The organism is Nakamurella lactea DSM 19367, from assembly GCF_000426645.1.
Lineage (GTDB): Bacteria > Actinomycetota > Actinomycetes > Mycobacteriales > Nakamurellaceae > Nakamurella > Nakamurella lactea.
This window is the reverse complement of sequence record NZ_AUFT01000011.1, coordinates 213,344-271,014: the sequence shown is the minus strand read 5'-3', so window position 1 is coordinate 271,014 and position 57,671 is coordinate 213,344. Positions and strand designations below refer to the sequence as shown.

Below are 57,671 nucleotides of genomic sequence, written 5' to 3'. Positions count from 1 at the left end.
ATCCGGCTGATCGAAGCACGGCAACATCCGGCGGGCATCGAACGGCTGGAACTGGGTCCAGGCATACACGGTTCCGTCGGATCGATCGACCGACCGGGACAGCCCGGCCGCCTGCGCGCCGGCCTGGTGCTCGGCGGTGACGGTTACCGTGTTCGACGCCTGGGGCGTCGGAATGACGAGCCGCTCGGCACCGGCCAGCTCTCGTGGGTCGAGGTCGATGTCGTTGTGTCGCAGGCTGATCACCCGCTCGGCGATCAGGTCCAACCAGATCGGGCCGGTGCCGGCACAGTCGAAGTCGACGGTGGTGGTGCTGGTGAAGGTCCCGTCGGCGGCGAATCGACCGAGATCTATGCAGACCCGAGCAGTGGTGCGGCCGATTCGCGCTCCCCGGTCGGCTGCCTCGGCCTGGGTGAGTCCGGAGGCCGAGAACAGCGCTGCCGCCCGTTGCCCGGCCGTCCCGGCCGCCGGCGTCGGCGCAGCCGTACCGCCCGGCGAAATCCCCGGGTCGGCGGTTCGGTCTGCCATTGTCGGCTCAGCTCTCTTCGTCGGGGTGGTAGCAGGCCGCCAGATGCGGGACCGGGGATTCCGGACCAGCAGCGGTGCCGGGGAGCAGCTCCAGGGTCGGCTCGGTACCGGCGCAGACCTCGGTCGCCCGCCAGCACCGTCCCCGGAACCGGCAGCCGCTGGGCAGCTGGAACGGACTGGTGGTATCCCCGGAGAGCAGCCGAGTCGCATACTCGGCGCGGCGCTTCGGATCCGGCTCCGGCATCGCGGACAGCAACGCCGTGGTGAACGGATGACGGGCCCGACCGAAGACGTCGGAGTGGGACCCCTGTTCCATGATGCGGCCCAGATACATCACCGCGATCTCGTCGGCCAGGTGCGCGACCACGCCGAGGTCGTGCGCGATGAAGACGTAGGAGAGCCCCAACTCGGACTGCAGGCGCATCAACAGGTTCACGATCTGGGCCTGCACCGAAGAGTCGAGCGCCGAGACCGGTTCGTCCAACACCAGGATCTTCGGCTCCAGCGCCAACGCCCTGGCGATGCCGACCCGCTGCCGCTGGCCGCCGGAGAGCTGGTGCGGCAATCGGATGGCGTGCGCGCTGGTCAGACCGACCATTTCCAGCAGTTCACGGACCCGCTGCCGGCGCCGGGATCGTGGCACCACCTCCGGGTGGATCCGCAGCGGCTCGGCGACCAGGTCGGCGACCGACAGCCGTGGGTCCAGCGAGGTGTACGGATCCTGGAACACCAGCTGGATGTCCCGCCTGGCCCGGTGCAGGTCCCGACGGTCCAGCGAGCCGAGATCCCTGCCCAGCACCCTGATCTGACCGGAGGTGGGCCTTTCGATGGCGACCAGCAACTTGGCCAGCGTCGACTTTCCACAGCCAGACTCGCCGACCAGCCCGAGGGTGCTGCCCCTGCGCAGGGTCAGGGACACACCGTCGACGGCCGTCAGCGGTGGCCGGGCGGCGGTCATCAGCCCCGACCGGCCGGCGTAGGTCTTGACCACGTTGTCGACCGAGAGCACCACGTCCGAAGCGGTTTTCTGGCCGGCCACGTCCGCCCCGGCTGGCGCGGCATTCCGCTCGCTCATCGGGCACCCCCTCCGATGGCGCCGCCACCCGCGGTGCCGGCCCCGTTCGGTTCGGCCCGGACGCAGAGGTGGCAGGCCGAAAGGCGCTGCCCGGCAGCCGGAACCGGCTCAGCCGCCGGCGGTGGCTGACCGACGCGGGGATCTTCCAGCCAGCGGACCACCGGCGGTTCATCGACACACGCAGCGAAGGCGCGCGGACATCTGGTCCGGAACGAACAACCGGACGGTCGATGCGCCGGATCCGGCGGCGACCCCGGAATTGCCGGCAGCAGGGTGCCACGAAGTTCGGGACGTGGGATGGAATCGAGCAGGGCCTGGGTGTACGGGTGTGCCGGACTTTCGAAGATCGCCCCGCACGAGCCCTGCTCCACGATCCGGCCGCAGTACATCACCGCGATCTCGTCGGCGGTGTTCGCCACCACCCCCATGTCGTGGGTGATCAGCACCAGTCCCATCTGGCGTTGTGCCTGGAGATCGGTCAGCAGTCGCAGGATCTGCGCCTGAATGGTGACGTCCAACGCGGTGGTCGGTTCGTCGGCGATCAGTATCTCCGGGTCCTGCGCCAGGGCCATCGCGATCAGCACCCGTTGTCGCATCCCGCCGGAGAACTCGTGCGGGAACGCGCCGACCCGGGCCTTGGCGGCCGGAATGCCGACCTGATCCATCAGGTCGACGGCCAGCTGACGGGCAGCCCGCCGATCCAGGTGACGGCGCTTGCGGGCGCCTTCGCTGATTTGGAACCCCACCGGTAGCACGGGATTCAAGGCAGAGAGCGCGTCCTGGAACACCATCGCGATCCGCTCACCCCTGACCGCTTGCCGTGCACTCTTCGACATCGACAGCAGGTCGCGGCCGCCCAGCATGATCCGGCCGCCGGTCACCGTCGACGTCCGCCGTGGCAACAAACCCATGATGGCCCTGGCGGTGACCGACTTCCCGGATCCGGATTCGCCGACCACCGCAAGGGTGCGCCCGGCGTACACGTCGTAGTCGACGCCGTCCAGCGCGGTCACCGGTCCGCGCCGGGTCCGGAACTGCACCCGCAGGTCCCGCACGGACAGCAGCGCGTCGGTCACCGCGTCTCACTTCGCTTTCGGGTCGAGGACGTCCCGCAGGCCGTCGCCGAGCAGGACGAAGGCCAGCACGGTGACGGACAGGAACAACGACGGGAACAACAACAGGTGGAAGTCGGTGGTGAAGTAGCGCTGGGCGGTATTGAGTTGCACGCCCCAGGAGATGGCCGGCGACCGCAGCCCCACCCCGAGGAAGGTGAGCCCGGCCTCCGCGGTGATGATGCCACCGATGCTCAGGCTGAGGATCGAAGCCAGCGGTCCGATCGAGTTCGGCACCACGTGGCTGGCGATGATCCGCAGGTGCCCGGCGCCCATTTCCCTTGCGGCCACGACATAGTCCAGATTCGCGGTCTCCAACACCGATGCCCGGAAGACCCTGGTCATCGCCGGCCAGGCGAACAGTGCCAACACGCCGGCCACCGTCCAGACGCTGCGGGTGGGGATGGTGTTCAGCAGGATGATCATCCCGACCAGCGCCGGAAAGCCGAAGAACACGTCCATCACGCGACTGATGACCGAATCCGTTGGGCCGCGGAAGTACCCGGCCAACGCCCCGAGGACCACCGCGACGACGGTGGAACTGGCCACCACCAGCACCGCGATCAACACCGATGCCCTGGTGCCGTAAACCACGTTCGCGTACAGATCGCAGCCCTGCACGTCGAAGCCGAACGGATGGCCGGGCCGGCCGGTGGCATTGGAGTCGATCAACGAGCACTCTCGCGGATCGCCGTGACCGAACCAGCCGGCGAACCACTGCGGGAAGGCCGCCACCAGGAACACCAGCAGCACCAACGCCAGCGGCAGGTAGACGTGCGGTCGGCGCAGCGCCGCCCAGCGTGGTCCTCGGTCGTCCCGGTCGGACACTGCCGCGCCGGTCGGCTGCCCGCCCGGCAGCGGCTCGGCCGGCACCTGATCGGTCAGTCCGTGATCCGTCAGTCCGTGATCAGACAGTTCATTCTCAGACAGTTCATGCTCAGACAAGGCGGATCCTCGGGTCCAGGATCCCGTAGAGCAGATCGACCAGCAGGTTGAGCAGCAGGAAGACAAGGATGAGCAGGGTGCCGATACCGACGACCGTCGCACCGTTGTGCTGCGCGATCCCGCGGAAGACGGCAAATCCCAGGCCCGGCATGTTGAAGATGCCCTCGATCAGCACACTGCCGCTGATCAGGTACCCCAGGCTCAGGCCCAGCACCGAAACGACCGGCAGCAGGGAGTTCCGCAGTACGTGCCGCACCACGATGGTGCGCCGGCCGAGGCCCTTGGCGATAGCCGTGTCGACGTAGTCAGACTGCAGGTTGCCCAGCACACTCGCCCTGGTGAGCCTGGCGATCTCCGGAACCAGGAAGATCGCCAGGCAGACCGCGGGCAACACGTACGACAACGGCCAGCCGTCGGAGACCCCGGACGGCGGAAGCCATCCGAGTTTCACCGCGAACACGTACTTCGCCACGTAGGCCGTCACGAAGTACGGCACGCCGAGGACCAGCGTGGTGCCCGCCAACACGGACGTGTCGAGAAAGCCGCCCGAACGGATCCCGGCAAGGGTGCCGAGCAGCACGCCGAGCAGGCCGCCGAGCACCCAGGCCGTCAGGCCCAGTTTCACCGTCACCGGCCAACTCGCGGCGATCAGCGCGCCGACCGACTTGCCGTTGAGGTCGGTACCGAAGTCGCCGGTCAGCAGCCGTCCCATGTACGCCAGATACTGCTGCAGGAGCGGATCGTCGAGGTGGTACTTGGCCACGATCGCCGCCCGGACCGCCGGTGCCACGGCCTGTCCGGGACCGGCGATGGCCTGCACCGGGTCGCCGGGCAGCGCGTAGACGGCCAGGAAGATCAGGAAGGTGGTGCCCAGCAGGACCGGCACCATGTAGACCAGCCTGCGCACGACATACCTGACCACCGTCGCTACTCCCTTCCTGCCCGCGATTCCCCTTCTCGGCTCCGTCCGGCGGCCGCCCCGCGGCGGTGCCGCCCGCTCAGCCGGTAACGGAGATTGCCGCCAGGTTGGCGCCGCCGAGCAGTTCCGGCTCGACCCCACTGAGCTTCGTGGCGTGCAGCAGCGCGCCGGTCGGGTGGTAGAGCGGGACGGACCGCATGTCGGCCATCGCCACGCCGGACGCTTCGGTCACCTTCTGGTTGAACACCTCGGTCGAGCTCGCCGCCAGCGCATCGCTGAGCAAGGTGGTCAGCTTCTCGTTGGAGTAGCCGGTCGTGTTCAGCGCGGATCCCTTGGTGAACAACGAGTTCAGCAACCCGTACAGGTGTGGGATGTTGGTTCCGGCATAGACGACGAAGGCTCCCTTGAGCGACTGCGCACTGAAGTTCTTGTACAGCTGTCCGATCTCCTGGGTCTCCGTGGTGGCATCGATGCCGAGGTTCGTCCGCCACATGTTGGCGATCGCGTCCGTCACCGCCTGGTTCGTCGGGTCGGTGTAGGTGTACAGGGTGATCGATCCGCTGAAGCCGCCGGCCTCGGCGAGCAGCGATTTCGCCTTCTCGACGTCGAAGGTGCATGCGGCACAGTCCTTCAGGCCGCCGCCGGGCAACGACTCGGGTGCCAGCCCGGTGGCTGCGGTGCCGTTGCCCTTGAGCAGCGCGTCGACGATCGACTGCCGGTCGACCGCCATCGACAGGGCCTGCCGAAGCTTGGGGTTGTCGAACCGCGGGTCCCAGGTCGGGAACCCGAGGGTGACGACTGCCGGATATGCGACGTCGACCAGCTGGTCGGGGAACTCGGTCTTCGCGGAAGCCAGGTCGTTGCCGTCGACCAGAGCCAGATCGATGGCTCCGGCCTGGAAATCGGTGTAGACGGCAGTGGTGTCCTGATACGCCTTCACCGTGATCGACTCCACCTTCGCCTTCTGTTCGCCGGCGTAGCCCGGGTACGCCTCGAGCACCAGCTGGGTGTCACCGGCCTTCATCCCGCCCTCGGCCACCTTGAACGGACCGTTGCCGATCGGGTTGAGGTCGAAGGCCGCGAAGTCCTTGGCGGCACTGGGCGGGATCGGCGCCATGCCCGACGAGGCGAGCAGGCTGGGGAAGAAAGCGTTGGGCGAGGCCAACGTCACCTTCAGGGTGTGTTCGTCCACCACCTTGACGCCGGACAGGGTGGTCGCCGTCGCCTTGTCGCCCTTCGCCGGGTTCATCGCGGTGTAGCCGGCGAAGATGTTCATCAACGAGTTGGCGGTCATCGCATTCTTCGGATCCGCACTGGCGTTCCAGGAGTCCGCGAACGACTGTGCCGTCACCGGCTCGCCGTCGTGGAACGTCCAGCCGTCGTTGAGCACGATCGTCCAGTTCTTCTGGTCCGTGGTCTCGATCGACTTGGCGACGGCGTCGACCAGCTCGCCCTTCGCCGCGTCGTAGCGGGTCAACGGGGTGAACAGCGCGTTGCTGATGTTCGTGCCGTCGGAGAAGCCGGGCATCAGGTGGGTCAGGAAGAACGAGTTGACACCGATGCTGAAGGACCCGCTCGGTGCGCCCTGGCCGCCGTTGGCCGCGGACGTGTCGCCACCGGTCGCACCGGTGGTGGCCGATCCGGAGCCGGAGGTGTCGCTCGCGCTCGGCTCACTCGTGCTGCCGGTGGCCGGCTCGGTGGACGAGGCAGCGGCGCCGGCCGGATCGGTCGAGGTGCTGGCGGAGTCGGTGCCGGATCCGGAACAGGAGGCCAGCAGCAGCGCGGCGGCCGCGAGGACGCCGACTGCTGCTGTCCGGCGACCGAGGCGCCTGCTGATCCTCGGGACGGTGGTAATCATGGGGCGTCTCCTCGATGACTGGATGCCCCATGATGCTGCCGGGGCAAGAGCGGGGTGGTGCGGACGTCGGCGCTCGCAGAATGCCAGGTGGCCATCAGTCGATGGAAGTAGATCGGTGTGTTCCAAGGGTGGGCGTTGCCGGTCACCCGGGCATCGTCGGCCCTCGCAGAGTTTGGGCCGCGGCATTGTGACTCCCTACAACCCGGGGCCGGCAGCTGCCCGAACCTGGACGCCGCCGGCGCAGCTCGGGCCACCGGATGCGGGTCGTAGTCCGTCGTCCCGGGGACAGCCCGCCAGGGCCGGCCGGCGGTCGGCGGCCGCACGCTGTCGGATACGACAATGCTGACCGCCCGATCTGCACCGGTCCACGATGCCCGGCCAGCACCCTGCCGGAGATGATGGCGCCGTACCCGAGGGAAGGAACGCACCACCATGATCCCGTCATACCCGGTAGCTCCCGACGGCCCGGTGATCATCACCGGAGCCCGGCTGGTCCCGATCAGTTCGGATCCGATCGACGACGGGGTGCTGGTGATCGAGCACGGTCTGATCAGTGCGGTCGGCGATCGGGGCACTCGCCGGCCCGACGGCGCGACAATGATCGACGCGGCCGGCTGCTGGGTGTTGCCGGGGTTCATCGACGCGCACACCCACATCGGCACCTTGGAGGAGGGCGTCGGCTGGGCGGGCGACGATCACGACGAGGCGACCGCACCGGTCACTGCGCAGTTGCGGGCGATCGACGCCGTCAACCCGGCCGACATCGCATTCGCCGACGCGGTGGCCGGCGGTGTCCTCGCGGTCGGGGTGAATCCCGGCTCCTGCAACCCGATCGGCGGTCAGTCGGCGGCCCTGCGGACCGTCGGCCGGACGGTGGAACAGATGGTGCTGCGATCCCCCGCCGGTCTGAAATCGGCGCTGGGTGAGAATCCCAAGAAGGCCTACGGCGACCGGCAGCAGCTCCCGTCCACCCGGATGGGCGTGGCTGCGGTGATCCGGCAGGCGCTCACCGACGCGGCGGCCGATCTGGACCGGGTGGCCGCCGGCGACCCGGCGCCCACCGACCTCGGCCGGCGGGCGCTGATGGCGGTGCTCGCCGGGGAGCTGCCGTGGCGTCAACACGTGCATCGCGCCGACGACATCGCCACTGCCGTTCGGCTCGCCGACGAGTTCGGCTACCGGTTGATCGTCGACCACGGCACCGAGGCCCACCTGCTCGCCGACCTGCTGGCCGAACGGAACATTCCCGTACTGCTCGGCCCGTTGATCGTCGGCCGGGGCAAGGTCGAGCTGCGCAACCGTTCATTCGCCAATGCCGCGATTCTGGCCGCCGCCGGCGTCGAGATCTCCTTGGTCACCGACCATCCGGTGGTCCCGATCGAACTGGCCAGGGTGCAGGCCGGGCTGGCCGTCGCGGCGGGGCTACCGGCCGAGGTCGCCCTCAGGGCGCTGACCATGCACCCGGCAAGGGCACTGGGAATCGACGACCGGGTGGGCTCGCTGGCGGTCGGGCTGCAGGCCGACCTGTGCGTCTGGACGGGCGACCCGTTCGAACTGGCGAGCCGGGTGCGGGCGGCATTCGTCGCCGGCCGCCGGGTGTTCGGCTGAGCGTCGCCTGACAGCCGAATCGGGCCGACAGCAACCAGTCTGGCGAACAACGGGCTGACGGACTGGGCTGACGGACAACGGCTGACGGACAACGGCTGACGGACGACCGGCTGACGGACGACCGGCGCAGCGGCTACCGGGCCGGCGTCGGCGGTGCCCACCAGCGCAACGCGGCCGGCAGTTCACAGATCCAGCAGCCGAGATCGTGGCCGCCGTTGAATTCGTGGGTTCGCAGCTCGTATCCACGCCGGCGGAGCGTCTGTGCCATCAGGGCGTGGCTGTCCGCCATGGCCTCGCCTTCGTGACGACCGATGTCCAGACTCACCCGCAACGGCCGGCGCTCCGAGTCGGCGAACCGCTGCGGAACCAGCTCGGGTGATCCGGGCGGCGCATCCCAACCCGTCCACCAGAACGATCCGGACTGGCTCAGCACGGTGCCGAACACATCGGGTCGGGACCAGCCGGCCGACATCGCGGCCAGTCCACCGAAACTCATGCCGTGCAGGGCGATCCGGGCGGGATCGGACGGTACCGGCACCCGGCCGCCGGCCCACGGCAGCAGTTCATCGGTCAGGAAGCCGGTGAACTCGTCCCGGCAGGTCAGCTCCGCATATCTGGTCGCGGTGTCCAGCGATTCCGGTGCCACCACCGCGATCGGCGGCAACCCGCCGTCGGCGATCAGCCGATCCAGAGTCTCCGTCAGCGGTACCCATTCCATCCAGTCCCGGCCGTCGAGCATCACCAGCAGCAACTGCGAGTCCCGCCCGCCCGGCGGCTGGTAGGTCCACACCCGTCTGGTGTTGCCGAGAATCGAGCTGCTGACCCGATCGCACCGAACGGCGCCGGCCGGCGCCGCCGCCCCGGTACCGACCCAGGGCGCCGCGGTGGCCGACGGCAGGGCGAAGGTCGAGTAGGTGATCGACGGCCGCAGCGGGTCGTCGGCCGGCAGCTCCCAGGGTGCCGTGTTCCGCGAGTCCGGTTGGAACCGGGCGGATCTGACGACCGCGGCAGGTGTTCCGGCCGCCGGCAGGTCGGTCAGCGGGTCGCCAGGAGCCAGCACGTACCGACCTCGCAGATCCGAGCCCGCCCGGTAGCTACGGAACAGCAGATCGGAACCCGGGAGGGGCTGCAGGACGTTCTGTGGCAACTGCCACCACAGCGCGGGGCCGCCCATCACCATCACCGGGACCACCGGTTCCGGCAGGCCGACGTCGTCGACACCACGGCGCCAGAGGAACGTCACCCAGTGCTGGTCCGGTTCGGCCGGTTCCACCAACGGTGTCCCGGCAGCCGCGACCTCGTCCCAGAATGCCTGTAACACAGCGGCTCTGCCGGCCCGGCCGGCGGTGGCAAGTTCGGCGGCCAGCCGTGCTATCCGCGGCGCCATCGGCTGCTGGCCCTGCTCGGCGGCCACGGGCCCCGGAACGCTCACCGGTCGGTCCGGGGGCCGGCCAGCCCGTCGGCGGTCGCGAGGATGGCGCCGTACTGGGTGGCGACCAGACTGCGGATCGGCAGCGTCCTGACCTGCTTCTCGATCTCGTCCGCCTCTGCGCACCAGGTCTGGAACAGTGCCGCGAGTTCGAGCCGGCCCTCCCGGATCGCCTTCGCCTGATTGCCGACCGCGAGCTCGCCGTCCAGTGTCTGCAACAACATCCCGCCGAACCGTAGGCGGAACGAGCGCACCTGGTCCATCAACGAGAACTCTTCGGCGATGGTCGCCGGACGGTCGTTGACCGGGTCGTCGATCCGACGCAAGATGCTCTCGTGCAACGAGACCATCCCCGGGACGAAGTAGCGGCTCGCCGCCAGAAACGGGGAATCCTGCGCCGACAGCACCGGTTCGGCGGCGCCCAGGATCCGCTGCAGTTGTTCGGCGAACTCGCCGGTGTTGGCCGCCTGCTGCCGCAACAGCTCGAGATATCCCTGGCCGGCCGGCGAGGCGTCGGAACTGGCCGGATGATGCCAGTACGGAACCTCGGAGAACAGGGTGAGCGTGCCGTACCGAGCGGCATATCCACCTGAGCCGTCACCGCCCCGCAACACGCTCAGGTCGGAGCCGGACTGCTGCAGCGCGTCGTAGATCGGTTTGAATCCCAGGCCCTGGAAGATTCCGTCGGCCAGCCGGGGAATCTCCGGCGACTCCGGCTCGCCTCGATCCAGCGGCAAACCGACCGACTCCGGGATCTCCTGCAGCACCGGGTACAGCTCGGGCATCGGGCGGGACAGGTAGTAGTAGGCACCGCCGAGTTCACTGTTGTGCAGCGAGACCATGAACTCCGGCCGGAGCTCATCGATCAGCCGGACCAGGCCCGCGGTCTCCGGCAGCACCGCATCGAAGTAGTAGTCGTGGTAGTCGACCGGGAATGTCCACTCCACCTGTCGGTCGCCGGCCGGCCGGAAGAAGTGCCGCGCGTAGTGCGTCCGGGTGAACGGACCGGCGAGCCAGCCTTCGTTGAGTCGAAGCCCGTCCGGGTCGATACAGCCGACAATGGTGAATCGCAGACCGATCCGCCGTCGCAGCTCCGGATCCGCACACAGCTGGCGCGCCAGATGCACCGCGGTCAATCCCCCGACCGGCTCGTTCGGGTGCGGCAACGCGAACACCAGTGCCTGCCGATCGCCCTCGCCGACCTGCAGTGCGTGGATCGGATCGCCGAGCCGGGAGGTGGCGATCCGGCGGCGAACGGCGACGTCCGGGAATTCTGCCGCCACTTCGGTCAGCTGTCGCTCGAGCTCGTCGGCGCCGGCGAACCGGTCGTATTCCGGCACCGTCGCCATCTGCCCGCTGATCCACTGGTCCATCGAGACTCCCACCGCTCCCTGCGCCGGCGCGCCGTCCGCACCGTGAGGCCAGTCTGGCCGCCGGCAGACGGTCCGCACACTGCCGCCGGCTGAGAACCTTCTCGTTGCTCCCTGTTGGTTCCTACAAGGCGGCGCTACAGTTCGGCTGATGACGACCGCCACCGATCAGCCGGATGATCAGCCCGACGACTGGCCGTCCCGGCCCTCCCTCGGCCACATCCTGGAGCACCTGGGCATCCGGGTGCTGGACATCGTTGCGGCGCCGGTCGGCCTGGACGTGCCGACCGCCGAGACCGTGGTGGCCGGGCCGGGTGAGCCGATTCCCGATCGGCCGGACGGGATCCTGCTGGCCACGGGCGCGGGCGGCCGGCAGACCATCCGGGCCATCGAGGCGGCCGGCGCGGCCGGGTACGCAGCAGTGGTGGTCAAGTCGTTCGGAACGCCGACCGCCGACTTGGCCATGGCTGCCGGCGCCGCCGGTGTCGCGCTGCTGACCACTCCGGACGATATGTCGTGGCGCCACCTGGATGCGCTGCTCGGCGGCGCCACCCCCACCGTCGGGCCGCCGACCGGAAGGTTCGCCTCCGCCGGCCTCGGCGATCTGTTCTCACTGGCCAATGCGATCGCCGCGGCGGTCGGCGGGGCATTGACCATCGAGGACCCGCACGGCCGGGTGTTGGCCTATTCCAACCTGCCCGAACAGGACATCGACCAGGTTCGCCGGAGCGCGATCCTGGGTCGCCAGACGCCGGACCGGCCGACCAATCACGAGGAATACCAAGCAGTTTTCGCTCACGACGGCCCGATCTCCTACCCGTCGCCGGCACCCGACCACGCCGCCAGGATGGCCGTCGGTCTGTGGGCCGGCCGTCGACCGCTCGGGATCCTCTGGGTGATCAGCGACCGTCCGCCGGTCGCACCGAACGCCCTGGAGATTCTCAGCGAGGCCGGCAAGGTCGCCGAACTGCACCTACTGCGGCTCCGCAGTCACCGCGACCCGGACCGGCTCCGGCGCACCGAGGTGCTGCGCGATCTGCTCAGCGGGCAGGGTTCGGACAGCCCCGGACGGTCCGAACTGGGCCTGGCGCCCGACACGCCGAGCCGCATCCTGGCCATCGCGGCCACCGTCGGCGCCGACGTCGCGCCCTCCGTTCCGGCCCGGATCGTCGACCTGGTCACGCTGTTCTGCGACGGCTGGGACCCGCGGGCGTTGTGCGTCACCATCGACGGCACCGTGTACGCCCTGCTGCCGGAGACCGGCCCGACGCACGAACTGGGCCGGCCGGCCCAGCCGAACCGGTTACGCCGGCTGGCGGTCGACATCGTTTCCACCGCCAGGCGTTCCACCGATCTCGACCTGTTCGTCGGCATCGGCCCGGTCGCGGCCGATACCTCGAGGATCCCCGCGTCCAGGCACAGTGCCGACCGGGTACTGCGGGTGCTGCGCCGGCCACCCGGCACCGCCGGTCGACTGCCGGAGGATCGACGGCCGGAGGATCGGCGGCCGCAGGAGCGTACGCCCGACGGCCCCCCGACCCGACCGGCCGGCGCGTTCGGCAGGGCGCCGGATCCCGAGTCGATGGTCGCGGCGGTCGAGGACGTTCAGCAGACGGTCGCGCTGTTGGCCGTCGCCGATCACCTGCCGCTGGGCGATGGCATGCTGCTGCCTGCCGTCCAGCGCCTGCTGGACACCGACGCCGGCGGCGGCACACCCTATGTCGACACAGTGCTGACCTATCTGGGCACGATGGGCGATATCGCCCGCACCGCCCAACGGCTCACCGTGCACGAGAACACCGTGCGCTACCGCATTCGCCGCGCCGAAGAACTGCTCGGCCTCGACCTGACCGACCCGGACACCGTTCTGGTCAGCTGGTTGCAACTGCGACTGACCAGGCTGACGGCGTCGACCACTGGATGAGCTCCGGCTTCGCACGCTCCCCTGCTTGTGGCTTTCGACAAGACCGACCCCTGGAGTTCCCAGCCACCGACGATGCTCCGAACGCGAACCTGCACATAGCGTCGCGGGCAGGCCACCCGACGACCGCAACCCGCGTCCGCCGCCACGGTTGCCGAGGATTGCCGAGGTTGACGTGTCCGGTCCCGCATTTTCCCCCGATCTGCTGCTGCGCCGGGTTCGCCGCGGGCTCGGCGGACCGGAGGTCGACGTCCGGGTCGCGAACGGCACCGTCATCGGCATCGAAGTCACCGGAGCGGCGCCGGGCGGCGCCGAGGTGATCGACGGGCACGGCGGGACCCTGCTGCCGGGACTCCGGGACGCCCACGTCCACCTCTCGCAGTGGGCCGCGGCACTGCAGCGCGTCGATCTGGCCGCAACCGGATCGGCGGTCGAGGCGGCAGAAGTGATGCGGCGCAAACACTCCGAGTCCGGACTGTCGGCTGGTCAGGTGTTCATCGGCTTCGGGTTCCGGGACGGGCTGTGGCCGGATGCCCCGCACAAAGATCTGCTGCAACGGGTACTTCCACAGGTGCCGGCCGTGCTGATCTCCCAGGATCTGCACTGCGCCTGGTTCTCGCCTGCCGCGCTGCGGCTGGTCGATGTCGACCATCCGACGGGGCTGCTCCGCGAGGCGGACTGTTTCGAGGCACTGCGCCGGCTGCCCGAGGCCTCCGCCGACGAGACCGACGGCTGGGCGATCGAGGCCGCCAACCGGGCAGCCGCCCTCGGCGTCACCGAGATCACCGACTTCGAATTCACCGACTCCACTGTGGTGTGGGCGCGCCGCGCACAGCGCAACGGGCGACTGCCGATCCGGGTGCGGGCGGCGATTCGGCCCGGCGGGATGGCGGAGGCGATCGAGCGGGGGCAACGCACCGGGGCACCGGTGCCGGGCACCGACGCGCTGGTGACGGTCGGACCGTGCAAGACGCTGATGGACGGTTCGCTGAACACCCGCACCGCCTTCTGCCACGACCCCTACCCGGGGGTCGTCGACCCGTTGGAGGCGCGCGGGCTGCTCACCCAAGATCCGGACGAACTCGTTTCGCTGATGAGAACTGCCGCACAGCACGGTCTTTCATTTGCGGTACACGCGATCGGCGACCTGGCCAACACGCTGGCCCTCGACTGCTTCCAGGCTGCCGGGGTCGGTGGGCGGATCGAGCATGCGCAGCTGGTGAGCGAGCGGGACCTTCCGCGCTTCGCCGAGCTCGGGGTCATCGCCGGAGTGCAACCGTCCCACGCGGTCGAGGACCGCGACGTCGCCGATCTGCAGTGGAACTCGCGCACCGACCGGGCCTACCCCTACGCGTCGTTGCTGGCGGCCGGGGCCACCCTCGAGTTCGGGTCCGATGCTCCGGTGTCCCGGCTGGATCCCTGGAACGCCATCGCCGCGGCCGTCACCCGCACCAGCGGCGGCCGACCGCCCTGGCACGGTGAGCAGGCGATCGGCGTGGCCGACGCGATCTCGGCCTCGACCGGCGGCCGGCTCACGCCGTCGGTCGGCGACCGGGCCGACCTGGTACTGCTGGCCCAGGACCCGACGGAGGTCGCCGCCGAGGATCTGGCGCAGATGAATGTGCTGGCAACGATTGTCGACGGGCGGATCAGCCACCGGGCGGAATGATCGGGATCGGAGCGGTCGGCATCGAGGCCAGCGCGTCGGCGCCTTGGGCACCGGTGACGGCACCGGCATCAGGCGGTCGCACACCGGCGGCCGGCGGCCGGCCGAGATCCGGATCCGGATGCCAGGCCGCCAGGAAGGTGTAGATCAGCATCACCGCCATCGGAGTGACGGCCACCAGTGTCCAGCTGATGCTCGGTGGCATCGAGACGATCACCGGCTGGTCGACCGGATGGACGTTCACCGGCAGCTCGCCGCCGGCCATGATCGGACCGAGCCACAAGGCCAGGGCGGATCCGCCGGCCGCCCCGAGCCCGGCCGAGACCAGCAACTGCCAGGATCGGGCGAACCGGATCTGCCAGGCGGCAACGGCCAACACGATGCCGATCACCAGCGAGATCAGCGCGAACATCCCGATCGCGGTGAACCGGTGCATGCTCTCCGTCGGCAGCGACAGCGGATCGCTGTCGACGTAGGCCACCCATCGCTCCTGTGGGGCGATCCGTGCCCACAGCACCGCCTGACCGAGCCCGGACAGGACGCCGACGCCGGCCACCGCGGCGCAGGCCAGATTCCGGGAGGGCACCTTCGGGCGCGGTAGCCCGCTCACGTCAGACAATCCGCACCGAGCAGTGCCTTCAGATCACCCATCAGCGCCGAGGTCGGCGTCACCCGCCAGGCGTCGTCGAGCTGGACCATGGTCTGCCGGCTGCCGTTCATCAGTCGCAGGTGCACGGCAGTGGTGCCGGGATGCTGCCGCAGCACCTCCCGCAACCGGTCGACCACCGGCGGGGTGCAGCGCACCGCGGACATGGTGACCTGCACCGGCCCCTTTCCGGGACCGGCGTTGAGGTCCGGGACGGTCACCGACTGGGCGTGCAGTGACAGCCGTTCGTCGCTGCGGGAAACCCTGGCCTTGACCAGCACGATGGCGTCCTCGGCGAGGTTCAGCGCGTGATCGGCGTACACCCTGGGGAAGAAGGCCACCTCCACACCGCCGGCCAGATCCTCCAGGGTGGCCGAGGCCCATGGGTCGCCGTTCTTCGTCACCCGCCGTTGCAGTCCGGTGAGAATCCCGCCGACCGTGACCATCTGCCGATCGGCGACGGTACCGTCCAGGATCTCCGGGATGGAGCTGTCGCTCTGCGCGCTCAGCAGGTGCTCGAAGCCGGCCAGCGGATGTCCGGACACGTACAGCCCCAACATTTCTCGCTCGAACCCGAGCAACAGCTTGCTGTCCCACTCGGAGTCCGGGATGTCCACCGTCATCCCACCGCCGACCTCCTCGGCCGTCAGGTCGCCGAACAGGTCGAACTGGCCGGCCGCCTCGGCCTTCTTCACGCTCAGCACTGCGTCGATGGCGTCGGTGTGCACCATCAGCAGTCCCTTGCGCGGGTGCTTGAGGGAATCGAAGGCGCCGGCCTTGATCAGCGACTCGACCACCTTCTTGTTGCAGGCGGCCGAATCCACCTTGTCCAGGAAGTCGGAGAAATCGGTGTAGGCGCCCTTCTCCTTGCGGGCGGCGAGAATCCCGGCCACCGCGTTGTTCCCGACGTTGCGGATCGCCGACAGTCCGAACCGGATGTCGGTCCCCACCGGGGTGAAGTTCTTCTCGCTGGCGTTCACGTCCGGTGGCAGCACGGTGATGCCACGGGTGCGGCACTCGGCCAGGTAGATGGCCATCTTGTCCTTGTCGTCACCGACCGAGGTGAGCAGGGCCGCCATGTACTCGGCCGGGTAATTCGCCTTCAGGTAGGCGGTCCAGTACGAGATCACCCCGTAGGCAGCCGAATGCGCCTTGTTGAACGCATAGTCGGAGAACGGCAACAGAATGTCCCAGAGGGTCTTGACCGCCGCCGGCGAAAAGCCCTGGCTGGCCATCCCTTGGGAGAAGCCCTCGTACTGCTTGTCCAGTTCGGACTTCTTCTTCTTGCCCATCGCCCGACGAAGAATGTCGGCCTGTCCGAGCGAGAAGCCGGCCACCTTCTGCGCGATGGCCATCACCTGCTCCTGATAGACGATCAGACCGTAGGTCTCGCCCAGGATCTCGGCCAGCGGCTCGGCCAGTTCCGGATGGATCGGCACCACCGGCTTGCGGCCGTTCTTGCGATGGGCGTACTCGTTGTGGGAGTCGGCACCCATCGGACCAGGGCGGTAGAGCGCGCCGACGGCCGAGATGTCCTCGAAGGTGTCCGGCTTCATCGATCGGAGCAGGGCCCGCATCGGGCCGCCGTCCAGCTGGAAGACGCCGAGCGTGTCGCCGCGCGCCAGCAGCTCGAAAGCGGCCGGATCGTCGAGTGAAAGGTCTTCCAGGACAACGGTTTCGTCGCGGTTGTTCTTGATGTTCTCCAGCGCGTCGTCCAGGATCGTCAGGTTCCGCAGCCCGAGGAAGTCCATCTTGATCAACCCGAGCCGCTCGCAGGTCGGGTAGTCGAACTGGGTGATGACGGCGCCGTCCTGTGGGCGCATCATGATCGGAATCAGATCGATCAGCGGATCCGAGGACATGATCACGCCGGCCGCGTGCACACCCCACTGCCGCTTCAGCCCTTCCAGGCCCTTCGCGGTGTCGACCACCCGTTGCACCTCGGCATCGGACTCGACCAGCGCCCGGAACTCGCTGCCCTCGGAGTAGCGGTCGTGGGTGGGGTCGAAGATCTTCGACAGCGGGACGTCCTTGCCCATCACCGGTGGCGGCATCACCTTGGTGATCCGGTCGCCCATCGAGAACGGATAACCGAGGACGCGCGAGGCGTCTTTCACGGCCTGCTTCGCCTTGATCGTCCCGTAGGTGACGATCTGCGCCACCCGGTCGTCGCCGTACTTGTCGGTGACGTAGCGGATCACGTCGCCGCGCCGGCGCTCGTCGAAGTCGACGTCGAAGTCGGGCATCGACACCCGGTCCGGATTCAGGAACCGCTCGAACAGCAGGCCGTGCTCGATCGGGTTCAGGTCGGTGATCCGCATGGCGTAGGCCACCATCGAACCGGCACCGGAACCGCGGCCGGGCCCGACCCTGATGCCGTTGTTCTTTGACCAGTTGATGAAGTCCGCGACCACCAGGAAGTAGCCGGGGAACCGCATCTTGGTGATGACGTCGACCTCGTAGTCGGCGCGGCGCCGGACCTCGTCGCTGACGCCGTCCGGGAACCGGGCGACCAGCCCCCGATCGACCTCCTTGATGAACCAGCTGGTCTCGTTCTCGCCGTCGGGAACCGGGAACCGGGGCATGTACGAGCTGTTCTCGTCGAACTCGATCTGGCAGCGCTCGGCGATCAGCAGAGTGTTGTCGCAGGCCTCGCGCAGGCCGTGCTTGTCGTCCCAGATCGCCCGCATCTCGGCCGCCGACTTGAGGTAGTAGTCGTGACCCTCGAGCTTGAACCGGTTCGGGTCGTCCAGCGTGCTCTGCGACTGCACGCACAACAACGCCTCGTGCGCGGTGGCGTCCTCGGGCCTGGTGTAGTGCAGGTCGTTGGTGGCGACCATCGGCAGCCCGAGGTCCTTGGCGATCCGCAGCAGCCCGTCGCGCACCCTGTTCTCGATCGCCAGGCCGTGATCCATCAACTCGACGAAGAAGTTGCCGGCACCGAAGATGTCCCGGAACTCCGCGGCGCTGGCCAGTGCCTTGTCGTAGCTGCCGATCCGCAGCCACGTCTGGACCTCACCCGACGGGCAGCCGGTGGTGGCGATCAGGCCCTTGGCGTAATCGTTCAGCAGCTCGCGGTCGGCGCGTGGCTTGAAGTAGAAGCCCTCCAACGAGGACCGCGACGACAGCCGGAACAGGTTGTGCATGCCCTCGGTCGACTCCGACAGCAGCGTCATGTGGGTGTAGGCGCCGGATCCCGAGACGTCGTCCTGACCGCCGGAAGCCCACTGGACGCGCGACTTGTCGTACCGCGCGGTGTTCGGGGTGAGGTAGGCCTCCAGCCCGATGATCGGTTTGACCCCGGCCGCCTTGGCCTTCGAGTAGAAGTCGTAGGCGCCGAAGACGTTGCCGTGATCGGTCATCGCCAGGGCGGGCATCTGCAGGTCCGCGGCCCTGGCGAACAGTTCGGTGAGCCTGGCAGCCCCATCGAGCATCGAGTACTCGGTGTGCACATGCAGATGAACGAAGGAGTCGTCAGACACCAACCGGCTCCTTCCAGCCACGCACGATCTATGAGTGTCCGTTCTACCACCCTGGGCCGACACCGCCGGGACACCGACACCCGCCCGACCCGCCGACCTGGTGAAGTAGGTTCGATGGGGTGACGAGTCTTCCGAACGGTGACGGCGATCGCCGTCGCCCGGTGCCCGACGCCGTCGATCTGCGGCTGCTCGCCGAACTGGCGAAGACGCCGTCGGCCGGGCTCCCGCAGCTCGCCTGGCAGGCCGGCCTCGGTCAGCAGGACGCGGCCGCCAGGCTGGTGACGATGAACGATGCCGGCCTGCCGCTGCGGCTGGTCGCCGAGGGCGACCCGGCCGCGCTCTGGCAGATCGTGCAACGCGGCCCGGTGCCCGCGGCGACGCCGAATATGCCGCCGCCGGCCTGGCAGCAGACAGCCGCGCGGCCCGGTCCGGTGGTGTCCCCGGCCGGCCCCGCGTCACCGGATGCCGCGATGACGCCGATGTCACCCGAGTCGATGTGGGGAGTTCCCGGCACCGCCGCCTGGGCGTCGAGAGAGGCCGATCCGGCCTCGACCACGCAGCAGGGGTGGTCGACCGAGGTCACGGCGACCACACTCGCCGAGCGCGCCGCCGGTCCCGCCCAGGTGCCTCCGATGACGCACACTCCCCCGGTCGGTACCGCGCAGCGGGCCGTCGGGCTGTCCGGCGAGCGGCTGGTGGTGACGGTGACCGAGGTGGTCGACCCCGGCGACGACATCCTGAGCGCGGCGGGGTTTCGGCTCGACGACACCGAGCGGGCCGTGCTGGTCCGCACCACCGTCGCCAACGACGGGCCGGCGCCGCACGACTGCATGCCCGACCTGTACCTCTTCCTGGTCGCCGCCGACGGCCGCGCCCTGCCGAAGGCGCCGGTCGCGATCGGGGGCCATCCGGCCCATCGGGTCGGGGTGGCCGGCGGCGACTCGGCCGACGGTTGGACCATCTTCCTGATCGACTCCGACGTCGCGGTGGTCGGCGTGCGCTGGTGTGTGCGGCCCGATCTGGCCGACCGGACGCTCACCTGGTCGCTGCCGACGGCCTGACCCCGTCGGGCGGGGTTCCCGTCAGCCCTGGCGGAGCACGTCCAGCGCAGCGGCCAGGTCGGCGGGATAGTCGCTGTCGAACCTGACCGTCCGGCCGTCCGCCGGATGAGCGAACGACAGCGACCTGGCATGCAGCCACTGCCGTTGCAGAGCAACTGTTTTCGCCAGCGTCGGATCGGCGCCGTAGGTCAGGTCCCCGACCAGCGGGTGCTTCATCGCCGAGAAATGCACCCGGATCTGGTGGGTCCGGCCGGTCTCCAGATGAACCTCCAGCAGGGTCGCCGACCGGAACGCCTCCAGTGTTTCGTAATGCGTCACCGACTCGCGACCACCGGCCACCACGGCAAACTTGTAGTCCGCCTTGGGATGTCGACCGATCGGTGCATCGATGGTGCCGGCGGTGGGGTCGGGGAAACCCTGGATCACCGCGTGGTAGACCTTGTCGACGGTGCGCTGGCGGAAGGCGTCCTTGAGCACCGAGTAGGCGTGCTCACTCTTGGCCACCACCATCACCCCGGTGGTGCCGACATCCAGTCGGTGCACGATCCCCTGCCGCTCCGCCGCCCCCGAGGTGGCCAGCGAGATCCCCAGCCCGGCAAGGGCTCCGAGCACGGTGGGTCCGGTCCAGCCCGGCGACGGGTGCGCCGCGACACCGACCGGTTTGTCGACCACCACGATGTCGTCGTCCTGATAGATCACGGCGAGCCCGTCGACCGTCTCCGGCCGCACCTGCGGTCCGCGGTCCGGCTCGGGCAGGGTCACCTCCAGCCAGCCGCCCGCTTCCAGTCGGGTCGAACGGCTCACCTGCGCGCCGTCGAGCAGCACGTCGCCGGTGTCGATCAGGGTGGCGATGCTGGTCCGGCTCATCCCCAGCATCCTGGCCAGCCCGGCATCGACCCGCAGGCCGGCCAGTCCTTCCGGCACCGGCATCCGGCGATAGTCAGCCATCGGCTCGGTCGGCGCCTGAGGCGACCGTGGCCCGGTGCTCGCGGCGCGGCCTGGTCCCGTCGAACTCGATGCCCAGCACGGCCGTCAGCACCAGCAGCACGCCGCCGATGGTGATCGCCGAGTCCGCCACGTTGAACACCGGGAAGTGCTCAGCGTTCGGACCGAACACCGACACGAAGTCGACCACGTGGCCACGCATCACTCCCGGGCTGCGGAAGATCCGGTCCGACAGGTTGCCGAGCGCACCACCCAGGATCAGACCGAGGCTGGTGGCCCACATCGCCGACCGCAGCTTCGAGGCCATCCGGATGATCACCACCACCACGGCGAGTGCGACGATCGCCAGGATCCAGGTCATCCCGGTGCCGATCGAGAAGGCCGCGCCGGGGTTGCGGATCAGCGAGAAGTACACCAGCCCGCCGAGGATCCGCGGCGACGGTCCGCCTTCGGTCAGGTTGGCGACGGCAATCACCTTGGTGATCTGGTCGGCGATCAGGATCAGCACGGCCAGTACCAGTACCAACCCCCACTTGCGGGACGCCGCAGGCGCCGTAGGGCTGACGGGGGCGATGTCGGGCGCCGCCGCAGCGTGGTCGTCAGCCGGGTCGGCGGCAGTGTCGTCAGCGGGACGATCGGCAACTGACCCCGCGTCGACCCGACGGTCGGGGGCGGGGTCGTCGGCCGGTTCCGGCGTGTCCAGTGGGTGATTCACCGTGTCAGTGTCTCAAACAGCTGGTCACTGTTCGGACGTCCGCTCGGCAGGGCCGGTGGCCGGCCTGGTGAACCAGCCGACCAGCGGGCCGTTGCGGCTGACCGCTCGCAGCCGCTGCTCGGTGGCGCCGCGAACCTTCTGCGGCGCCACGATCAGCAGGTCGTCACCGGTCTGCAGCCTGGTCGTCGGGGTGACCGGCAGCGACACCCCCTCGCGCAGGATCAAGGCGACGGTCGTCGATTTCGGCAACCGCAGCTGGGACAGGTATACACCGTGCATTCGCGAGCCCTCGGGCACGCCGACCTGCAGCACGAAGGCACCCATCCGATCCAGCGTCGAGGCCTCGATCTGCACCTCGTCCGACGGCGCCACATCGATGATGCCGAGCCAGCCGGCGATCCGTTTCAGACTGGTGCCCTGCAGCAGGGTGTACACCACCACCACGACCACCATCAGATCCAGCAGGTCCTGTGCCGTCTCCCGCCCGTACATCAGCGGGATGGTGGCCAGCACGATTGGCACCGCGCCCCGCAGGCCCGACCAGGACAGGAACGCCTGTTCTCGCCAGGACAGCCGGAACGGCAGCGAGGCGGCCACCACCGAGATGGGGCGGGCCACCAACAGCAGCATCAACCCGATGGCCAGACCCGGCAGCAGTACCTCGGGCAGCCGGGTGGGATCGACGTACAGGCCCAGCAGGACGAAAAGTCCGATCTGGGCGAGCCAGCCCAGCCCTTCGTGGAAGGACAAGGTAATTGCCCGGTTCGGTAGCGACGAGTTGCCGAGGATCAGGGCGGTCACGTACACCGCCAGGAACCCGGACGCATGCACCTCGCCGCCGAGCGCGTACGCGCCGACGATCAGCGCCAGCGCAGCCAGCGGGTACAGGCCCCCGGCGGGCAGCGCAACCCGGCGCAGCCACCAGGCCCCACCGAAGCCGATCGCGGCGCCGATCAGCGCGCCGACGACGAGTTCGTAGATCACCAGCAACGGAGCGGTCCAGGTGATCGGATCGGGGCTGGCGAGCATCACCACGGCCAGTACGACCGGCGCGTCGTTGAGGCCGGACTCCAGTTCGAGTGCTGCCGAGAGTTTTCGGCGCACCGGAACCCCGCGAAGCACCGAGAACACCGCGGCTGCGTCGGTCGAGGACAGCACCGCGCCCCACAGCAGACTGGTCCGCCAGTCGAACCCCATCAACAGGTGCACGCCGAGTCCGCAGATCGCGATCGACACCACCACGGCGATCGTGGCCAGCGAAATCCCCAGTCCCAGCGCGGGTTTCACCGACTGCCAGCGGGTGGTGAGACCGCCCTCGGCCAAGATCAGCACCAGCGCCGCCAGCCCGAGCTGCTCGGTGAGCAGGGTGCCGGACGGAGTCGGACCGCTGGTGGCTGTCGTCCCGAAATCGATCCCCAGGCCGGCGTTGCCCAGCACCATCCCGATGGCCAGGTACAGCAACATCGACGGCATGCCGAGCCGCCTCGACACCCGGATGGCGGCCAGCGCCACCAGCATGACGATCGCCGAGATTCCGAGGATGTGCTCGAGGGTGTCCATCGTTTAAGGGCACCCCTTCATGGTCGTGGTCGGGTCCGGATTCGGCTTTACGTCGTCACCCGGGAGGCGGTGAACGACGAGGTCGCCGGGGAAGGCAGCGCCGCCGTACCACTGTTCGGACCGGGAACCATGTCGAGCGCCCTGAGCACCTCGATGATCGCCGAAGCCCGGTTGAAGGTGTAGAAGTGCAACGCCGGGACGTCCGCCGCCAGCAGCTGCTCCCCCATCCGGATCGCGTGTTCGACGCCGATCGCCCTGGCCGACCGGGCATCGGGCGCCGCGGCCAGCCGCTCAGCCAGGTCGACCGGTACCGACTGCCCGGACAGCTCGCAGATCCGCATCAGCCGACCGAAACTGGTCACCGGCATGATCCCGGGCAGCAGCGGCACGTCGGCTCCGGCCGCCGTCACCCGGTCACGCAGGTTCAGATAGTCGTCCGCCGAGAAGAGCATCTGGGTGATGCCGTAATCAGCGCCGGCGCTGACCTTGTCCACGTAGTACTTGGTGTCCGTCTCGATGTCCGGCGATCGCGGGTGCTTCTCCGGGAAGGCTGCGACACCGACGGTGAAGTCGCCCAGCGAGCGGATCAGCGCGACAAGTTCGCTGGCGTACTCCAGCCCCTGCGGATGGGCGACCCAGTCGGCGGTCGGGTCGCCGGGCGGATCTCCGCGCAGGGCCAGCAGGTTGTGCACCCCGACGGCCGCGTACGAGCCGATGACGTGCCGCAGCTCCTCGACCGAATGCCCGACGGCGGTCAGGTGCGCCACCGGCAGCAGGGTTGTCTCCCTGGCGATCCGCCCGGTGACCCTGATGGTCCGGTCACGATGGCTTCCGCCGGCACCGTAGGTGACCGAGACGAAGGCAGGCCGTAACCCCTCGAACTGACGAACGGCGAGCCACAGGCCCGCCTCATCGTCGTCGGAACGGGGCGGCATGAACTCCAGGGAGAACTTGCGGCCGGGCGCGGAGAGGCGTTCGCGGACGGTCGGCATAGTCCCCAAGCCTAGGGCAGAGCGACGACATCACCATGATCGGTACCGCTGACGGACGACGCACGAGTCCCGTGAGCCGAACAGCGATGCGAGGACCGGCGGTGCCGGCGACGAAGGAGCCCGTACCGCCGACCCGCAAGCGAGCGCGAGGCGAATCCATGGACACTGAGCCGAACAGCGATGCGAGGACCGGCGGTGCCGGCGACGAAGGAGCCCGTACCGCCGACCCGCAAGCGAGCGCGAGGCGAATCCATGGACACTGAGCCGAACAGCGATGCGAGGACCGGCGGTGCCGGCGACGAAGGAGCCCGTACCGCCGACCCGCAAGCGAGCGCGAGGCGAACCCATGGACACTGAACCCTGTGACCTCCGAGGTACTGCATGCCGACCTGCTCCCCGCCGTCGACACCGCGCTGTCCGAGTTCCTGTCGGCCAGACGCGCCGAGTTGGCGCAGATGGATCCGCGGATCGCGACAGCGGCCGATCGGATCGGCGAGTTCCTGGCGGGCGGCAAGCGGATCCGGCCGGCCTTCTGCTGGTGGGGCTGGCGGGCCGGCGGCGGCCGGGACGAAGTCGACGACTGCGCACCGGTGGTCCGGGTCGCCGCGGCGCTCGAGTTGATCCAGGCCTGCGCCCTGCTGCACGACGACCTGATCGACCGGTCGGAGACCCGGCGTGGTCGCCCAGCGGTGCACCGCGCCGAGGCGAAGGCGCACGCCGACGCGGGCTGGTCGGGTGATCCGGATCACTTCGGTGCGAACATCGCACTGCTGTTCGGCGACCTGGCACTGGCCTGGGCCGACGACCTGTTCGTCACCGGGGCCGCGGCGCTGCAGGCGATCGACCGGGCGCAGCCGGTCTGGCACGCCATGCGGACCGAGGTGCTGGCCGGGCAGCTGCTGGATGTGCTGACCAGTGCGGCGCCGGCCGCCGAGGCCGACCTGCAACGGTCCGACGCCTTCGCAGTGATCCGGCTCAAGACCGCCGGCTACACCGTGGTCCGGCCGCTGTTGCTGGGCGCGGCCCTGGCCGGCGCCGACGCCTCGGTGACCGGAAGACTGCGCCGCTACGGCGAAGCCGTCGGCACCGCATTCCAGCTCCGCGACGATCTGCTCGGGGTGTTCGGCGATCCGCTGGTCACGGGCAAGCCCGCCGGTGACGATCTGGCCGAGGGCAAACGCACCGTGCTGCTGGCGCTCGCCCGGCAACAGCTGCTCGCCTCCGGTCGGGACGCCGAACTGGCCGAGCTGGACGCCGGGATCGGCAGCGGGCCGGCCGGCCATACGGTGGATCCGGCGGCGGTCGACCAGCTGCGGACGATCATCGCTTCGACCGCCGCGGCCGACCTGCTGGAACGGCAGATCCTCCAGTTGGTCGCCGACGGCACCGCCGAGTTGGCCGGCCTGCCGGAGCCCGTCGCCGAGGGGCTGACGGCGTTCGCCACGGCCGCTACCCGACGCCGGAGCTGACCGGGGCCGGTGCCCCGGCCGGCCGGGGCCGGCTCAGTAGCCGGCGACCTGCGCCCTGCGGTGCACCTCGCGGCCACGGTTCTCCCGGAGCGCGGTGATCGGCGAACCCGGCAGCGAGTCGTCATCGGCGAAGAGCCAGTCGATGATCTCCTGGTCGGAGTAGCCGACGTCGGTGAGCTGGGTGATGGTGCCGGTCAGGCCCTTGACCACCACGCCGTCGGCGACGAATTCGGCCGGGATCCGCAGCACGCCGTCGCGGCGCACCGCGAGCAGGGCACGGTCGCGGATCAGCTGATGCACCTTGGTCACCACGACGCCGAGCTCGACGGCGATGTCCGGGACGGGAACGTAGGTAGGGATCGTCACGACCGACAGCCTGCCAGTTCCGCGGGCATCAGGGCCACCGAACCTAGACTGAGCGATGCAGCACGAGACGGCAGCGAGAAGGGGACCCGGGTGGAAACGACGCGCGGTGGGCTGACCGGCACCATGCTGGACAGCCGATACCGCATCGGCTCGGTGATCGCCAGGGGCGGCATGTCGACGGTGTACCGGGGTCTGGACACCAGGCTGGACCGGCCGGTGGCGGTCAAGGTGATGGCTGCCCAGTACGCCAACGACCCGGCGTTCCTGACCAGATTCTCCCGCGAGGCCAGGCTGGCGGCCGGGTTGTCGGATCCCGGCGTCGTCGCGGTCTACGACCACGGCCGGGACGGCGAGCACGCGTTCCTGGTGATGGAGCTGGTCGACGGCGGCACCCTGCGCGACCTGCTGCACCAGCAGGGACCACTGTCGGTCGAGGTGACGGTGTCGGTGCTGCGGCCACTGCTCGGTGCGCTGGCCGCCGCCCACCGGGCCGGCCTTGTGCACCGGGACGTGAAGCCGGAGAACGTGCTGATCTCGGCGCGCGGTGTCGTCAAGGTGGCCGACTTCGGTCTGGTCAGGGCGGTCACCAGCCAGACGGTGGCGACCGGCGACGTGATCCTCGGGACGGTGGCCTACCTGTCCCCGGAACAGGTGGAGACCGGCGCCTCCGACGCCCGGTCGGACGTGTACTCCGCCGGCATCGTGGCCTGGGAGATGCTGGCCGGTGAGCCGCCGTTCACCGGCGAGAACGCGCTGTCGGTCGCCTATCAGCACGTGCACTCCGACGTGCCGATGATCGGCGACCTGGTGCCGGACGTGCCGGCCGCGCTTGAGGATCTGATCGCCGACGCCACCCAACGGGACCCGCGGGGTCGGCCACGGGACGCGGCGGCCTTCGCCTCCCGGTTGGCCGGCATCTGTGCCCGGGCCGGGATTCAGCGCGTCCCGATCCCGGCACCGACCCGCCCGCAGCCGGCACGGCCCACCGACGAAGCCGGGGCCAGTTGGCCGGCCGGGCATACCGCTTCGGCCGGCGGCACCATGGTCGGTCCGCCGCCTGGCACCGGCGCGCCGCCGCCCGACGAGCGGTCCGTCACCCGGTCGGCGACCGCGGCCGAGCGGCCGACCGGGCAACCGGTCGGGCCGGGTGGCACCCGGGTGGTCAGGGAGCCTGCCGACCGCACCGTCGACGATCCGCGGGACAGGACGGCGACGGTCGCCCCGGTGCGCCGACGGCGGTGGCTGCGCCGGTTGATCTGGATCGTGGTGATCCTGTTGGTCGGCTTGGCCGCGGCGGCCGGTGGCTGGTGGCTCGGCGACGGGCGCTGGGCGTATGCGCCGACGACCGTCGGAATGACCCAGCAGGCCGCCGAGAGCGCGGTCCGGCAGGCCGGGCTGATCCCGCAGGTCGCGGTGTCGACCGACAACGTGGCCCCGGTCGGCACGGTGGCCAGGACCCAGCCGCGCGCCGGGGCGAAGCTGCTCCGCGGATCGCCGATCGATCTGGTGGTCTCCACCGGTCGGCCGGTCGTCCCGGAGATCGCGCCGGGCAGTTCGGTGGACGAGGCCACCAGGGCGCTGGTCGGGGCCGGGATGACGGTGAACGAGCCCTCCGACGCCGTGTCCGACGCCGACCGGGTCTACGCGGATTCGGTGCCGGCCGGCACCGTCGTCCGGACGTCGCCGGTCGGTGGAACCGAGGCGACCACCGGCACGCCGGTGACGCTGGTGATCTCGCTCGGCCCGCGACCGATCGTCATCCCCGAGGTCCGGGGCAAGACGGTCGAGGACGCCCGGAACAAGCTGATCGTCACCGGTTTCGCCGTCGCCGGCGAGGACGTGCACCGGTTCGACTCCGGCAGCCAGGACGGCACGGTGTTGGGTACCGAGCCGGCCGCCGGGCAGAAGCTGGCCCGTGGTGGCCGGGTGGCGCTGGTGATCAACACCTCGGCCACCGTGCCCGACGTCCGTGGCCGACCGTTGGCCCAGGCGCAGCAGGCGTTGGCCGCCGATGGCTATCAGGTGAGCGTCGGCGAGCCCCGGTTCGACGGGTCCGTCGATGCCGGCAGGGTGGCGACCAGCGATCCGGCCGCCGGCACCAGGATCGACCCGGATCAGCGCTCCGTCACGTTGTTCGTCTCGGACGCGGTGGTGGTCCCCGACGTCAGCTCCGGGACCCTGCGGCAGGCGAAGGACACGCTGGCCGCTGCCGGGTTGAACATCGCCGTCAGCGGCCTGTTCCAGTTCGATTCGGAGAGCGTGATCGGGCAGAGCCCGGGCGTCGGCGAACGCATCGAACCCGGCGGCACCGTCTACGTCACCGTGCTGTTCTGATGTCGTTCAGCCGCGCAACATCTCCGAGATCAGGAACGCCAGCTCCAGCGACTGCTGGGTGTTCAGCCGCGGGTCGCAGGCCGTCTCGTACCGACCGGCCAGATCCTCGTCGGAGATCTCCTGGGCGCCACCAAGGCATTCGGTGACGTCCTCGCCGGTCAGCTCGATGTGGATGCCGCCGGGGTGCGTGCCGAGTTCCCGATGGACCTCGAAGAACCCCTGCACCTCGTCGACGATCCGGTCGAAGTGCCGGGTCTTGTAGCCCGTCGAGGACTCGTGGGTGTTGCCGTGCATCGGGTCGCTCTGCCAGATCACCTTGTGACCGGTCGCCTCGACCTTCTCGACGATGGCCGGCAGCACGTCCCGGACCTTGGTGTTGCCCATCCGGGAGACCAGCGTCAGCCGGCCGGGGGTGTTGTTCGGGTCCAGCCGCTCCACGTACTCCACCACCTGGTCCGGCGTGGTCCCCGGGCCGATCTTGACGCCGATCGGGTTGGCCAGGATCTCGGCGAACGCGATGTGCGCGCCGTCCAGCTGCCGGGTCCGCTCACCGATCCACAGGAAGTGGCCCGACAGGTCGTAGAGCTTGCTGGCGTCACCGGTCTGATCCAGTCGCAGCATGGCCCGTTCGTAGTCCAGCAACAGCGCCTCGTGCGAGGAGAAGATCTCCACCGAATGCAGACTGTGCGAATCCACCCCACAGGCCGACATGAATCGCATCGCCCGGTCGATCTCGGCGGCCACCCGTTCGTACCGCTGCCCGGCCCTGGAGGTGGCGACGAATTCCTGATTCCATTCGTGGACCATCGACAGGTCGCCCATCCCGGCACCGGTGACCGCACGCACCAGGTTCATCGCCGCCGAGGCATTGGCGTAGGCGCGGATCATCCGCGACGGGTCGGCGACCCGGGCGGCGGGGTCGGTGGCGATGGAGTTGATGATGTCGCCCCGGTAGGACGGCAGGCCCAGCGCGTCGGTGGCCGCTGACCGTGGCTTGGCGTACTGACCGGCGATCCTGGCGACCTTGACCACCGGCAGCGAGGCACCGTAGGTGAGCACCACGGCCATCTGCAGCAGGGTGCGGATGTTCGCCCTGATGTGCGGCTCGGTGTTGTCGACGAAGGTCTCGGCGCAATCGCCGCCCTGCAGCAGGAAGGCCTGGCCGTTGGCCACCGCGGCCAGCTGCTCGGCCAGGCGGTCGACCTCGTGCGCGACGGTGACCGGTGGCACCGACTCGAGCACCGCCCGGACCGCCAGCACCTGCTCGGGGTCGGGCCAGTCCGGCTGCTGCTCGGCCGGCAGATCGAGCGCTCGATACAGCCGATCGCTGATCTCCGCGGGCAACGGCGGGAGGGTCGGCAGGATGTCTGCCGGGATGTCGACGGTCCAGTTCACGGTTCAAGCGTAGGCATTGCCGCGCAGTGCGTCGTCGGCGACCTGCCAACGATCCCTGGCCAGCCGGGCGTCGGCCAGCGCGTTGTGTCGCTGCGAGCCGTGATCCGGCAGCGGCGGGCAGCCGGCGGTCTCCCAGTGCTGCCGGATCTCCCTGGTGAATCGTGGGATCTGCGCCGGCAGCGCCGGCATGTCGCCCCAGAGCTGGGCGAGCGCGACATGGTCGTACGCGCCGAACCATGCCCACAGCTGCACCGGCAGGCCGGGCGCCAGCAGGAACTCGCCGAGCCGGTCGCGGATCTGCGCCCTTGACTGCCAGGCCCGGTCGGCCGGCGACGGTAGCTTGTCCAGCACATTGCGGCGGACCCAGGTGCCGGCCCGGCCGGGATCGAACTCGGTGGACACCGCATAGAACTCGCGTCCGTCGTCGGCCACCACCGCTATCGAGATCAACTCGATGGTGATGCCGTCCTCGATGAACTCACAGTCGTAGAAATACCGGGCGACCGGCCCGGCAGGTGGCGTCCTGACCACTCAGCTGGCCCTGGTACCCGGCAGCCGGGTCACCGTGCCCGGACCTTTGCCCTCGGCGATGTCCGGCGTGCCGTTGCCGGCGGCCGCGGCATCCATGTCGGCCTTGACCTTGGCCGCGTACACGTCGACGTACTCCTGGTGCGAGAGCTCCATGATCCGGTACATGATCTCGTCGGTCATCGACCGTTCGACGAACCGGTCGCCGATCAGGCCCTCGTAACGGGAGAAGTCAAGCGGCCGGCCGATCACCAGCTGGATCCGGCGCGGACGCCACATCTTGCTGCCGATCGGGTTCACCTTGTCGGTGCCGATCATCGCCAGCGGAATCACCGGGACCCCGGCCTCCAGCGCCATCCTGGCCACCCCGGTCTTGCCCTTGTACAGCCGGGCGTCGGGCGAGCGGGTGCCCTCCGGGTAGATGCCGAGGATCTTGCCCTGCTTCAGCAGCCGGACGCCGGTGTTCAGCGCGTCCTTGGCGGCCGATGCGCCGCCCCGATCGATGGGAATCTGGCCGAGTCCGCTGAAGAACATCTTCTTCAACCGGCCCTTGATGCCCTTCTCGGTGAAGTACTCGCTCTTGGCCAGGTAGACGACCTGACGCTTGATGTGCAGCGGCGTGAAGAACGAATCGGCCACCGACACGTGGTTGCCGGCCAGGATCACGCCACCGGACTCGGGAATGTTTTCGATGCCGGACACCTTGCACGGAAAGAACAACCGAAGCCAGGGGCCAACGAGGATGTACTTCATCACGAACCACACCACGGCCGTCTCACCCACTCAGTCGTTGCTGTGTTCTGCGGCGCCGTCCGGTGCTGCACCTGGGACTTACCGTACGCCGCGGGCGCTGCTGCGCCTATCGCGCCACAGCATGCAACGATGGACAGTATGACCAGCAGCATCGGTGGCCCTGGTGCCGACGCGGCCGACCCGGCCACCGAGGCTCCTGGCCGGGTGGGCATCCTGCTGTGTCACGGGTTCACCGGCTCGCCCTCCTCGATGCAACCGTGGGCCGATCGGTTGACCGCAGAGGGTCATCGAGTCCGGTTGCCGTTGTTGCCCGGCCACGGCACCAGCTGGCAGGAGATGAACGACACCACCTTCGACGACTGGCTGGCCGCCGTGACAGCGGCCCTGGCGGAGTTGTCGCGGGACTGCGAACTGGTCTTCGTCGCCGGCCTGTCGATGGGCGGCACCCTTGCGCTGCGGCTGGCCGAGCTCTACCCGGACCGGGTCGCCGGGCTGATCCTGGTCAACCCGTCGGTGATGACCACCCGGCTGGACGCCAAGTTCGCTCCGGTACTGCGGCGGATCACCCCGCTGCTGCGGCGGGTGCGGCCGTCGCTGCCCGGCATCGTCGACGACATCAAGAAGCCGGGCGTGCAGGAGGACGGCTACGACCGGATCCCGATCGTGGCGGCGCTCTCGTTGCAGCAGGCGTGGCCGGTGGTGCGCGGCGACCTGCCGAAGGTGACCGCCCCGCTGCTGTTGCTGCACTCGGTCGTCGACCACGTGGTCGAGCCGGAGAACGCCGCGATCGTGCTGGCCGAGGTCTCGTCGAAGGACAAGCGGGAAGTGCTGCTGGACAACAGCTATCACGTGGCGACCCTGGACAATGATGCCGAGCTCATCTTCGACGAGTCGATCGATTTCATCCGGCGGGTGATGGCCGGATGACTACCGCGACACCGGGCGGCAACTCCGCCGACGACGATCCCGGCGGCCGGCGGATGGACGAGGACGAGATCTCCCGACGGTTCAGCGAGATCGTCTCACCGATGTCGCAGCAGATGCACTGGGACGTCGGCGCCGATGCTCTCGACGCCGCCGCGGGCACCGAACCAGGTGGTGTCCGGAGTTCGATGGACTACTTCGTCGAACCCCCGAATCGTCCGCCCGGCCCTGCCGATCCGGACGCGGCGCAACGCGATACCGCAGAACGGCGTCGGCTGCGACGCGAACAGCGGAAGGCGAACAGGTCCGCGGAGGCGGCCGCGTTCGCCGCCGAGCAGGCCCGCCGGGAGGCCGAATATGCCGAGGACGACCAGCATTACGTTCCCGGCGAACCCCCGCCGCTGACCATGCCGAAGGTCAGGACGTTGATCTCCGTCCTGCTGATCGCCTGCGGGATCTTCCTGTTGGTCGGCCCGAATCTGCTGACCCTGAGCCCCGACGGGGTGATGATCGTTTCCGCCATCCTGGTGCTCAGCGGCGGCTCGCTGCTGGTCGCCGGGCTGCGTCGGCACCGCAACAACGATCCCGGCGAGGGCTGGGACGACGGCTCCCGGGTCTGACGGCAGCCGCCGGCGAGGTAGCGGAAAGTTGGCCGACCCGCCGGTGAGCTTTGCGCTACCTGGCCAGGTTTGCGCTACCTCCCGGGTCTGACGGTGCTGGTGGTCAGCCGCTGGCCACCAAGGCGTGCTGGGCCAGCAGACCGGCGCCGATGACGGCGGACCGGTCGCCGTAGCGGGCCACCTCGATCCGTGGGTGCGGCCGGTGGACGCCGCCGGTAATGGTCTGCCGCATGGTGTCCAGCGCCCGCGGCAGGTAGAGCGGCGCGGCATCCGACACGCCGCCGCCGATGACGATCACCTCCGGGTCGAGCACGTCGGCGGCCAGCCCCATCCCGATACCCAGCCAATGACCCAGCTCGTCGACCGCCGCCAGTGCCTGTGGATCACCTTCCGCCGCGGTTCGGGCCACCACCGTGCCGGTGACCTCGCTGTCGGCCAGCTCGTCCGGGATCTCCCGTCCGGCCTCCCGCCATCGGTCGACACCGGTGGCCGCCAGCGCGGTGCCCGAGCAATACCGTTCCCAGCAGCCACGTTTGCCGCACGGGCAGCTGCGCCCGCCGGGCACGACGGTCAGGTGCCCGAGTTCCGGGGCCACGCCGTGTGCGCCCCGGTAGATCTGTCCGTCGACGACCAGGCCGGCGCCGATGCCGGTGCCGAGCGCGATCAGCAGGGCGACCGGCGACCCGGCCGCCGCGCCGAGGTGGTATTCGGCCCAGACGGCGGAGTTCACGTCGTGGTCCATCACCACTGGTAGGTCCAGCCGGGCCGACAGGATGGCCGGCACCTGCGCGTCGCGCCAGGCCAGGTGCGGGGCGAACATCACCCGCTGCCGGTCGGTGCTGATGAAGCCGGCCACCGCCAGCCCGACTCCGGAGATCGGGTGGGTGGCCTGCAGATGACGGACGAGGTCGACCAGCAGGTCCTCGGTGGCGGCGGCGCTGGCCGGAGTCATCTCCCTGGCCCGGTTGACGATCGCACCGTTGGCGTCGATCACCGCGGCCCGCACCGAGGTGCCGCCGATGTCGATGCCGACGGTGAAGGTGCTCATCGCCGCGCCCGCTGCCGGCTCATCGGATGTCGATCCGCTCGGCCGCCGGGGCGGCCGCGGGACCGGATTCGGTGTCCACCGCCGGATCGGCCCGTTCGGAAGGGGCCACCGGTTCGGCCAGCAGGGCGCGGATCCCTTGCAGGGCGGTCAGTGCGCCGTCGACCAGCTTGGCGGTGAGCTCGGGCCGGTCGCCGCGCAGCATGGACAGCAGCGCGCACAGCGGGCAGCCGGAGCAGCTGGCCTGCCGGGCATCGTGACCGCAGGTCGGACACACCGGCGAGTCGGCGGGCGCCGACGCCGGTGCCGCCGGATCGGGTTCGGCGGCAGCCGACCCCGGATCGGTCGACCCGGTAGTTCCCGATGTCGGTTCATCGGTCGGCCGGGCGCCCAGCAGCTGCTGGGCGACGCTGAGTCGCTCGACCAGCACGTCCAGCAGCTGAGTCGCCTCGCCGCGCAGTTCACTCATCCGGGTCCTGCCGCTCGCTCATCTCATGTCCTCGCATCCGCAGCCGCCGATGCGGTGGCCGGCGGGGTGTCCCCGTCCGGGTGCAGGGCCCGCGGCCATTGTGCCGGGTCGGCAACGAAGCTGACGGACAGGGCACCGTCGCTGAACCCGGCGCCGGCGACCCGGCATCGCCGCAGTACCGACGGCAGCTCGATGCGCCGGGTCCGGCCGAGCACGGTGACCAGCAGGTCGCTGCCGGACCGCACCAGATCCAGCGACTTCCGCTCGGCCAACGGGATCGGGATGTCCATCCGGAAACCGCCATCGGTGCGGATCACCAGCGGATCACGGAAGGCCGGGCCAGGCGTCACGGACAGCGGATCACGGTCGCCGAAAACGATGTGCACCAACGCATCCAGCGCTGCTCCGGTCGGTTCGTCCGGCTGGGCGGGGATCGCCAAGGTCTCGGCCGGCCAGACCGCAGGCGGCCCTTCGGTCCCGTCGGCGCGGTTGCACAGCACGCGACCGAGGCCGATGCCGTGGACCGCCAGCACCGGCACCATGGCCGCAGCGACGTCCCGCCGCAGCCGCTGTGGTCCGCAGACCAGATGCAGGGCGGCGCCGGAGGTGAGCAGCATCCGGGCCAGCAGCAGTCGATCGAGCACCGCGCCGACCAGGTCGGGGGCGGCCGCGGCATTCGCCGTCCGGCGGCCACCCAGCAGGCCGCCGAACTGTCGCAGGATCCGCATCGGCGCCGGCAGTACCAGGTCGGCCAGCCGGCCGACCGTCTCCGGGACCGCCAACAGGTCGACGGCCCTGGCGCCGGCGTCCACCACCAGCGCATCGCAGTCACCGCCGGCCGCCACCGTCGCGATCGCGTAGAGGGTGGACAGCTCGCCCGCCCCGGGCAGGTCGGCCAGGTCGGCGGCCTCGACGTCGTCGTCAAGGCCCAGGGCACGCAGGTAGCCGGACAGGGCGGGTCGACCCGCGGCGGCGTCAGCGGCGGGGTCGGGACGGACCACCGTCAGCCCGGGGCGGTCCCGGTCGGCTCCGAGGATCTGCATCGTCGACGGATCCGAGCTCACCAGCACGGTGCGGCTGCCGCGACCGGCGGCGGCCACGGCCGTCAACGCAGCAACGGTGGTGACACCCGATCCGCCCGGCCCGGCGACCAGGGCGACCTTCATCCGTTGCCCGCCGCCGGCTCTTCCACCCGCTTGCGCAGCTCGCGCAGGGCGGTGTCCATGATCGTCTTCTCGGCGTTCCGGCGCAGCGGGCCGATCAGCGGAATGGTCAATTGCACCGCCAGCCGGTAGGTGACCTCGGTTCCGGCATCCACCGGGTTCAACGTGTACGAACCCTGTTGACCCTTCTGGAGCTTCCCGCTGACCAGGTTCCAGCTCACCGACAGACCATCTGCTGCCCAGTCGTACTCGAGCTCGTAGGTGTCCTTGATCAGACCGGCGTCCATGGTGAACCGCACCCGGCGCGGCCGGTCGTCGGTGCCCGGTTCGGTGATCTCGACCTGCTTGATCGCACCGGTCCAGTCCGGGTAGGCAGCGACGTCGGCGATCGCGTCCATGATCGCCGTCGGCTGCGCCGCCATCACCAGGGACTGGGTCGAGATGTCCGCCATGAATCGAAGGTTACCCGGCGTAGCGGGGCCGCCGACACCTCAGAGGGAGATCCGGTACGGCCGCGGGTCCCGGGCGAAGTGGCCGACGTTGACGCACTCGGTGCGGCCCCGACGCGTCCGGACGGCCTGCGGCTGGTGCACGTGACCGAAAACAGCCAACTGCGGCTGGCCGGCGTCGATCGATTCCAGCAGACCGGGACCGTAGGCCTCCAACCTGGCCGGCACCCGGTCGTACCGCAACAGCGGCAGCCGCGGCGGCAGGTGAGAACAGAGCACGTCCACCGGTCCGAGGTCGGCCACCGCGAGTGCGTACTCGTCCGCTGGCCGCAGGTAGGGCCGCCAGGCCCGCACCGCGGGACCGGGCCGGCCAGCCGCCGTCGGATCGGTACCGCCGCCGACCGCACCGGCGGCCGGGGCGCGAGTCCCGAAGACACCGCCGCCGACGAACCCGAACCGGTGGCCGCCGACCTCGACCACCTGACCGTCCACCGACGGAATCACCTGTCCCGCAACGTCTTCCCAGATCGACACCATGTCGACGTTGCCGAGGATCAGCAACGGTGTTGTGTTCGCCTGGGAGAGTGCTTCCAGCATGTCTGCGTAGCGCCGAGCGACCACCTCGGTCAGCGTGCCGACCGGGTCGGCCACCGAGTCCCACAGCTCGATGTTGAGCCGATGCAGCCCGGCAAAGTTGCCCACCGACCGGTGCCGGATGAACGGGTGCACCCGATCGGCGCCGAAGATCTCGCCGAGAATGCCGGCCGCCGGATTGTGGTAGTCGACGTAGTCGAGCAGATCCCCCAGCACCACCAGCCGCTCCGCGTCCCGGGCGGCCTTGGCCAGCCCGGCAACGTTCCCGTGGATGTCGGAGACGAAGGAGACGCGCACCCGACCACGCTAACCGGCGAACCGGCGACGGTGCCGCGCTCCCCCGGTTTACCGTCCCGGTGTGCCGGTCCGGTTCCGGTGCCGACCGAGCTGACGGGATCGTCAGCCGAGCAGTTCGACCAGCCGATCTGCCGAGCTCCGCCAGGTCCAGTCCCGTTGCACCCAGCGTCGTCCGGCGGCGCCCCAGGATGCGGCGGTGACGGGATCCGTCAGCAGGTCGATCGCCGCGCCGGCGATCGCCGCCGGGTCCCGACCGGGCACCACCACCCCGGTGTGGCCGTCCAGCACCGCCTCAGGGGCGCCGCCGGAATCACCGGCGATCACCGGCAGGCCGGCGGCGGACGCCTCCAGGAACACGATGCCCAGCCCCTCGACGTCCAACCCACCGCCCCTGGTCCGGCAGGGCATGGCGAACACGTCGCCGGCGACGAAGTGGGCAGGTAGTTCGGCGAAGGGCACCGCGCCGGTGAAGATCACCGCGCCGGCCACTCCGTGCCGCTGGGCCAGCCGGGTCAGCCGGGGGCGGTCCGGCCCGCTGCCGACGATCAGCAACCGGGCGGACGGCACGGCCGCCAGTACGGTCGGCAGGGCGGCGATCAGCTGATCCTGCCCCTTGCGGGCCACCAGCCTGGACACACAGACGATGACCGCCGCACCGTCGAGACCGTGACGTCGGCGGATCAGCGCCCGCGCTGCAGGGTCGGGCGCGAACATCCGGCTGTCGACGCCCGGCGGTAGGTACTCCAGCGCCGCGCCCGGCCCCAGTGCCGCGGCGAACCGGCGGCGGGCATAGCGGCTGACGAAGGTCACCACATCGGTGTGATCGCCGATCCGGCGCAGCGCCTGCCGCGCGCCGGGCAGCATGGACCAGCCGACCTCGTGCCCGTGGGTCGAGGCGATGATGCGCTGCGCACCGTGCCGTCGCAGATGCGGCGACAGCAATGCCAGCGGCGCGGCGGCACCGAACCAGACGCCGGTCAGGCGATGCTCGGCGATCAGCGCGGCCGCCCGCCGGGCGACGGCCGGAGTGGGCAGCATCAGTGACGTCGGATGCCGGACAACGGTGAACTGCTGCGCGGCGTCGAAGGCGGCGGCGCCGTCCCAGGCAGGTGCATAGACCACCAGGTCGTCGGCGGGCAGGTTGTCGACGATCTGGTGCAGATACGACTGAATACCCCCGGCCCGCGGCGGAAAGTCGTTGGTGACGAGCAGTGTCCGCCGCATGGTCCGTGGGTATTCAGCTGATGTGAGCGAGCGTGGGCCGGATCAGCCGACGCGGTGACCGGTCGGGTTGTGGTTGTTGTAGTACATCGACATCACCATGACCGGCTTCGACGAGGTCGAGGCGTTGACGATCTGGCCGTTGCCGATGTACATGGCGACGTGGTGCACCGGCGAGTAGTAGGTGATCAGGTCGCCGGGGCGCAGCTGATCCAGCGGCACATAGGTCAACCCGGCCTGTCCGGACGACGTCCGCGGGATGGACACACCGGCCTGTGCCCAGGCCCAGGAGGTGAGACCGGAGCAGTCGAAGGCACTGGGGCCGGCGGCGCCGAAGACGTACGGCGCTCCGACCTTGGACAGTGCGGCAGCAACCGCGGTCGCCGCTGCTCCGCTGGCGGCCGGTGCCGGAGCCGGGGCCGCCGGCGCCGAATCCGAAGCGGCGCCTGCGCTGCCCTGATCGGTGGTGCCCGGAGTGGTGGCGCGATTCCGATCCGCCCGAGCCGTATCGGCCTGGGTCTGCGCGGCCTGCGCCTCGGCGGCCTGCTGCTGTTCGCGCAGCGCCGCCTCCCGCTCCTGCTCGGTGAGCTGGTTGTACAGCTTCTTCATCGCCGCGGCCTTGGCGTTCAGGTTCGCCTGCTGCTTGGTGACGTCCTGCGCGGCCCGGTGGGCCGACGCCTCGGCGGCATCCTTGCTCGCCTTGGCCTTCTTCGCCGCGGTGACAGCGGCAGCGGCCTTGTTCGCGGCCGCGGTGGCCGCGGTGGCGGTGGCGGTGGCCTTCGTGGTCGCCTGCTTGGCCCGGGCGTTCGCGGCTGCCAGATTGGTGATGTTCTGGCTGCTGTCCTGGGCGACGACGTCGAGCATCGACGCCTGATCCAGGAAGTCCTCGGCCGAACTGGACGTGAACAACGCGGACATCGAACCGAAGTGGGCGCCGCGGAAGCTCGCGTCAGCGAACTGGTCGACCTTGCTCTGGAAGTCGGCCACCTGCCTGGCGGCCTGTTGCTGCGCGGACTTGGCGTCGGCAGCGGCCTTCTCGGCGCTGGTCACCTCCGCCTGCGCCGCGTCCGCCTCGGCCTGCCTCGCGGTCAGCGACTTGGCGGCGGCGGACGAGGCCGCTTTCGCGGCCTTCTCCGCCTCAGCGGCGACGAGAACCTTCTCGTTCAACGCGTCGGCGTCTTCGGAGGCCTGCAGCCAGGCCTTCTTGGCGTCGGCCGAGTTGTCCGGGGTCGTCGGCTCGGCGACGTACGGCTTCGGGGTCGCCGGCGCGGCGGACGGGGTTGCCGCGGCGCCGGGGGCGGTGAACATGCCAACCACGAGAGTGGCAGCGACCAGGCCGGTGACGGCTCTGGCAGAACGGGAGCGGACGACAGTGAGTAGTCCGCGGTGATGAATCGCCAAGACCGGCGTTCCCTTTCTTCCTCTGCCGCCTACCGAGTTAGCTGACGGGTTCGGGCAAGGAAGTGCCCTACCCCGCGACGAGCGCATGCTCGCGCGCAGGGATTCACCCCAGGTAACTGTGGGTCCCCGGCTCGGCCCACCCCGACGGGCCGATTCGGCGGTGACCTCCCGAACGCCGTGGTGTGGCGCTTCGTGCTGAAGGTCTCGGTCAGGTTACGAGACGGACACGGTCGAGTCCAGCCCGGGCCGGATACCCGCGCGTGTCACGCACTCGTCAGGGGCACGACAGACGGACACAGAGTGACGCAGCTCACGTCTTCGGTGGCCCTGCGCACCACTCCGCGCGACCGCGCGGTCAGCCGGTGCGCCGTTTCAGCTGCCCGTCGGTCACGGACAGTAACAAGGGCCGTACCAGACCGGAGTCGGCCAGCACCCCGAGGGCGGCGCGCTCCGTCTCGTCCCACTCGACCCCGTCCGGTGTGCCGCCCAGCAGCATGGTGACCACGCAACCGGAACATGCGGCGCCCCGGACGGTGCAGGTTTCGCAATCCACGTGCACTGTTGCCTCCTCGCGTTCGATGGATGATGCGAACGAGGCGAACGGTAGGGACCGGCACCGACAGTGCCGTCGAGACCGACCGGCAGCGGGCCCGCCAGGCCGGCGGCGAGAACGGCCGAGTGCAGGGCGAGCACGGCGAGAACCCGGCCGGGACACCCGCCACCGGATCAGCCGGGGTGCCCCAGCAGCGCGAGCAGAACGTCCGAGCCGGCCGTCCTGGCCCCCGAGCGACCGACGTCGGTCGCCACGGCTCGATCGGAGGTGGCGACCGCCACCAGCCGGCCGACGGGTTCGGCGGCCACCAGCCGGCGGATCACGTCGTCGGCGATCACTCCCGGCGGCGAGAACAGCACCCGAATCTTGCGCCCCTGCGGCGCCGTCACCGACACGGCCGCGCCGTCGAACACCACGGTGATCTCGGCCGAGGTGCGGGCGCGCAAGGTCGACAGCGACCGGATCAGCCGTTCGCGTTGGTCGGCCAACGTCAGCTCCGGGTAGCCCGTCTTGGTCACGTTGTAACCGTCGACGATCAGGTGCGCCCCAGGCACCGACAGCAGGTCGGCGAGCCGGTTCGGATCGGCGACCCGGACCGGGCTCACCGGAGCCCTGGACACCTGTCTGGCGACCAGATCGGCCGGCAACTCACCGCCGCTGGCCAGTTCCCACTCACGCCGCAGGCCGGCAGCGGCTGCCCCGATCGACGTCAGCAGCAGGTCGATCCTCCGATCGCGCGCGCCGACCTCGCGGTCACCCGAATCGCGGTGTGCCGCAAGGGTTGTCCGTATCCGGTCGGACTCGGCGACGGCCGCCGCCGCCCTGGCCTGCGCCTCGTCCCGCGATCGCTGGGCCGCGGCCAGTCGCTCGTTGAGCTCGCCGAGCTGCTCGTCGGCCCGTTGTTGGGCCTGCTCGGCGATCAGTTCCGCCTGCCGGACCCTGGTGCCCTGCTCCCGCAGCCTGGCCCGGAGCCGGTCGGCCTCGGAAGAACCGGCGACGTCGGCCGCCCGCCGGGCCTGCTCGGCCCGTTCTTCGGCACTGGTCTCCAGCGTCCGGGTGAGCCGGTCGACCTCCCGTTCCAGCTCGCGGATCCGGCGCCGGGCCGCAATCAGCTCGGACGAGTCGGCGATCCGGCCGAGCGCATCCGCCGGAATCGGCGTGCCGAGCAGGTACGCCAGCGTGACGGCGCCGACATCGTCGGTGTCGTTGGGACCCGGGGCGCCCGTTCCCGCGCCGCCCGGTTCGGCGCCGCCCGGTGCGGCGCCATCGGGTTCGCCGCCATCAGCGGCGGTGCCGTCAACAGCGGTGCCGTCAACAGCGGTGCCGTCAGCGGCGCCGTCAGTTGTGTGGTGGCGGCCCGACGGGACGGGCAGCGCGGCGCGGGCGGTGTGGGCGACCAGAGCCCGGAAGGCGGCGTCGGACTCGACCGCCCTGGCCAACGGCAGCGCGCCGCGCCGCGCCCGTTTGCCCGGTGCGAACCTGGCAACCGCGGCCAGCGTCGGTGGGATCTGGCCCGGGGCCGCCGCGCCGAGAGCCGCGGCGGCCAGGGTGATCACCCTGGTCCGCACCGGTTCCGGAAGCTCGTCGAGCCGCATGCAGTCATTGTCTCCCGCCGGCCGTCAGCCAATTTCCGCCGGTAGGACGACCGCCGGTGACGGCGCGGCGCGCCGCGCCTGTCGGTGGCCGCATCTACGGTCCGCATCATGACCCAGGCCTGCTTCGACGAACTCGCCGATCCGCTCCGCGAGATCACCTTCGTCGTGGTCGATCTGGAGACCACCGGAGGCTCCAGCAGCGCCGACTCGATCACCGAGATCGGAGCGGTCAAGGTGCGCGGGGGCGAGGTGCTGGGCGAATTCGCCACCCTGGTCGATCCCGGTCGGCCGATACCGCCGCAGATCACCATCCTCACCGGGATCAGCGATACGACAGTGATCGGTGCACCCCGGATCGAGACGGTCCTGCCCAGCTTTCTCGAGTTCTCCCGCAACTGCGTGCTGGTTGCGCACAATGCCGGGTTCGACATCGGATTCCTGCGCGAGGCCTGCCGACGGCAGCAACTGCCGTGGCCCAACCCGCGGGTGGTCGACACGGTCCGGTTGGCCCGCAGTGTGTTGACCAGGGACGAGGCCCCGAGCGTCCGGCTCGGCCTGCTGGCTCCGCTGCTCGGCTCGACCGTGCAGCCCGACCATCGCGCGCTCACCGACGCCAGGGCGACCGTCGACGTGCTGCATGCGCTGTTCGAACGACTGGGCAATCTCGGCGTCCAGAGCCTGGACGAGCTGCAGGCCGCCGCCCGCCGGGTGTCGCCCGAACGACGACGCAAACGCGGCCTGGCCCAACACCTTCCGGCCGCCCCCGGGGTGTATCTGTTCCGCGGGCGAGGCGATGAGGTGTTGTACGTGGGCACCTCCAAGAACCTGCGGCAGCGGGTCCGCTCCTACTTCGGCGCCTCCGAGCAACGCCGCAAGATCCGGCAGATGGTCAAGATCGCCGAACGCGTCGACCACGTGGTGTGCGCCCACAGCCTGGAGGCCCAGGTCCGCGAACAGCGGCTGATCGCCGCCCATCAGCCCCGGTACAACCGGCGGTCGAAGGCGCCGTTCCGGCTGTGGTGGGTGGTGCTCACCGACGAGGCGTTCCCCCGGCTGTCGGTGGTCGGGTCGCAGTCGTCGGCGATCCGCCGGCCGGGCGCGTGCCTGGGCCCGTTCACCTCCCGCAGCACCGCGGAGATCGCCGTTGACGCCATTCAGGCGACCGTCCGGATCCGCCGGTGCAGCGCGAAGATCCGGCGCACCTCACCGAACGGCACTCCGTGCGCGCTGGCCGAGCTGGGCCGTTGCGGCGCACCGTGTTCCGGCGCCGAGTCGATCGACGAGTACGCGACGCACGTCCGGCGGATCGTCGAGCTGGTGGCCGGCAGTTCGGACGAACTGCTGGCACAGCTGCGCGGCCGGATCACCGATCTCGGCGCCGGCGGCCGGTTCGACGAGGCTGCGGTTGCCCGTGACCGGCTGGCGGTGCTGGCCGAGGCGGTGGACCGCTGCCAGCGGCTGACGGCGCTGACCACCATCGCGGAGCTGGTGGCGGCCCGCCCGGACGGCTCCGGCGGCTGGGAGCTGAGCGTCGTGCGGCACGGCCGGTTGGCCGCCGCCGGACACGCCCGTCGCGGGGTGAACCCGATGCGGGTGGTCGAGCTGCTGCTGGCCTCCGCCGAGACCGTGGTGCCAACACCCGGCCCGCTGCCGGCGGCGTCCGCCGAGGAGTCCTCGACCATCCTGAACTGGCTGGATCGGCCCGGCACCAGGCTGGTGCAGCTCAGTTCGCCATGGGCCTGCCCGGCGCGCGCCGCCGGTCGCTGGCACGCTTTCACCTCGGCGGCGGCGGTGGCCCGCGGACAATTGCGGGACGCCGAGATCGGCCGGCGCTATGCGGTGGGTTGACCTGGAGCCGGCGGGTCGGCTGCGGGCCGGTCGGCAGCGGACCTGCTGCGCTGCACCAGCTCTCCCCCGGCCAGCTGCAGCAGCCGGGCGGCGACCAACTCGCTGTCCGCGCGTGCTGTCACCGGATCGCCGGCAGGCAACAGGTCGTCCCAGTGCGACAGAAAGGTGCCGCGCAGCTGGAGCTGCCCGGTCGGCCGGGCATACAGCCACCAGTGCAGGTGCTCGGTGCCGTCACCCCAGCGGGCAACCTGGATCCTCGGCACATCGAGAACCGCACAGGCCGCCTGCTCGATCGCCACCAGCAGCTCGCCCTGCCTGGCTGCCTCGACCGGTGTGAGGTCGGCCAGATCGGCGTGACGCCTGGGCATCAGGAACACCTTGAACGGCAACGAGCTCGGCTCGAACGGCATGCCGAGCATCCACGTTTCGTCCCGCCAGATCAGGTAGTCACCGTCCGGGTCCTGGCTGCTGGCGCACTGCATACAGTCCGCGCCGCCGACACCGCTGCGCTGTGGCTCCTCGTCGACCGGCGGGTCGAGCGGCTTCGGCGTCAGCGTCCCGGTCCACGGCCAGCTGCGCCATTGGGTGAGATCGGCGTGGCGGTAACCGTTCGCCCCGATCGCGGCGCTGACCCTGGCGTACCACCGTTGCGGCGTCTCCGGCATGACCGGAACGGTAACGAATCGCTGCGGCGATGGTCAGCCGGAGTCGTCCCGACCCGCGGAGACCAGGTTCCGTCAGCCCGGGTCCCGTCAGACCGGGTCCCGTCAGACCGGGTCCCGTCAGACCGGGTCCCGTCAGCCCAGGTCCGGTCAGCCCAGGTCCCGTCAGCCCAGGGCCGGTCAGCCCAGATCGCTGGTCGGCCCGTGCCTGATGACCATGGGCCGGGTCGACCGGCCGGTGCGGGACCGAGCGGGATACGCTCTGCAGATGGTGACCGCCATCGTGCTGATCTCTGTCGATGCCGACAGCATTCCCGAAACCGCCCAGGCCATCGCCGATCTGCAGAGCGTGGAGAGCGTCTACTCCTGCGCCGGCGACGTCGACCTGATCGCGGTGGTCCGTGCCGCCGATCACGAGAGCATCGCCGACATCATCCCGAATCACGTGTCGAAGGTCCCTGGCGTCATCAACACCGTCACCCACATCGCGTTCCGGGAGTACTCGCAACGGGACAACGACGACGCGTTCTCGATCGGCATGGATTCCTGACCCTGCCGGACGACCGGTCCCGGGTCACCGCTAGCTCTTGGCGGCGGCCAGTTCGGTCGACCTGACGGCCCAGTTCTCGATCAACTGCGCCACCGCCCCCGAATCGATGGCGTCCGCCGCCCGGCGTTGCGCCGCCGCGATCCGGTCCTCCAGATCGCCGCTGTGGCTCAAGCCGTCGAAGGCCGCCAGCCCGGCCGCGGCATTCAGCAGCACCGCGTCACGCACCGCCCCGGTGCGGCCACCGAACAGATCCCTGGCGACGCCGACGTTCACCGACACCTCGCCGCCCACCAGGTCGGCCGGGGTCGATGCCGCGATGCCGAGCCGTGCCGGGTCCAGGGTGCTGCGGCTCACCGCCCCATCCGTCACCACCCAGACGGTGGAGGTGGTGGTCGTGGTCAGCTCGTCCAACCCGTCGTCGCCGCGGAACAGCAGCACGTCGGCGCCGCGGCGGGCGAAGACCTCGGCCATCACCGGGGCCATGGTCGCCGCGCCGCAGCCGATCGCACCGGCAGCCGGCTGCGCCGGGTTGGTGAGCGGTCCGAGGAAGTTGAACACCGTGGGAATGCCGATCTCGCGCCGCGGGCCGGCGGTGGCCCGGAACGAGGGGTGGAACACCGGCGCGAAACAGAATCCGATGCCGAGCTCGTCCAGGGTGGTGCCCACCTCGTCGGGCCCGAGGGTGATCGCCACCCCGAGACCCTCCAACAGGTCGGCCGAGCCGCATTTGCTGGAAGCGGCCCGGTTGCCGTGCTTGACCACCGGTGCCCCGGCGGCGGCCATCACCACGGAGGCCATGCTGGAGATGTTGACCGTGTTCGCCCGGTCGCCCCCGGTGCCGACGATGTCGACCGACCGCCGCGACGTCGGCACCCGGACGGCGTGCGAGAGCATCGAGGCGACCAGGCCCTCGACCTCGGCCGCCGTTTCGCCCTTCGCCCGCAGGGCCACCGCGAAGGCGGCGATCTGCGCCGGGGTCGCCTCCCCGGACATCACCCGGTCCATCACCCAGGCGGTGGTATCGGCCGTCAGATCGACACCGTCGAGCAGTCGGCTCAGTACCTCGGGCCACGTCCTGTCCACGAAGGTCCGCCCGTCACTCGGTCGAGGTGACCAGGGCCGACCGCCGGCGCAGCACGGCCGCGACCGTATCGGCGGTCGTCACCGGGTCCAGCGGCGTGACCAGCACCTCGTCGGCCTTTGCCCAGGTCGCCAGCCACCGGTCGGCGGCTCGGCCGACCACCAGCACCACCGGCGGGATGTCGTCGGACTCCTGGTGGATCTGCCGGCTGATCCCGATGCCGCCGGTCGGTTGTGCCTCACCGTCGAGCACCACCACCGAGGGGATGTGCGAATCGATGGCAAACAGCACGTCCGCCACGCCATCGCACTCCAGGAAGTCGATCCGACCGACATCCGGCGCCGGGCGACGACCGATCGCGGCCATGATGTCGGCGCGGACCTCGGCCCGGTTGCTGTAGACCAGAACCACGGGGTTGCCCATCGATTGCCGTCCTTAACCAGTGCGGTCGTTCGCCAGTGCGGTCGGTACTCGGGTCGATCGTAGTGGGCGGCATCCGGGCGGCTTCCGCAGTGGTCCCCTGACCTCGCCAGGACGCCGGAGGAAGCCGCCCGAACGGCGGCCACCGGGAGCCACACACCCCACGTTCGGGCGACTTCGAGCTGGCTGACGACGCCCGAACTACGACTTCCGGGCACCCCCGAACAGCGCGTTGCGCTACAAATTGTCGAAGATCTTCGAACGCGCGGGTACCCGCGGGCGCAATCCAGGCCGGGACAGTCCATAATCCTCGTGTGACGACTGTGACCAGACCCGCCGGCAACCCCCCTCCGGGCTCCCCGGGCGCCTTCAGTTCCAGGATCCACACGCTGAACCGACCGAACATGGTGAGTGTCGGCGTCATCGTCTGGCTGGCCAGCGAGTTGATGTTCTTCGCCGGCCTGTTCGCGATCTACTTCACCGCCAGGGCCACGGCTGACCCGGCGCTGGGTTGGCCGACCGAACCGACCGAACTGAACGTGCCGTACGCCTTGGTCTTCACCATCATCCTGGTGGCCTCGTCGTTCACCTGCCAGTTCGGTGTCTGGGCGGCGGAGCGCGGTGACGTCATCGGGCTGCGGCGCTGGTACCTGCTGACCCTGGTGATGGGCGCGATCTTCGTCGGCGGCCAGGCGAACGAGTACGTGCACCTGGTGCACGAGGGCACGACGTTCTCCTCGTCCGCCTATGGCACGGTCTTCTTCCTGACCACCGGCTTCCACGGCCTGCACGTGATCGGCGGGCTGATCGCCTTCGTCATCCTGCTGATGCGGACCCGGCTCTCCAAGTTCACCCCCGCCCAGGCGACCAGCGCGATCGTCGTCTCCTACTACTGGCACTTCGTCGACGTGGTCTGGATCGCCCTGTTCGCGACGATCTACATCATCCGATGACGCAACCCTCAACTCCCCGGCCCCGAAAGGTGACGAGAATGCGCACCCCCGACGAAGCGCCACGCAGGCGCATCACCCGCGGGAGCAAGTCCTTCCGCAGGCTGTCCGGTGGGCTGGCGCTGTTGCTGGCGCTGATCACCGTCGGCTTCGCCTACGCGGCGCTGTCCCCCACCCCGCAGACCGCGCAGGCCGCCGCCGTCGATCCGGAGATGATCGCCGCCGGCAAGAACCTGTACATGAACTCCTGCATCACCTGCCACGGTGCGAATCTGCAGGGCGTGCAGGACCACGGGCCGTCACTGATCGGGGTCGGCGAGGCCGCCGCCTACTTCCAGCTCTCGACCGGCCGGATGCCGGCCGCCGAGAACGCCGCGCAGATGCCCCGCAAGCCCGCCTTCTTCACCCCGGAGGAGATCGACCAGCTCGGCGCCTTCATCCAGGCCAACGGCGGCGGACCACAGGTCCCCGAGGGGCAGCTGCGCGATGACGCCGAGGTGGCCAAGGGCGGCGAGCTGTACCGGTTGAACTGCGCCTCCTGCCACAACTTCACCGGTGCGGGCGGAGCGCTGTCGCAGGGCAAGTACGCGCCGGCACTGAGCGAGGCCACCAACTCCGAGATCTATGCCGCCATGCTGACCGGACCGGAGAACATGCCGAAGTTCTCCGACGGACAACTGACCCCGGACGAGAAGAAGGCCATCATCTCGTTCGTCCAGATGAACAAGGAGACCATCGATCCCGGCGGCCTGCCGCTGGGCGGGTTCGGGCCGGCGCCGGAGGGCCTGATCGCCTTCCTGGTCGGTATGGTCGCGATCGTCGGCGTCACGCTCTGGATGGGGTCCAAGGCATGAGTGGGGATTCGAACGTGGAGGTGCCCTCCGACGAGGTACTCGCCTCGATGGGCCGGGAGGAATTGGCCCGACTCGGTGCCAAGCTCGACGGTGTCGAGCTGGTCGAGTACGGCGAGCGGTACGAACCCGGTTCGCCGGCCGACAAGCATGCCGAGCGGGCCGTCTCCCGCTGGTTCGTGCTGTCCGCGCTGTTCGGACTGGCGATGATCGGGATCTTCATCTGGTGGCCGGCGGGCTATCAGCCGCCGGGCTCGGACAAGCAGTTGATGTACGCGCTGTACACGCCATTGCTCGGCGTCACCCTCGGTGGTGCGATCGCCTGCCTCGGCGTCGGCGTCATCGCGCTGGCCAAGAAGCTCGCCCCGCACGAGGTCGCTGTCCAGCAGCGGCACATCGGCATGTCCGCCGAGGTGGACCGCCGCACCCTGGGCGCCGAGGTGTTCGATGTGGTCGACAAGACCAACATCAAGCGCCGCGGCATGCTCAAGGGGACCCTCGGACTGGCCGGTGGCGTCATCGGGCTGGTCGCGATCGTCCCGGTGCTCGGCGGGTTCATCAAGAATCCATGGGCGAAGGGCGCGAAGTCCGACCTGTGGGTCACCGGTTGGGCGCCGGTTGCCGGCAAGAAGGTCCGGATGGCCCAGATCGACGGCACCCCGGTCCGGCCCGAGGACATGGCGGCCGGCGCGATCATGACGGTCTTCCCCGGCGTCCCCGGCGGTGCCAAGATGTCCGACTCCGCCGTCATGCTGATCCGGCTGCGGTCGGACGAGAAGGTCAAGATCCGCGACGGCCAGCAGGGCTGGGAGTTCGGCGACTACTACGCCTATTCCAAGATCTGCACCCATGTCGGTTGCCCGACCTCGCTGTTCGAGGCGCAGACGGGCCGCATCCTGTGCCCCTGCCACCAATCACAGTTCGACGTCAACGACGGCTGCAAACCGGTCTTCGGCCCGGCTACCCGGCCGCTGCCGCAGCTGCCGATCGCGCTGGACGAAGAGGGTTACTTCATCGCCGTCAGCGACTTCCACGAAGCCGTCGGACCCGGGTTCTGGGAGAACGGCAAACACCCGGCCTGGAAAGCGTCACCGAAGGAGAGCTCCTGATGAGCCGGCTCACCACGGCCACCGCCAAGCCCGGCGGCAGCATGGCCAGCAAGGCGCTGGACGGTGCCGACCTCCGGTACCACAACGCACGGCCGCTGCGCACCCAGCTGAACAAGGTCTTCCCGACGCACTGGTCGTTCATGCTCGGCGAGGCCGCCCTCTACTCATTCCTGGTGCTGTTGCTGTCCGGCATCTACCTGACGCTGTTCTTCGATGCGTCGATGGGTGAGACGGTCTATCAGGGGGTGTTCGACAAGCTCCGTGGCGTTCCGATGTCGCGGGCCTTCGCGTCCACCCTTGACATCTCGTTCGAGGTCCGCGGCGGTCTGCTGATCCGGCAGATCCACCACTGGGCGGCGCTGCTGTTCCTGGCCTCGATGATGCTGCACATGATGCGGGTGTTCTTCACCGGCGCGTTCCGCAAGCCGCGCGAAGCCAACTGGATCCTCGGTGTGCTGCTGCTGGTGCTCGGGATGGCCGAAGGCTTCATGGGCTACTCGCTGCCGGACGACCTGCTCTCCGGGACCGGGCTCCGGGCGGTGTCCGCGTTCATCCTGTCGATCCCGGTGATCGGTACCTGGGCCCATTGGGCCGTATTCGGCGGGGATTACCCGGGTGAATTGATCATCGGCCGGTTCTACTCGTTGCACATCCTGCTGATCCCCGGGCTGATCCTGGCGGTGATCGGGTTGCACGTTGCCCTGGTCTGGTTCCAGAAGCACACCCAGTTCCCCGGCAAGCGGGAGACCGAGGAGAACGTCGTCGGGGTCCGGGTGCTGCCGACCTTCGCCGCCAAGGGCGGCGGCTTCTTCGCGGTGGTGTTCGGCTTCATCGCGATCATGGCCGGCGTCTTCCAGATCAACCCGGTGTGGAACCTGGGGCCGTACAACTCTGCCCAGGTGTCCGCGGGCGTCCAACCGGACTTCTACATGGGCTTCCTGGACGGCATGGTACGGGTCTGGCCGGCCTGGGAGCCGCGAAACATCTTCGGGCACTACATGATCCCCGCGGTGTTCTTCCCGGCCATCGTCGGCGCCACGGTGCTGATGATCCTGGTCGGGGCCTACCCGTGGATCGAGAAGAAGTTCACCAAGGACAACGCGATGCACAACCTGCTGCAGCGCCCCCGGGACGTCCCGGTGCGAACCGCGTTGGGTGTCGCCTTCCTGACCTTCTATGTGCTGAACCTGATCAACGGTGCCAACGACATCTTCGCCCTGAAACTGGACATCTCGTTGAACGTGATGACCTGGATCGGCCGGATCGGGTCGTTCGTCTTCCCGCTGATCGCCTACGTCGTCACCTACCGCTTGTGTCTCGGCCTGCAACATTCCGACCGGGCGGTGCTGGAGCACGGGATCGAGACCGGCATCATCAAGCGGCTGCCCAATGGCGCGTTCATCGAGGTCCACCAGCCGTTGGGCGGCGTCGACGAGCACGGCCACCCGATCCCGCTGGAGTACCAGGGCGCACCGGTGCCGAAGCGGATGAACCAGCTCGGCTACGCCGGCAAAGCCGTCGTCGGGGTGATCAAGGCCAGGGACGACACCGGGCTGATCCACCACGAAGCGCTGGACGCGGCCGAGGAGACCGGCAACGGCGGCACGAACGGCAACGGCGGTACCAGCGGCGCACTGCGGCCGCGGGACGAGGCCGGTACCCACTCGGGTCACTGACCCGATACGCATCGTCAAAGGCCCGGCACCCGTTGTGGTGCCGGGCCTTCGACTTGCCGGTCAGGTCTCCACGGCCGCCGGCACCCCAGCGCAACTGTCCACCTTGGCCGCTGCCACGCAGAATCCGGCCCGATCCAGCAGCGGCCGATCAGTCGTCCGGGTCGTCATCCAGCCACAGGCAGAACGGATGCCCGGCCGGGTCGAACAGCACCCGGACGTCGTCCTGCGGTTGATGGGCCGACAGCCTGGCGCCGAGCGCCACCGCATCCTCCACCGCCGCCTCGAGGTCGTTCACCTGGAGATCGAGGTGCAGCTGCATCTGCTGGTCCGCTTCGGCAGCGGGCCAGGTCGGCGGCCGGTACGAAACGTTGGTCTGGAACGAGAGATAGCCGCGGCCGTCGGGCGGCTGGATCGTCACCCAGTCCGGCTCATCGGTGCGCAGGCGCCAGCCGAGCAGCTCCAGGTAGAACCGGGACAGCGCCTTGGCGTCAGTGGAGTCCAGCACCACACTCCACAGGGAGGTGCCGGTACGTCCCCTGATCGTCACCGAAGAGCCTCGGGTCGGCCGTCAGTCAGTGAGCGGGTGGGCGGTGGTACTCGAACATCAGCCCGCAGACGGCCATGATCAGCAGACCGGCGCCGATGATCATCAGCCAGATCAGCAGGAAAGCGGTGGCGACCGCGAACAGGGCGGCGGTCGCTGCGATGGTGATCGGCCAGTACGAGCCGGGCGAGAAGAAGCCCAGTTCCCCTGCGCCCTCGGCGATCTCGGCGTTCCGGTCCTCCGGACGCGGGCCCTCGAGCCGCCGTCCGGTGAACCAGATGAAGGTGCCGATGATCAGCGTCAGGCCGCCGGAGAGGGTCAACGCAACGATGCCGACCCATTCGTCGGAGGCGAAAATGGCGTAGATCACCGCAGCGATGAAGAAGAACGCCGTCAGCCCCAGGAACATGCCGCCTTCGACGCCCATGCCCCTGCCGGGCTTGCCGGTCTGCTCGTCGTCGTCGGTGTGGTGAATCGTCTGATCTTGTGACATCAGCTTCCGCCGTTCGGGTTCTCCGACGCGGCCTTGGCCTGCCGGTCCGTATTGAACGGGTACGTGGTGGTCGCGTGCGGGGCGCACAACTCGCCGCAGGACGGAATGTCCTTGCCGACCTGGGTGAGCGCCTCGGACAGGCTGTACGGAGCGCCGGTCGCCGCGTTCTCCGTCGTCCGCAGCTTCAGATAGGCCTGGTAGACGTTGTCCGGGACCGCCCGCACCTCGAAGTTCATCTGCGAGTGGTACGTGCCGCACAGCTCCGCGCAGCGGCCGACGACAGCGCCCTCACGGTCGATGTTCACCTGGAAGACGTTCTCCGTCTGGTTCGCCTCGGGATCCGGGAACACGTCCCGCTTGAAGACGAAGTCGGGCACCCAGAACGAGTGGATCACGTCCCGCGACTGCAGATGGAACTCGACCGTCTTGTGCACCGGCACCACCAGCACCGGCACCTCGTCGGCGCGGCCGATGGTGTGCACCTCGGTCGGGTTGTACCAGTCGGCGTCCGGGGCGTCCGGGTTGGCGATCGCGCCGGGCACCGTTGTCCCCCGGTAGCCGAAGTCCCAGTTCCACTTGAAGGCGGTCACATCGACCACCACATCGGGGTTGGGATCGTTGGCCAGCACCTTGTTCTCCACCGTCACGGTGAAGTAGAACAGCACCGAGATCAGCACGAACGGGATGGCTGTACAGACCAACTCGAAAGGCAGGTTCTCCTTGGTCTGCTTGGGGTACAACGGATCCCCGGCACGCTTGCGGTACCGCAGGAACACCCAGAACATGGCGCCCCAGACGATGACGCCGACCACCAGCGATGCGATGAAGGCGGCGGACCAGAAGTACTGCATGTGGCGGCCCTGTTCGGTCACCGGGGACGGCCAGCCGAAGCGGGGCAGGTCTGCCATCGAACAGCCGCTCAACGCCATGCCGGCGCCAACCAGCCCGACCGTCAGCAGAATCCGACGACCCGCGGACGTACCAGCCACGTTTCCGCCTTCCTCGCCGGGTTGTCGTCCGGCAAAGCTCCCCGGGCGCACAACCACGCCCACCGACCCGCTGAGCGTACTTCACCGGCCGCCTCCTCGGCCGACCGGGCGGCCCGGCGTGCCACGGTGGATTCAGCTGCCCGGCCGTGTCGGGAATACTGCAACGGATGCCTCGTCGGCGGCCCGTGGGTGCAACGGCGCGGCGTTCGGTACCACGACAGTGCAGGACAGGCGTTCCCCACCTGGGAGAACGGGTCCGGACAGGAACGGTGATGCTCGCGTGTGCGGACTGATGGGGTTCATCTCCACCCGAGGGACGGCAGCCGACCGGGTCGACGACGTGGCCGCCGGAATGCCGGCCTGTCGGCATCGCGGACCCGACGAGCCGGGCACCTGGCACGACTCGCACGTGGTGTTCGGATTCAACCGGCTGTCCATCATCGATATCGAGCATTCCCACCAACCGCTGCGCTGGGGTCCGCCCGAGGCCCCCGACCGCTATGCCATGGTGTTCAACGGTGAGATCTACAACTACCTCGAGTTGCGGGCCGAGCTGAGCAAGGACTTCGGTGCCGAGTTCGCCACCGAGGGCGACGGCGAAGCCATCGTCGCCGGGTTCCACTACCGCGGCGCCGACTGGGTCGGCAAGCTCCGCGGGATGTTCGCGTTCCTGATCTGGGACACGGTTGACGAGGTGCTGTTCGGCGCCAGAGACCCGTTCGGCATCAAGCCGCTGTACACGGCCACCACCGACGACGGCATCGGCTTCGCCTCGGAGGCCAAGAGCCTGCGCTCGCTGACCGGCACCGCGGCGGTCGACCCGACGGCCCTGCAGCACTACCTGGTGCTGCAGTACGTACCTGAGCCGGAATCGATGGACGCCGGCGTGCGCCGGATCGAGTCCGGGACGCACTTCACCGTGTCGGACGGCCGGTTGCGCACGGAACGCTACTTCCGACCGAAATTCGCCGGTGTCCCGGTCACCTCCGACGGCGATCGGCGGGATCTGTACCAGCGGATCGCCGAGGTACTCGACGATTCCGTCGCCAAGCACATGCGGGCCGACGTGACCGTCGGTTCGTTCCTTTCCGGCGGCATCGACTCGACGGCGATCGCCGCACTGGCCAAGCGCTACAACCCGAAGCTGCTCACCTTCACCACCGGCTTCGAGCGCGAGGGCTACTCGGAGATCGACGTCGCCGCCGAATCGGCCGCCGCGATCGGTGTCGAACACATCGTCCGGCCGGTCACCGAACAGGAGTTCACCGATGCGGTGCCGCTGATCGTCTGGTATCTGGACGATCCGGTGGCCGATCCCGCGCTCGTCCCGCTGTACTTCGTGGCGAACGAGGCCCGCAAGCACGTCAAGGTGGTGCTGTCCGGGGAGGGCGCCGACGAGCTGTTCGGCGGCTACAACATCTACCGCGAGCCGTCCAGCCTGCGCCGGATCACCGGACTGCCGACGGGCCTGCGCAAGGGTCTGGCGGCGGTCGGGAAGGCGCTGCCGCAAGGGTTCCGCGGCAAGGACCTGCTGCGCCGCGGATCGCTGGATCTGGAGCAGCGCTATTACGGCAACGCGCGGATCTTCCGCGAGGAGCAGCTCACCGGGCTGCTGCACAGCTACTCCCCCGGCGTCTCGTTCCGGGACATCACCGACCCGGTGTACGCCGATTCGGTTGGCACCGACCCGGTGTCCCGGATGCAGCACGTCGACCTGTTCACCTGGCTGCGCGGCGACATCCTGGTGAAGGCCGACAAGATGACGATGGCGAACTCGCTCGAGCTGCGGGTGCCATTCCTGGACAAGGACGTGTTCGACGTCGCCAGGACCGTCCCGGAGTCGGAGAAGGTGACTCCGAAGACGACCAAGTTGGCGTTGCGCAAGGCGATGGAGCTGATCGTGCCGCCGCACGTGCTGAACCGGCGCAAGTTGGGATTCCCGGTGCCGATCCGGCATTTCCTGCGCGGCGACTCGTACGCGTGGGCCCGCGACATCATCCTGGCGGCCCAGACCGACGAGTACCTGGACGCCACCGAGGCGCTGCGGTTGTTGGACGCGCACCGGGCCGGCGAGGCGGACTACTCGCGGCAGGTCTGGACGGTGCTGGTGTTCATGCTGTGGCACGGCATCTTCGTCACCGGAGCGATCACTCCCGAGGTGCCGCTGCCGACCTACCCGGTCCGCCTCTGATCTGCCGTAGCGGGGTTGTCCCGTCAGCCGTAGCGGGGTTGTCCCGTCAGCCGTAGCGGGGTTGTCCCGTCAGCCGTAGCGGGGTTGTCCCGTCAGCCGTAGCGCGGTTGTCCCGTCAGCCGTAGCGCGGTTGTCCCACCGAGTCGGACCATCCGGCCAACGAACGCCAGCGCAGGAACGGCAACCGTGCCGGACCCGGTTCCCAGGACCGGAATCCCGCCCGTCTGAAACCGGCGGAGAACCTGCCCAGGAGTGCACCCGGATCCTCAAGGTCGGCCGCTCCCCAGCGAACCACCTGCCGCCCGGTGGCCAGGATCCGTCGTTCCCGCACCCGCTGACGTTCCAAAACATCCGCCGCGGTCTCGCCCGGACGCAGGAGCTGCGTGTACTTGATCTCGCCGTCGCTCTCTCCGACGGTGCGGAATTCGTCGAAATCGAAGTCGACCCTGGCCACCTCGATCCCCGCATCGTTCCGAATCGACACCTGGAGCTCTGGCACAGGCAGCCCGAGCGCGGCCAGACACACCCTGGACAACGACTCCAGCACGCTCTCCGACCGCTTGTCGGCGAACTCGATCACCCGGTGGGCCTGGCCGGCCGACTTTCGTGCTCGTGCCAGGTCGAGGACAGCCATCAATTCATCCGATGTCAGCCCGGCGTGCAGCGCCGCATCAGCGACCACCAAAGCCTGGGTGAACGGACAGAATCTGGCCAGGTCCAGGACGGTCCGGGCCCTCGTCGTCACCCTGATTCCGTCTACGACGGTGATTTCCTCGTCCGTCAGTTGCGCTCGGTGGGGACGAATCGAACGGGTGCTTGCCACGCCAGCCGAACCGGGCCTGGTCAGGTGCACCCGGTCGGTGTCGACGCCCCAGATCGGGAGACCGTGCAAGACCGCAGCCGAAACATGGCTGACGACGGCGGAATCGGCCGCACCCCTCAGCTCGGCGATCGCTGCGGTGACCTGCTCGCGATGACGACCTTCGGCGTACTCGTGCCTGTCGGTGGAGTACCAACCGGGCCGCACAGGATTCAGGTCCGCGGTCCGCACGATGTTGTAGAAGGCTCGCTTCGACGAACCCTCGACAGTCGCCCGGGCGCGCGAGATCAGATGTGGAGGTATCTCGGGCATGGTGCCAGCGCACCCGACGGGGTGACCGAAAGCCAGGCCGGCCGCGCGGCTGTGGACAACTGGCGGGACAACCCCGCTACGCCACCCAGCGGGACAACCCCGCTACGCCACCCAGCGGGACAACCCCGCTACGCGTCCGGCGGGACAACCCCGCTACGTCACCAGGCGAGGGCGGCGGCGATCTCCTCGGCGGCCTCGGCGCCGTAGGCACCGGTCAGCCGCTCACGGGCCTCGGTGACGACGAACTCGTGCTCCTGGGTGCCATGCGTCTCCAGCACCAGGGTGGCCAGCAGCGAGCCCACCTGGGCCGCCCTGGCCAACGGCAGTCCCCTTGACCGGCCGGCCAGGAAGCCGGACCGGAACGCGTCGCCGACCCCGGTCGGGTCGATCTTGCCGTGCTCGGGGACGACGGTCATCGTCACGGTGCCCTCGTCGGCCGAGACGATCTCGACGCCCTTGGCCCCGTGCGTGGTGACCCGGTAGTGCACCTTCTGCAGGATCTGTTCGTCCGTCAGCGACGTCTTGCTCTTCAGCAGGCCGAGTTCGTAGTCGTTGGTGAACAGGTACTCGGCCCCCTCGATCAGCTGCAGCACCTGCTCGCCCTGCATGAAGGCAAGTTGCTGGGACGGGTCAGCGGCGAAGGTGTAGCCGTTGTCACGGCACTCCTGGGAGTGACGGATCATCCCCTGCGGGTCGCCCGCCCCGATCATCACCATTTCGGTGCCGCCGACTGACTCGATGATCGGCCGTAGCTCGATCTCTGCCGATCTGGCCATCGCGCCCGAATAGAACGAGCCGATCTGGTTCATCTCGTCGTCGGTGGTGCAGACGAAACGCGCGGTCTGCACGTCGTCGCAGCGTAGGACGTGATCGCAGTTCACCCCGTGGTCGGTGAGCCACTGGGCGTAGTCGTCGAAATCGGCGCCGACCGCATCCACCAGCACCGGGCGCAGGCCCAGTTCACCCATTCCGAAGGCGATGTTGCCGGCCACCCCACCGCGGTGCACCACCAGATTGTCGACCAGGAAACTCAGCGAGACCCGTTCCAACTGGTCCGGTAGCAGGGAGTCGGTGAACTTTCCCGGGAAATGCATCAGGTGATCGGTCGCGATGGACCCGGTGACGATGATCGGCACGAAGGCGCTCCGTAGCTGGATCGGGCGTGGACTGCTCTGGTATCCGGCCGGGCAGAGAGCAGCCGAACGGCACGAACCCTACCGGCATCCGGTGGGAAAACGACGCACCGCCCGGCGGCCGAGGCCGACGGGCGGTGCGGAAACCGACACGGTGCGCCGAGCGACTCTGTTGCGAGCGTCCGACGTCGAACAGGATTCGGGGTGAAGGATCAGTGGAAGCTGTCGCCGCAGGCGCAGGAGTTGCCCGCGTTCGGGTTGTCGATGGTGAAGCCCTGCTTCTCGATGGTGTCGACAAAGTCGATCACCGCGCCGTCCAGATAGGGCTTGCTCATCCGGTCGACGGCCAGGCCCACCCCGTCGAACTCGACCAGCGCGTCGCCGTCGAGGCTGCGGTCGTCGAAGAACAGCTCGTAACGCAGGCCCGAGCAGCCGCCCGGCTGCACCGCGATTCGCAGCACCATGCCTGGGGTGCCGTCCCGATCCAGCAAGGTCTTGGCCTTTTCGGCGGCCGAGGCACTCAGGGTCACGCCGTGGGCGGCCTTCGTTGCGGTATCGGCGGCGGTATCGGCAGCCGTGGCTTCTGCACTGGTCATGGTCAAGGTCCCCTGTTCGGAGTTCGGTGTTGCCGGCACTGCGTGGGTCGGGCGATGGTCGTCGCTCACTCGATGATGCCACCTTCGATGGCCTTACTGGCATCAACCTTCGTCACACCCCGGATTGTTCCCGGCGGCGGGGGGTCACCCGACGGCGGTCCCGTGACCCCCCGCGCCTCGTTTACCCTGGGTGGGTGAGTCTCCTGCGTCGCACCGCCAAGGTATCCCTGGAAAAGTCGGACCAAAGCGCCGAATCGGGCCAGGTTGCCGGCGATCCGGTCGACGCTGCGAAGCCGGTCGGCAAGGGTCGGCCGACACCGAAACGCCGGGAGGCGGAGAAGGTTCGCCGTGGTCCGGTCGCTCCTCCGCCGCGGACCCAGCGCGAGGCCGTCAAGCGGTCCAAGGAGACCGGCAAGGCGCTCACCAAGGACGAGCGGCGGG

General features: G+C 69.4%; 52 protein-coding genes and 1 riboswitch (1 of these 53 cut by a window edge). Of the genes, 16 read left to right on the top strand and 36 right to left on the bottom strand.

What is annotated here, in order from left to right:
* The 6 genes from K340_RS34335 to K340_RS34330 form a co-directional block, all read right to left on the bottom strand.
* Positions 1-525, bottom strand: partial view of a M1 family metallopeptidase gene (locus K340_RS34335; protein WP_051266158.1) — the start only. 2,217 nt of this gene lie to the left of the window's left edge; only the first 525 of its 2,742 coding nucleotides appear in the window; the start codon lies at positions 523-525; its stop codon lies beyond the left edge, outside the window.
* Between the two features lie 7 nt (positions 526-532).
* Positions 533-1,600: an ABC transporter ATP-binding protein gene (locus K340_RS29845; RefSeq protein WP_051266156.1), complete on the bottom strand. Its 1,068-nt coding sequence runs from the start codon at positions 1,598-1,600 to the stop codon at positions 533-535.
* Positions 1,597-2,676, bottom strand: coding sequence for an ABC transporter ATP-binding protein (locus K340_RS29840; protein WP_051266153.1), 1,080 nt, complete (start codon positions 2,674-2,676; stop codon positions 1,597-1,599). Before K340_RS29840 ends, K340_RS29845 begins: the two co-directional genes overlap by 4 nt.
* Positions 2,677-2,682: 6 nt before the next feature.
* Positions 2,683-3,657 carry an ABC transporter permease gene (locus K340_RS0113200; protein ID WP_161632104.1) on the bottom strand — a complete coding sequence of 325 codons (975 nt, stop codon included), beginning with the start codon at positions 3,655-3,657 and terminating at the stop codon, positions 2,683-2,685.
* The gene (locus K340_RS0113195; RefSeq protein ID WP_029137063.1) at positions 3,650-4,579 is read right to left on the bottom strand and encodes an ABC transporter permease; all 930 of its coding nucleotides are present in this window, start codon (positions 4,577-4,579) and stop codon (positions 3,650-3,652) included. Before K340_RS0113195 ends, K340_RS0113200 begins: the two co-directional genes overlap by 8 nt.
* A gap of 76 nt (positions 4,580-4,655) precedes the next feature.
* Complete coding sequence (locus tag K340_RS34330) at positions 4,656-6,434, bottom strand: peptide ABC transporter substrate-binding protein (protein ID WP_051266150.1); 1,779 nt, start codon at positions 6,432-6,434, stop codon at positions 4,656-4,658.
* Between the two features lie 432 nt (positions 6,435-6,866).
* Between K340_RS34330 and K340_RS29830 the strand changes: the two genes are divergently transcribed.
* Positions 6,867-8,042 carry an amidohydrolase gene (locus tag K340_RS29830; protein WP_051266147.1) on the top strand — a complete coding sequence of 392 codons (1,176 nt, stop codon included), beginning with the start codon at positions 6,867-6,869 and terminating at the stop codon, positions 8,040-8,042.
* Positions 8,043-8,175: 133 nt separating this feature from the next.
* Here the strand turns inward: K340_RS29830 and K340_RS29825 are convergent, their stop codons facing one another.
* The gene (locus K340_RS29825) at positions 8,176-9,474 is read right to left on the bottom strand and encodes an alpha/beta hydrolase-fold protein (RefSeq protein WP_154674237.1); all 1,299 of its coding nucleotides are present in this window, start codon (positions 9,472-9,474) and stop codon (positions 8,176-8,178) included.
* Positions 9,471-10,844 (bottom strand): M14 family metallopeptidase, encoded by a 1,374-nt coding sequence (locus K340_RS0113175; protein WP_029137062.1) that lies wholly within the window; start codon positions 10,842-10,844, stop codon positions 9,471-9,473. The genes K340_RS29825 and K340_RS0113175 overlap by 4 nt, the downstream gene beginning before the upstream one ends.
* 148 nt (positions 10,845-10,992) lie before the next feature.
* On the opposite strand from K340_RS0113175, the gene K340_RS0113170 reads away from it, so the two are divergent.
* Both K340_RS0113170 and K340_RS0113165 read left to right on the top strand, forming a co-directional pair.
* Positions 10,993-12,765 carry a PucR family transcriptional regulator gene (locus K340_RS0113170; RefSeq protein WP_029137061.1) on the top strand — a complete coding sequence of 591 codons (1,773 nt, stop codon included), beginning with the start codon at positions 10,993-10,995 and terminating at the stop codon, positions 12,763-12,765.
* 172 nt (positions 12,766-12,937) lie between these two features.
* A complete protein-coding gene (locus K340_RS0113165; RefSeq protein WP_029137060.1) occupies positions 12,938-14,431 on the top strand; it encodes an amidohydrolase in 1,494 nt (497 codons plus the stop codon).
* Here K340_RS0113165 and K340_RS0113160 read toward each other — a convergent pair.
* Positions 14,412-15,038: a DUF2567 domain-containing protein gene (locus K340_RS0113160; RefSeq protein WP_029137059.1), complete on the bottom strand. Its 627-nt coding sequence runs from the start codon at positions 15,036-15,038 to the stop codon at positions 14,412-14,414. The two genes, K340_RS0113165 and K340_RS0113160, sit on opposite strands and share 20 nt — an antisense overlap.
* Positions 15,035-18,559 (bottom strand): DNA polymerase III subunit alpha, encoded by a 3,525-nt coding sequence (gene dnaE / locus K340_RS0113155; protein ID WP_029137058.1) that lies wholly within the window; start codon positions 18,557-18,559, stop codon positions 15,035-15,037. Before dnaE ends, K340_RS0113160 begins: the two co-directional genes overlap by 4 nt.
* Positions 18,560-18,675: 116 nt before the next feature.
* Between dnaE and K340_RS0113150 the strand changes: the two genes are divergently transcribed.
* Positions 18,676-19,617, top strand: coding sequence for a hypothetical protein (locus tag K340_RS0113150; RefSeq protein WP_029137057.1), 942 nt, complete (start codon positions 18,676-18,678; stop codon positions 19,615-19,617).
* Between the two features lie 21 nt (positions 19,618-19,638).
* On the opposite strand, the gene K340_RS0113145 is transcribed toward K340_RS0113150, so the two are convergent.
* From K340_RS0113145 to metF, 4 genes are all read right to left on the bottom strand, one after another.
* Positions 19,639-20,565 carry an RluA family pseudouridine synthase gene (locus tag K340_RS0113145; protein ID WP_029137056.1) on the bottom strand — a complete coding sequence of 309 codons (927 nt, stop codon included), beginning with the start codon at positions 20,563-20,565 and terminating at the stop codon, positions 19,639-19,641.
* Entirely contained in the window at positions 20,558-21,136 is a 579-nt protein-coding gene (gene lspA / locus K340_RS29820; RefSeq protein ID WP_084614398.1) for a signal peptidase II, read from the bottom strand. The genes K340_RS0113145 and lspA overlap by 8 nt, the downstream gene beginning before the upstream one ends.
* Before the next feature lie 165 nt (positions 21,137-21,301).
* On the bottom strand, positions 21,302-22,837 hold the full coding sequence (locus K340_RS29815) for a potassium/proton antiporter (protein WP_037364452.1): 1,536 nt from the start codon (positions 22,835-22,837) through the stop codon (positions 21,302-21,304).
* Positions 22,838-22,884: 47 nt separating this feature from the next.
* On the bottom strand, positions 22,885-23,829 hold the full coding sequence (gene metF / locus K340_RS29810) for a methylenetetrahydrofolate reductase [NAD(P)H] (protein ID WP_037364451.1): 945 nt from the start codon (positions 23,827-23,829) through the stop codon (positions 22,885-22,887).
* 362 nt (positions 23,830-24,191) lie between these two features.
* Here metF and K340_RS0113125 point away from each other — a divergent pair, with 362 nt between their 5' ends.
* Positions 24,192-25,298, top strand: coding sequence for a polyprenyl synthetase family protein (locus K340_RS0113125; RefSeq protein ID WP_029137055.1), 1,107 nt, complete (start codon positions 24,192-24,194; stop codon positions 25,296-25,298).
* Positions 25,299-25,331: 33 nt separating this feature from the next.
* Here the strand turns inward: K340_RS0113125 and K340_RS0113120 are convergent, their stop codons facing one another.
* On the bottom strand, positions 25,332-25,664 hold the full coding sequence (locus K340_RS0113120; RefSeq protein ID WP_245599550.1) for an Rv2175c family DNA-binding protein: 333 nt from the start codon (positions 25,662-25,664) through the stop codon (positions 25,332-25,334).
* A gap of 90 nt (positions 25,665-25,754) precedes the next feature.
* Here K340_RS0113120 and pknB point away from each other — a divergent pair, with 90 nt between their 5' ends.
* Entirely contained in the window at positions 25,755-27,998 is a 2,244-nt protein-coding gene (pknB, locus tag K340_RS0113115) for a Stk1 family PASTA domain-containing Ser/Thr kinase (RefSeq protein WP_029137054.1), read from the top strand.
* A 6-nt stretch (positions 27,999-28,004) separates the two neighbouring features.
* Here the strand turns inward: pknB and K340_RS0113110 are convergent, their stop codons facing one another.
* From K340_RS0113110 to K340_RS0113100, 3 genes are read right to left on the bottom strand one after another with little or no spacing between them, the layout of a single operon-like run.
* Positions 28,005-29,393, bottom strand: a complete 1,389-nt coding sequence (locus K340_RS0113110; RefSeq protein WP_029137053.1) for a class II 3-deoxy-7-phosphoheptulonate synthase — start codon at positions 29,391-29,393, stop codon at positions 28,005-28,007.
* Between the two features lie 3 nt (positions 29,394-29,396).
* On the bottom strand, positions 29,397-29,924 hold the full coding sequence (locus tag K340_RS0113105; RefSeq protein ID WP_029137052.1) for a polyadenylate-specific 3'-exoribonuclease AS: 528 nt from the start codon (positions 29,922-29,924) through the stop codon (positions 29,397-29,399).
* On the bottom strand, positions 29,925-30,689 hold the full coding sequence (locus K340_RS0113100) for a lysophospholipid acyltransferase family protein (RefSeq protein ID WP_029137051.1): 765 nt from the start codon (positions 30,687-30,689) through the stop codon (positions 29,925-29,927).
* Positions 30,690-30,812: 123 nt separating this feature from the next.
* Between K340_RS0113100 and K340_RS0113095 the strand changes: the two genes are divergently transcribed.
* Both K340_RS0113095 and K340_RS34325 read left to right on the top strand, forming a co-directional pair.
* Positions 30,813-31,601 carry an alpha/beta hydrolase gene (locus K340_RS0113095; protein ID WP_084614378.1) on the top strand — a complete coding sequence of 263 codons (789 nt, stop codon included), beginning with the start codon at positions 30,813-30,815 and terminating at the stop codon, positions 31,599-31,601.
* Positions 31,598-32,218: a DUF308 domain-containing protein gene (locus K340_RS34325; RefSeq protein WP_051266135.1), complete on the top strand. Its 621-nt coding sequence runs from the start codon at positions 31,598-31,600 to the stop codon at positions 32,216-32,218. The genes K340_RS0113095 and K340_RS34325 overlap by 4 nt, the downstream gene beginning before the upstream one ends.
* A gap of 103 nt (positions 32,219-32,321) precedes the next feature.
* Here the strand turns inward: K340_RS34325 and K340_RS0113085 are convergent, their stop codons facing one another.
* The 9 genes from K340_RS0113085 to K340_RS0113045 all read right to left on the bottom strand — a co-directional run bounded on the left by K340_RS0113085 (position 32,322) and on the right by K340_RS0113045 (position 41,005).
* The gene (locus K340_RS0113085; protein WP_154674236.1) at positions 32,322-33,266 is read right to left on the bottom strand and encodes an ROK family protein; all 945 of its coding nucleotides are present in this window, start codon (positions 33,264-33,266) and stop codon (positions 32,322-32,324) included.
* Between the two features lie 19 nt (positions 33,267-33,285).
* Positions 33,286-33,732, bottom strand: coding sequence for a hypothetical protein (locus tag K340_RS0113080; RefSeq protein WP_029137048.1), 447 nt, complete (start codon positions 33,730-33,732; stop codon positions 33,286-33,288).
* A 23-nt stretch (positions 33,733-33,755) separates the two neighbouring features.
* Positions 33,756-34,898: an ArsA family ATPase gene (locus tag K340_RS0113075; protein WP_029137047.1), complete on the bottom strand. Its 1,143-nt coding sequence runs from the start codon at positions 34,896-34,898 to the stop codon at positions 33,756-33,758.
* On the bottom strand, positions 34,895-35,347 hold the full coding sequence (locus K340_RS0113070) for an SRPBCC family protein (protein WP_029137046.1): 453 nt from the start codon (positions 35,345-35,347) through the stop codon (positions 34,895-34,897). Before K340_RS0113070 ends, K340_RS0113075 begins: the two co-directional genes overlap by 4 nt.
* Before the next feature lie 39 nt (positions 35,348-35,386).
* Positions 35,387-36,235 carry a metallophosphoesterase family protein gene (locus K340_RS0113065; protein WP_029137045.1) on the bottom strand — a complete coding sequence of 283 codons (849 nt, stop codon included), beginning with the start codon at positions 36,233-36,235 and terminating at the stop codon, positions 35,387-35,389.
* A gap of 102 nt (positions 36,236-36,337) precedes the next feature.
* Positions 36,338-37,459, bottom strand: a complete 1,122-nt coding sequence (locus tag K340_RS0113060; RefSeq protein ID WP_029137044.1) for a glycosyltransferase family 4 protein — start codon at positions 37,457-37,459, stop codon at positions 36,338-36,340.
* 42 nt (positions 37,460-37,501) lie between these two features.
* Positions 37,502-38,764, bottom strand: a complete 1,263-nt coding sequence (locus tag K340_RS35885; protein ID WP_051266132.1) for a C40 family peptidase — start codon at positions 38,762-38,764, stop codon at positions 37,502-37,504.
* 104 nt (positions 38,765-38,868) lie between these two features.
* Positions 38,869-39,027: riboswitch (cyclic di-AMP (ydaO/yuaA leader) on the bottom strand.
* A 185-nt stretch (positions 39,028-39,212) separates the two neighbouring features.
* The gene (locus K340_RS0113050; RefSeq protein ID WP_245599548.1) at positions 39,213-39,362 is read right to left on the bottom strand and encodes a hypothetical protein; all 150 of its coding nucleotides are present in this window, start codon (positions 39,360-39,362) and stop codon (positions 39,213-39,215) included.
* Between the two features lie 221 nt (positions 39,363-39,583).
* On the bottom strand, positions 39,584-41,005 hold the full coding sequence (locus K340_RS0113045) for an NYN domain-containing protein (RefSeq protein WP_029137042.1): 1,422 nt from the start codon (positions 41,003-41,005) through the stop codon (positions 39,584-39,586).
* Positions 41,006-41,113: 108 nt separating this feature from the next.
* Here K340_RS0113045 and K340_RS29795 point away from each other — a divergent pair, with 108 nt between their 5' ends.
* Positions 41,114-42,853: a DEDD exonuclease domain-containing protein gene (locus tag K340_RS29795; protein ID WP_051266129.1), complete on the top strand. Its 1,740-nt coding sequence runs from the start codon at positions 41,114-41,116 to the stop codon at positions 42,851-42,853.
* On the opposite strand, the gene K340_RS29790 is transcribed toward K340_RS29795, so the two are convergent.
* Positions 42,838-43,518, bottom strand: a complete 681-nt coding sequence (locus K340_RS29790; RefSeq protein ID WP_051266125.1) for an HIT family protein — start codon at positions 43,516-43,518, stop codon at positions 42,838-42,840. The genes K340_RS29795 and K340_RS29790 overlap by 16 nt on opposite strands.
* 265 nt (positions 43,519-43,783) lie before the next feature.
* Here K340_RS29790 and K340_RS0113030 point away from each other — a divergent pair, with 265 nt between their 5' ends.
* Positions 43,784-44,065 (top strand): Lrp/AsnC family transcriptional regulator, encoded by a 282-nt coding sequence (locus tag K340_RS0113030; protein WP_029137041.1) that lies wholly within the window; start codon positions 43,784-43,786, stop codon positions 44,063-44,065.
* 30 nt (positions 44,066-44,095) lie between these two features.
* Here K340_RS0113030 and trpD read toward each other — a convergent pair whose 3' ends face one another.
* Together trpD and K340_RS0113020 are read right to left on the bottom strand one after the other, a co-directional pair.
* Positions 44,096-45,148: an anthranilate phosphoribosyltransferase gene (gene trpD / locus K340_RS0113025; protein ID WP_029137040.1), complete on the bottom strand. Its 1,053-nt coding sequence runs from the start codon at positions 45,146-45,148 to the stop codon at positions 44,096-44,098.
* Between the two features lie 13 nt (positions 45,149-45,161).
* Complete coding sequence (locus K340_RS0113020; RefSeq protein ID WP_029137039.1) at positions 45,162-45,569, bottom strand: response regulator transcription factor; 408 nt, start codon at positions 45,567-45,569, stop codon at positions 45,162-45,164.
* 401 nt (positions 45,570-45,970) lie between these two features.
* On the opposite strand from K340_RS0113020, the gene ctaE reads away from it, so the two are divergent.
* Genes ctaE through qcrB form a run of 4 tightly spaced genes read left to right on the top strand, consistent with a single transcriptional unit; the run spans position 45,971 to position 50,152 of the window.
* On the top strand, positions 45,971-46,519 hold the full coding sequence (ctaE, locus tag K340_RS0113015; protein ID WP_211229422.1) for an aa3-type cytochrome oxidase subunit III: 549 nt from the start codon (positions 45,971-45,973) through the stop codon (positions 46,517-46,519).
* Positions 46,520-46,557: 38 nt separating this feature from the next.
* Complete coding sequence (qcrC, locus tag K340_RS0113010; RefSeq protein ID WP_029137037.1) at positions 46,558-47,370, top strand: cytochrome bc1 complex diheme cytochrome c subunit; 813 nt, start codon at positions 46,558-46,560, stop codon at positions 47,368-47,370.
* On the top strand, positions 47,367-48,476 hold the full coding sequence (qcrA, locus tag K340_RS0113005; protein ID WP_029137036.1) for a cytochrome bc1 complex Rieske iron-sulfur subunit: 1,110 nt from the start codon (positions 47,367-47,369) through the stop codon (positions 48,474-48,476). Before qcrC ends, qcrA begins: the two co-directional genes overlap by 4 nt.
* On the top strand, positions 48,476-50,152 hold the full coding sequence (gene qcrB / locus K340_RS0113000; protein WP_029137035.1) for a cytochrome bc1 complex cytochrome b subunit: 1,677 nt from the start codon (positions 48,476-48,478) through the stop codon (positions 50,150-50,152). Before qcrA ends, qcrB begins: the two co-directional genes overlap by 1 nt.
* Positions 50,153-50,300: 148 nt before the next feature.
* Here qcrB and K340_RS0112990 read toward each other — a convergent pair whose 3' ends face one another.
* The 3 genes from K340_RS0112990 to ctaC all read right to left on the bottom strand — a co-directional run bounded on the left by K340_RS0112990 (position 50,301) and on the right by ctaC (position 52,178).
* Positions 50,301-50,699 carry a VOC family protein gene (locus K340_RS0112990; RefSeq protein WP_211229411.1) on the bottom strand — a complete coding sequence of 133 codons (399 nt, stop codon included), beginning with the start codon at positions 50,697-50,699 and terminating at the stop codon, positions 50,301-50,303.
* 25 nt (positions 50,700-50,724) lie between these two features.
* Positions 50,725-51,123 (bottom strand): cytochrome c oxidase subunit 4, encoded by a 399-nt coding sequence (locus K340_RS0112985; protein WP_029137033.1) that lies wholly within the window; start codon positions 51,121-51,123, stop codon positions 50,725-50,727.
* 65 nt (positions 51,124-51,188) lie between these two features.
* Positions 51,189-52,178 carry an aa3-type cytochrome oxidase subunit II gene (ctaC, locus tag K340_RS0112980; protein ID WP_029137032.1) on the bottom strand — a complete coding sequence of 330 codons (990 nt, stop codon included), beginning with the start codon at positions 52,176-52,178 and terminating at the stop codon, positions 51,189-51,191.
* 280 nt (positions 52,179-52,458) lie between these two features.
* On the opposite strand from ctaC, the gene asnB reads away from it, so the two are divergent.
* Complete coding sequence (gene asnB / locus K340_RS0112975) at positions 52,459-54,369, top strand: asparagine synthase (glutamine-hydrolyzing) (RefSeq protein WP_029137031.1); 1,911 nt, start codon at positions 52,459-52,461, stop codon at positions 54,367-54,369.
* Between the two features lie 115 nt (positions 54,370-54,484).
* Here asnB and K340_RS29785 read toward each other — a convergent pair whose 3' ends face one another.
* The 3 genes from K340_RS29785 to K340_RS0112960 all read right to left on the bottom strand — a co-directional run bounded on the left by K340_RS29785 (position 54,485) and on the right by K340_RS0112960 (position 57,230).
* The gene (locus K340_RS29785; protein ID WP_051266122.1) at positions 54,485-55,501 is read right to left on the bottom strand and encodes a hypothetical protein; all 1,017 of its coding nucleotides are present in this window, start codon (positions 55,499-55,501) and stop codon (positions 54,485-54,487) included.
* Positions 55,502-55,659: 158 nt separating this feature from the next.
* Positions 55,660-56,637, bottom strand: a complete 978-nt coding sequence (locus tag K340_RS0112965) for a carbohydrate kinase family protein (RefSeq protein WP_029137030.1) — start codon at positions 56,635-56,637, stop codon at positions 55,660-55,662.
* A gap of 209 nt (positions 56,638-56,846) precedes the next feature.
* The gene (locus K340_RS0112960) at positions 56,847-57,230 is read right to left on the bottom strand and encodes a HesB/IscA family protein (RefSeq protein WP_029137029.1); all 384 of its coding nucleotides are present in this window, start codon (positions 57,228-57,230) and stop codon (positions 56,847-56,849) included.
* Between the two features lie 194 nt (positions 57,231-57,424).
* On the opposite strand from K340_RS0112960, the gene K340_RS37680 reads away from it, so the two are divergent.
* Positions 57,425-57,671: DUF3043 domain-containing protein (locus K340_RS37680; protein ID WP_211229410.1), on the top strand; the 247-nt coding region annotated here is incomplete at its 3' end.

Excerpts from the sequence above, each read along its gene's own strand:
- K340_RS29845 (WP_051266156.1), bottom strand. The coding sequence starts at position 1,600 with ATGAGCGAGCGGAATGCCGCGCCAGCCGGGGCGGACGTGGCCGGCCAG.
- K340_RS34330 (WP_051266150.1), bottom strand. The coding sequence starts at position 6,434 with ATGATTACCACCGTCCCGAGGATCAGCAGGCGCCTCGGTCGCCGGACA.
- K340_RS29830 (WP_051266147.1), top strand. The coding sequence starts at position 6,867 with ATGATCCCGTCATACCCGGTAGCTCCCGACGGCCCGGTGATCATCACC.
- K340_RS0113175 (WP_029137062.1), bottom strand. The coding sequence starts at position 10,844 with ATGGACCAGTGGATCAGCGGGCAGATGGCGACGGTGCCGGAATACGAC.
- K340_RS0113170 (WP_029137061.1), top strand. The coding sequence starts at position 10,993 with ATGACGACCGCCACCGATCAGCCGGATGATCAGCCCGACGACTGGCCG.
- K340_RS0113145 (WP_029137056.1), bottom strand. The coding sequence starts at position 20,565 with ATGGCTGACTATCGCCGGATGCCGGTGCCGGAAGGACTGGCCGGCCTG.
- K340_RS29815 (WP_037364452.1), bottom strand. The coding sequence starts at position 22,837 with ATGGACACCCTCGAGCACATCCTCGGAATCTCGGCGATCGTCATGCTG.
- metF (WP_037364451.1), bottom strand. The coding sequence starts at position 23,829 with ATGCCGACCGTCCGCGAACGCCTCTCCGCGCCCGGCCGCAAGTTCTCC.
- K340_RS0113095 (WP_084614378.1), top strand. The coding sequence starts at position 30,813 with ATGACCAGCAGCATCGGTGGCCCTGGTGCCGACGCGGCCGACCCGGCC.
- K340_RS34325 (WP_051266135.1), top strand. The coding sequence starts at position 31,598 with ATGACTACCGCGACACCGGGCGGCAACTCCGCCGACGACGATCCCGGC.
- K340_RS0113085 (WP_154674236.1), bottom strand. The coding sequence starts at position 33,266 with ATGAGCACCTTCACCGTCGGCATCGACATCGGCGGCACCTCGGTGCGG.
- K340_RS0113080 (WP_029137048.1), bottom strand. The coding sequence starts at position 33,732 with ATGAGTGAACTGCGCGGCGAGGCGACTCAGCTGCTGGACGTGCTGGTC.
- K340_RS0113075 (WP_029137047.1), bottom strand. The coding sequence starts at position 34,898 with ATGAAGGTCGCCCTGGTCGCCGGGCCGGGCGGATCGGGTGTCACCACC.
- K340_RS0113070 (WP_029137046.1), bottom strand. The coding sequence starts at position 35,347 with ATGGCGGACATCTCGACCCAGTCCCTGGTGATGGCGGCGCAGCCGACG.
- K340_RS0113060 (WP_029137044.1), bottom strand. The coding sequence starts at position 37,459 with ATGCGGCGGACACTGCTCGTCACCAACGACTTTCCGCCGCGGGCCGGG.
- K340_RS35885 (WP_051266132.1), bottom strand. The coding sequence starts at position 38,764 with ATGTTCACCGCCCCCGGCGCCGCGGCAACCCCGTCCGCCGCGCCGGCG.
- K340_RS0113045 (WP_029137042.1), bottom strand. The coding sequence starts at position 41,005 with ATGCGGCTCGACGAGCTTCCGGAACCGGTGCGGACCAGGGTGATCACC.
- K340_RS29795 (WP_051266129.1), top strand. The coding sequence starts at position 41,114 with ATGACCCAGGCCTGCTTCGACGAACTCGCCGATCCGCTCCGCGAGATC.
- K340_RS29790 (WP_051266125.1), bottom strand. The coding sequence starts at position 43,518 with ATGCCGGAGACGCCGCAACGGTGGTACGCCAGGGTCAGCGCCGCGATC.
- K340_RS0113030 (WP_029137041.1), top strand. The coding sequence starts at position 43,784 with ATGGTGACCGCCATCGTGCTGATCTCTGTCGATGCCGACAGCATTCCC.
- K340_RS0113020 (WP_029137039.1), bottom strand. The coding sequence starts at position 45,569 with ATGGGCAACCCCGTGGTTCTGGTCTACAGCAACCGGGCCGAGGTCCGC.
- ctaE (WP_211229422.1), top strand. The coding sequence starts at position 45,971 with ATGGTGAGTGTCGGCGTCATCGTCTGGCTGGCCAGCGAGTTGATGTTC.
- qcrC (WP_029137037.1), top strand. The coding sequence starts at position 46,558 with ATGCGCACCCCCGACGAAGCGCCACGCAGGCGCATCACCCGCGGGAGC.
- qcrA (WP_029137036.1), top strand. The coding sequence starts at position 47,367 with ATGAGTGGGGATTCGAACGTGGAGGTGCCCTCCGACGAGGTACTCGCC.
- qcrB (WP_029137035.1), top strand. The coding sequence starts at position 48,476 with ATGAGCCGGCTCACCACGGCCACCGCCAAGCCCGGCGGCAGCATGGCC.
- K340_RS0112985 (WP_029137033.1), bottom strand. The coding sequence starts at position 51,123 with ATGGGCGTCGAAGGCGGCATGTTCCTGGGGCTGACGGCGTTCTTCTTC.
- K340_RS29785 (WP_051266122.1), bottom strand. The coding sequence starts at position 55,501 with ATGCCCGAGATACCTCCACATCTGATCTCGCGCGCCCGGGCGACTGTC.
- K340_RS0112960 (WP_029137029.1), bottom strand. The coding sequence starts at position 57,230 with ATGACCAGTGCAGAAGCCACGGCTGCCGATACCGCCGCCGATACCGCA.